Consider the following 56,951-nt stretch of genomic DNA (forward strand, 5'->3'; position numbering starts at 1 on the left):
CCCCGCCGCCCACCCCGCCTCCCCCCCCCCGCCTCGCTCCCCGCCGCCCCCTCCCTCTCTCCCGACCCTTCGGTGCTCAGGTGGCTTTTGGGGGGGGGGGGGGGGGGGGCGCCCCCCCCCCCGCCCCCCCCCCACCCCCCTCACGCTGTCCGCGCGGACCGCCCGGGCGCGGGCCTAGTCGCGTGAGTTGCCGAAGAGGATGCGGTAGGCGATCAGCAGCACGAGCGAGCCGCCGATGGCCGCCGCCCAGGTGGCGCCGTCGTAGAAGTGCTTGGGGATCGGGTGGCCGAGCCAGCGGGCCGAGATCCAGCCGCCGATGAAGGCACCCGCGACACCGATGAGGGTCGTACCGATGAGGCCGCCCGGGTCACGGCCCGGCAGCAGGAGCTTCGCGACGGCCCCGGCCAACAGGCCCAGGATGATCCAGCTGATGACACCCATGTCCTGAACCTGCCCTTTCCGGCGACCCGGTGTGCGCGTCGCCCGTTTTGTGCCGCGCGCGGGTGCGCGCCTTGCCGTTCTGGAAGACGCCGCGGGGCCGTGCCGCGGTTGCGCCGCCGGCCGGGTGCGGGGCCCCGGCACGCGCGTGAGGTCAGCGGGTCGCGAAGGGCTCGTCGGTGCGGACGATCTCGCGGCCCAGCGGGAGCAGCGAGACCGGGATGAGCTTGAAGTTGGCGATGCCGAACGGGATGCCGATGATCGTGACGCACAGCATGACGCCCGTGACGATGTGGGCGATCGTCAGCCACCAGCCGGCCAGCACCAGCCACAGGACGTTGCCGAGGCAGGACGGGGCGCCCGCGTCGCGGCGCTCGACCGTGGTGTACCCGAAGGGCCACAGGGCGTAGACGCCGATGCGGAAGGCCGCTATGCCGAACGGGATGCCGATCACCGTGACGCACAGCAGCACCCCGGCGAGGAGGTAGCCGAGGAACAGCCAGAAGCCGCTGAGGACCAGCCAGATGACGTTGAGGATTGTCTTCACTGTCGGCGACCTGCCATCTGTTCGAGTCGGGCGATGCGTTCCGCCATGGGCGGGTGCGTGGAGAACATCTTCGACAGCCCCTGACCCGCGCGGAAGGGGTTCGCGATCATCATGTGGCTGGCGGTCTCGATGCGCGGTTCCGGGGGCAGCGGGAGCTGCTGGGTGCCCGCCTCCAGCTTGCGCAGGGCGCCGGCCAGGGCGAGCGGGTCGCCGGTGATGCGGGCGCCGGACGCGTCGGCCTCGTACTCCCGGGAGCGGCTGATGGCGAGCTGGATGAGGCTGGCGGCGAGCGGGCCGAGGATCATGATCAGGAGCATGCCGAAGATGCCCGGGCCCTCGTCGTCGTCGGAGCGGCCGACCGGGATCAGCCAGGCGAAGTTGACCAGGAACATGATCACCGAGGCGAGCGCGCCGGCCACCGAGGAGATCAGGATGTCGCGGTTGTAGACATGGCTCAGCTCATGGCCGATGACCCCGCGCAGCTCGCGCTCGTCCAGAAGGCGCAGGATGCCTTCCGTGCAGCACACGGCGGCGTTGCGCGGATTGCGGCCGGTCGCGAAGGCGTTGGGCGCCTCCGTCGGCGAGATGTACAGGCGGGGCATCGGCTGGCGGGCCTGGGTGGAGAGGTCGCGGACCATGCGGTACAGGGCCGGGGCCTCGAACTCGCTGACCGGGCGGGCCCGCATCGCGCGCAGGGCCAGCTTGTCGCTGTTCCAGTACGCGTACGCGTTGGTGCCCAGGGCGATGAGGACGGCGACGACCAGTCCGGTGCGGCCGAAGAAGCTGCCGATGACGATGATGAGTGCGGACAGTCCCCCGAGGAGGACTGCGGTCCTGAGCCCGTTGTGCCGGCGGTGCACGGTACGCCCTCCTGAGTAGTGCGGCAGGGGAACCCTTCGCTTGTGCTGTCCGGGTGCCACCGGTGCCGTGGTGTCACGTCCAGTGGACCCTTCCGTACTGGTCAACGCCAGGCGGGGGCGCCGGGTTCCCTGACCCGTGCGACGGCGTGCGGGCCGTCCGGGTGAGCGGGACGGGTGCCCGCGCCGGGCGGCTCAGAACAGGCCGCCGCCCGCGAACCGCAGCACCAGCTGCGGCGCGCCGGACAGCGCGATGCCGAGCAGGCCCGTCAGGGTGAGCGCGGCGGTGAGGGGCGCGGGCATCCGCAGCCGGGCGGGTGCGCCCTCGGGGGCGCGGAAGAGCAGCGCCGTCCACTGGAGGTAGTAGAAGAGCGCGATGACGACGTTGACGGCCATGACGACGGCGAGCCAGCCGAGGCCGGCGTCGACGGCGGCGGAGAAGACGGTGACCTTCGCGAACAGGCCGATGACGCCGGGGGGCAGTCCGGCCAGGCACAGCAGGAAGAAGGCCAGCAGGAGGGCGGTCACCGGGCGGGCGGCGTACAGGCCGCGGTAGTCCGCGACGCGGTTGCGGGTGCGGGTGCGGCCCACCAGGGCGGCCACGGTGAAGGCGCCCAGGTTCACGACCGCGTACATCAGGGCGTAGGCGACCGTGGAGCCGATCGACTTCCGGGCGTCGTGCGCGTAGCCGGCCGCGGCGATCGGCACCAGGAGGTAGCCGGCCTGGCCGACGGAGGACCAGGCGAGCAGCCGGACCGCGCTGTACGCGCGCGTGGGGTGCTGGCGCAGGGCGCCGACGTTGCCGACGGTCATGGTCAGCGCGGCCAGGACGGCCAGGGCCGGGCCCCACACGCCGGCGTACGAGGGGAAGGCGACGACGGTGACGAGGATCAGGCCGGTGAAGCCGACCGCCTTGCCGACGACCGACAGGTAGGCGGCGATCGGCAGGGGCGCGCCCGCATAGGTGTCGGGCACCCAGAAGTGGAAGGGGACGGCGGCCAGCTTGAAGGCGAAGCCGACGAGGGTGAGGACGACCCCGGTCTGCGCCAGGGTGTGGAACTGCCCGTCCACGTGCTGGATGCGGGCGGCGACCTGGGTGAGGTAGAGGGTGCCGGTGGTGGCGTAGACGAAGCTGACGCCCAGCAGGCTGACGGCGGTGGCGGTCACCGAGGACAGGAAGAACTTCAGGGCCGCGTCGGAGGACCTGCGGTCGCCGTGCCGGAGGCCGACGAGCGCGAAGGCGGGCAGGGAGGCCACCTCCAGGGCGACGATCAGGGTCGCCAGGTCGCGCGCGGCGGGCAGCAGGGCGGCGCCGGCGGTGGCGGACAGCAGCAGGAACCAGTACTCCCCCTCGGGCAGGCCCCCGCGCGCGTCCTTGAGGGCGGTGACCGACAGCAGGGCCACCAGGAGGGCGGCGCCGAGGACCAGGAACTGGACGACGAGGGTGAAGTGGTCGGCCGTGTAGCTGCACACCCGCGGCTGGCGGGGCAGGCAGAAGGTGCCGCGGTCGCCGTCCAGGAGGGGCAGCAGCGACAGCGTGGCGGCGGCGAGGCCCGCGACCGGGACCCAGCCGAGCAGCGGCTTGCGGGCCTCGGGCACGAACAGGTCGGCCACCAGGACCACGAGCGCGATCACCGCGGTGAGGGTGGGCGGTGTGATCGCGAGCCAGTCGACGGACTGGACCGCCGAGGCGGCCAGCTGCTGGGCCGGGGCGCTCATCGGGTGCCTCCTGCGAGGAGCTGCTGCACGGCCGGGTCGGTGAGCCGGAGGAGGGCCCCCGGCCACAGTCCGGCGAGGACGGTGAGGGCGACGAGCGGGGTCCAGGCCGCGAACTCGAAGCCGCGGACGTCGGGGAGCTTCGGTGTCTCCCGCGCCGCGCCGCCCATGCAGACGCGGCGGACCACGGCGAGCATGTACGCGGCGGTCAGCAGGGTGCCGGTCGCAGCGATCGCCAGGAAGGTGCGGAAGGCGGGACGGCTGAGGCCGGCGGCGGGGTCGAACGCGCCGAACAGGGCGAGCATCTCGCCCCAGAAGCCGGCCAGCCCCGGCAGTCCGAGCGAGGCGACCGCGCCGAAGGCGAGCAGGCCGCCCAGGCGGGGCGCCCTGCCGTACAGGGCGGCGCCGGTCTGTTCCGCGAGGGTGTCGAGGTCGGTGCTCCCGGTGCGGTCCTTGACGCCGCCGACCAGGAAGAAGAGCAGGCCGGTGATGAGGCCGTGGGCGATGTTGGCGAACAGGGCGCCGTTCACGCCGGTCGGGGTCATCGTGGCGATGCCGAGGAGCACGAAGCCCATGTGGCCGACGGAGGAGTAGGCGATGAGGCGTTTCAGGTCGCCCTTCGCGCCCGGTTTCGCCAGGGCCAGGCAGGCCAGGGAGCCGTAGACGATCCCGGCGACGGCGAACGCGGCGAGGTAGGGCGCGAAGGTGCGGAAGCCGTGCGGCGCGATCGGCAGCAGGATCCGGACGAACCCGTACGTGCCCATCTTCAGCAGCACGCCGGCCAGCAGCACCGAACCGGTGGTCGGGGCGGCGGTGTGGGCGTCCGGCAGCCAGCTGTGCAGCGGCCACATCGGGGTCTTCACCGCGAGCCCGAGACCGATCGCCAAAACGGCGATGACCTGCACGGACGCGGTGAGCGACCGGCCGTTGTCAGTGGCGAGTGCCACCATGTCGAAAGTGCCGGCCTTGATCCCGATCAGGAGCAGGCCGAGCAGCATGACGACCGAGCCGAGGAGGGTGTAGAGGATGAACCGCCAGGCGGCGGCCCGCCGGCCCTCGCCGCCCCAGCGGGCGATGAGGAAGTACATCGGGATGAGCACCGTCTCGAAGGCGAGGAAGAACAGCACCAGATCGAGTACGGAGAAGGTCGCGAGCGTGCCGGCCTCCAGCAGGAGCAGCAGTGCGACGAAGGCTTTCGGGGCCGGGCCCGCGGGGGGCTTGAAGTAGCTGTACAGCGCGCAGAGGAAGGCCAGCAGCGCGGTCAGTACGACGAGGGGGAGGGAGATGCCGTCGATGCCGAGGTGGATGCGCACGTGGAGTGCGGGGATCCAGCTGATGTCGGTCGTGGCCTGCATCGTCGACGGGTGGCCGTGGTCGAAGCCGAGCGCCAGGACGATCGCGGCGGCCAGGACGACGCCGGTGACGGTCACTCCGTGCCGGAGCACGGCCTGCTCGGGTGACTTCCCCTTCAGCCCGGGCGGCGCGGGCAGGAGGGCGGCGAGCGCCCCCAGGAGCGGGCCGACGACGACGAACGCCAGAAGGACCTGCATCACGGACTCGCTGATACCGATCACGGCTGCTCACGCTCCCGAGGCGACGAGGAGGACGGCGACCGCCAGGACGACGGTGCCGGCGAGCAGCGCGCTCACATAGGTCTGCACATTGCCGGTCTGGGCACGCCGTACGGCGGCGCCGAGCAGCCGGGGCACGGCCCCGGCGCCGCGTACGTAGGTCTCGACGACCTCCCGGTCGAGGAACCGGACGAGGTCGGCGGCGGCCAGTACCGGGCGGACGAAGAGGGCCGCGTACCCGGCGTCGAGGTGGAAGCCGGCGGCCGCGTGGCGGTGCAGCGGGCCGAGCAGCAGGCGTCCGGGGTCGGCCGGGTCCGCCGCGTAGGCGATGTCCCCGTAGGCGGGCCGGTGGCTGGCGATGGCCTCCGCCTCGACTACTCCGGCATCGGCCTCCGGGTGGGCGGCGACCGCGCCCAGCGGGGTGCGGGCGGCCAGGGCGGTGGTGTGCCGCCAGGCGGCGTAGCAGGCGATGCCGCCGGCCAGGGCGAGTCCGGTGCCGAGGACGGAGGTGGTCAGGGTCGGGGCGAGGGAGGCGCCGCCGAACCAGTCGGGCAGCACACGGAAGGCGAGGCCGCCGAAGGCGAGGGAGGGCACGGCGAGCACCCAGAGCACGGCGTTCATGGCCAGGGGCTGCCTGCCGTGGCCGGGGGCCTCGGCGCCCCGGCCGCGGAAGGCCAGCAGCCACAGGCGCAGCGCGTACGCGGCGGTGAGCAGGGCGGTGACGAGTCCGGCGACGAGGACGATCCAGCCGGCCGCTCCGGGGGCCTGGCCGGTGTGGCCGGTGGCGACGTGCTCGGCGGCGCCGAGGACGGACTCCTTGGAGAAGAAGCCGCTGAAGGGCGGGATCGCGGCGAGGGCGAGGAGGGCGACGGTCATCGTCCAGTAGGCGTCGGGGACACGGTCGCGCAGGTCGCCCATGCGGGACATGGCGGCCAGCGAGTTGGTGCCCGCGGCGTGGATGACCACCCCGGCGGCGAGGAAGAGCAGCGCCTTGAAGGCGCCGTGGGACAGGAGGTGGAAGACGGCGGCCCCGGGGGCGCCGACGGCGAGGGCGCCGGTCATGTAGCCGAGCTGGCCGATCGTCGAGTAGGCGAGGACGCGTTTGATGTCGTCCTGGGCGAGGGCGGCGAGCGCCGAGCCGGCCATCGTGACGGCGGCCAGGACGGCGAGGACGGTCATCGCGGCCGTGGACGCCTGGAAGACGGGGAGGAGACGGGCGACGAAGTAGACACCGGCGGCGACCATCGTCGCGGCGTGGATCAGCGCGGAGACGGGCGTGGGGCCCGCCATCGCGTCGGGCAGCCAGGTGTGCAGCGGGAACTGCGCCGACTTGCCCGCCACGCCCGCCAGGAGCAGCAGCGCGATCAGTGTGGGGTGGTGCAGGCCGCCGCCGGCGACGGTGCCGAGGATCTCGGTGATGCGGAAGGAGCCGGCGTCGCCGGCGAGCGCGAACAGGCCGATCAGGAACGGTACGTCGCCGAGCTTGGTGACCAGGAACGCCTTGACGGAGGCGGCGCGGGCCTCCGGGGTCTCCCAGTAGTGGCCGACCAGGAAGTAGGAGCAGATGCCCATGACCTCCCAGCCGACCAGCAGCACGATCAGGTCGCCGGAGTAGACGACGAGCAGCATCGCGGAGGTGAACAGGGAGACGAGGGCGGCGTACGAGGCGTAGCGCGGGTCGTCGCGCAGATAGCCGGTCGAGTAGAGCTGCACGCAGGTGGCGACGACGGCGACCAGGACGGCGACGAGGGCGGCGTAGCCGTCGATGTGCAGGGCCAGCTCGATGGGGACCGAGCCGGTGGGGGTCAGCTCGGTGGCGGCGTCGACGGACCGGCCGCCGCCCTGGGCGGCGGCGACGAGGACGGCCAGGACGAGCGAGGCGAGCGCCGGCAGGACGGCGAGCGGGCGGACGAGGGCGGGGGCGGTACGGCCGAGCAGCAGGCCGGCGGCGGCCCCCAGGAACGGGAGGAGGGGGACGAGGACGGCGAGGGTGGTCGTGGTCACGCGGTGGCCTCGGTCTTCTCGGCGGGCCGCGCGGTCGCGGCGGCGTCGCCGGGGGCGTCGTCGAAGTCGTCGTCGGGGCCCTCGGCGGCGTCGCGGAGCCGGTCGATGTCCGAGGTGCCGCGGTCGCGGTACACGGCGAGGACGATCGCCAGGCCGATGCCGATCTCGGCGGCGGCGATGGCGATGGTGAACAGGGTCAGGGCCTGGCCGGAGTGCAGGGTGTCGGTGGCGGCCTTGCTGAGCCAGACGTCGAAGGCGACCAGATCGAGGTTGACGGCGTTGAGCATCAGCTCGACCGACATGAGGACCAGGATCGCGTTCCGGCGGGCGAGGACGCCGTACAGGCCGGTGCAGAAGAGGAGGGCCGAGAGCACGGCGGGATAGGCGAGGTGCATCAGCGGGTGCCTTCCTCGGTGGCCGCGGACCGGCCACCGGCGGCGGCGTCGGGGGCCGGGTGGGCGGCGTCGGCGTCGGGGGCCGGGTGGGCGGTGTCGGCGCCGGGGGGCCGGTGGGCGGCGGGGGCCGGGTGGGCGGCTTGGTTCGCTTTCGCCTTGCGGGACAGGACGATCGCGCCGACCAGGGCGGCGAGGAGGAGGACGGAGAGGGCTTCGAAGGGCAGGACCCAGTTCTGGAAGAGGCTCTCGCCGGTGACCTTCGTGGAGCCGGCGGCGGTGCCGTCCAGGTCGATCCAGGTGGTGCGGAAGGCGTCGGCGACCACCCAGACCAGGGCGGCCGCGGCGGCCACGGCCACGGCGAGGGCGGCCCAGCGGTTGCCGGAGTCCGCGTCCGGGGAGCGGCCGATGGGGGCCTTGGTGAGCATCAGCCCGAACAGGAGGAGGACGACGACGGAACCGACGTAGATGAGGACCTGCACCCAGGCGATGAACTCGGCGGTGAGCAGCAGGTACTCGACGGCGATGCCGCCGAGGGCGACCACCAGCCAGAGCGCGGCGTGCACCAGTTGCCGGGTGGTGACGGTGACGAGCGCGGCGCCGAAGGTGACCAGGCCGACGAGGAGGAAGGCGATCTCGACGCCGGCCGGGGAGAGGAAGCCGGGGTGGGCTGCGGCGGGGGTCACGCTTCTCCTTCCTGTTCCTGCGAGGGGGCTTTCTGCGAGGCGGCCTCTTGCTGGGCGGCTTCCTGCTGGGCGGCTTCCTGCTGGGCGGCTTCCTGCTGGGCGGCGAGCTTCTCGGCGGTCTTGCGGGCGGCGGCGGCCTCCTTCGGTTCCTCGGCGCCGGGGTCGAGGGCGGGCGGGGCCGGGACGGTCCACATCCACTCGCGGAGCTTGTCGCGCTCGTGGGTGAGGTCGCGGATGTCGGTCTCGGCGTACTCGAACTCCGGGGACCAGAACAGGGCGTCGAAGGGGCAGACCTCGATGCAGATACCGCAGTACATGCACAAGGAGAAGTCGATGGCGAAGCGGTCCAGGACGTTGCGGCTGCGTTCGCGGCCGCCGGGGACCGCGGCCGGGACCGTCTCCTTGTGGGAGTCGATGTAGATGCACCAGTCCGGGCACTCGCGGGCGCACAGCATGCAGACCGTGCAGTTCTCCTCGAACAGGCCGATCACGCCGCGGGTACGGGGCGGAAGGTCGGGCTGGGTGTCCGGGTACTGCTCGGTGACGGTCTTGCGCGTCATCGTGCGCAGGGTGACGGCGAGGCCCTTGGCCAGGCCGGAGCCGGGGAAGGGAGCCATCAGGAGATCACCACCTTGACGATGCCGGTGAGGGCGATCTGGGCGAGGGAGAGGGGGACGAGGAGGGTCCAGGAGAGTTTCTGGAGCTGGTCCTCGCGCAGCCGGGGGTAGGTGACGCGCAGCCAGATCACGACGAAGGCCAGCACGGCCGTCTTCAGCAGCGTCCACAACCAGCCGAGGCCGTCCGCTCCCCAGGGGCCGTGCCAGCCGCCCAGGAAGAGGACGGTGGTCAGGCCGCACAGGACGACGATCCCGGCGTACTCGGCGAGCAGGAACAGGGCGAACCGCAGGCCGGTGTACTCGGTGTACGCGCCGAAGATGATCTCGGAGTCGGCGACGGGCATGTCGAAGGGCGGGCGTTGCAGTTCGGCGAGGCCGGCCACGAAGAAGACGACCGCGCCGACGAGCTGCCAGGGCAGCCACCACCAGTGGAAGGCGCCCAGGATGCCGGGGAGGGAGACGGTGCCGGCCGCCATCGCCACGGAGGCGGCGGCGAGCAGCATCGGCAGTTCGTAGGCCAGGAGCTGGGCGGCGGTGCGCAAGCCGCCGAGCAGGGAGAACTTGTTGGCGGAGGCCCATCCGGCCATGAGCGAGCCGAGCACACCCACGCCCATCACGGCGAGCACGAAGAAGACGCCCGCGTCCACCACCTGGCCGACCGCGCCCTCGCCGGGGCCGATCGGGACGGCGAGCAGCACCAGGAGGTACGGGAGGAGGGCGACGGCGGGGGCCAGCTGGAAGACGCGGCGGTCGGCGCCCGCCGGGACCACGTCCTCCTTCTGCGCGAACTTCACGCCGTCCGCGACGAGCTGCGCCCAGCCGTGGAAGCCGCCGGCGTACATGGGGCCGAGGCGGCCCTGCATGTGGGCCATCACCTTGTGCTCGGTCTGGCCGACGATCAGAGGGAAGGTGAGGAAGACCACGAAGACGACCAGGAGTCGCAGGGCGACGTCGACCACGTCGTTCACCGCGGGCCTCCTTCGGGGGCGTCGGGAGCGTCGGGGTCTTCGGGGGCCTTGTCGGGCTTCTTCGCCGTCGGTTCGTCCTCGTCGAAGGCCGGGCGGGCGTGGTGCCACGGGGCGTCGGAGCTGCGGGCGGTGCTGGGCGGTGCCGGCGGGGTGGGCGGCTCGGGTGTGTTCCCGGGCGTTTGCGTCCCTGCCCGCTGCGCGGCCGAACCGCCGCTCGCGCTCCGCGCACGGCGGGGGCCGGCCGGGCGCGGGGCGGGGCGTTGTGGCGCTGGGTCCTCGGCGGTTGCTGTGTCATGGGCGGCCGACGAGTCGTCGGTGGCCGTTGTGTCCTGGGTGGCCGACGTGTCGTCGGTGGCCGTTGTGTCCTGGGTGGCCGACGTCTTCTCGGTGGTCGGCATGTCCTCGGCAGCCGGCGTCTTCTCGGTGGTCGTCGCGTCCTCGGCAGCCGGCGTGTCGTCGGCGGCCGGCGTGGTCGGCTCGTGGGCCACGGATGCCTCGGCGGCGGGGCCTCCCGCCTCCGTCGAGGGGGTCCCCGGCGTGGCGTCCTCGGCCGCCTTCTGCTTCCGCGTGGCGGCGTCTTCGGTGGCGGCCTCCGGCCCGGTCTCGGTGGGTGGCTCCGCCTCGATGGGCGCCCCGGCCCCGGAGTCCGGCGCCGTCTGGCTCACCGAGCCCTGGCTCGCGCTGCGCATCCGGCGGGGCCGGGCGGCGGCTCCGGTGACCGGAGTGCCTTCGGCGGCGGTCCCCGCCGCTCCTGCGGACGGAGTCGCCCCGGCCGTCCCGGCGGACGGAGTCGGCTCAGCAGCCCCGGTGTCCCCGGCGGACGGAGTCACCCCAGTCGGCCCACTCGCCTCAATCGGCCCACCGGCCTCAGTCGCCCCTGTCGGCCCACTGGCCCCAGTCGCTCCACCCGCCCCGGCAGTCCCGATAGTCCCGGAAGCCGCCTCCGTCGTTTCCTCCCCCGGCTCCCCCGGGCCGGCCTGGCTCGCCGAGCCCTGGGCCGCCGTACGGGTGCGGCGCACCGGACGGTCGCCGGCGGCGGCGCGGGCCGGGCGGTCACCGGCCGCACTCGCGCCCGCCGTACGCGCCCCCGCCGCCCGCTCGCCCGCCGCCCGGCCCGCGCCCCTGGCCGGGCGGGCCGGGGCGGCCGGGAGCCGGCCCTTGAGGGGGCCCCACTCGTTGGGGTCGGGCACGCCCGGGGGCAGCATCTGGCGCCGCTTGGGGCCGCCGTGCTCGGACTCGCCCGGTTCCTTCGCCCCCGGCCACGCCTTGGCGACCCGGGCGGCCAGGACGAAGTCCTTGCGCAGCGGGTGGCCCTCGAAGTTCTCCGGGAGGAGGAGGTGGTCCAGGCCGGGGTGGCCCTCGAAGCGGACGCCGAACATTTCGTGGGTCTCGCGCTCGTGCCAGGCCGCGCCCGCGTAGACGTCGACCGCGCTGGGCAGGACGGGCGTTCCGTGCGGCACCGTGGTGCGCAGGAGCAGCCGCCGTACCGGGGCCAGGGCGACGACGTGCGCCGCGATCCGGAAGCCGGTGCCGGGTTCGTCGACGGCGCTCAGCCAGTCGAAGAAGGTGCAGCCCAGTCCGTCGCGGGCGGTCAGCAGCGCGGGCACCCAGGAGCCCGGCGGCACGTCCACCGTCAGGACCTCGTAGGACTCCTCCGCCGTGGCCTCGGCGCCGAACAGTTCGGCGGCGGGCGCGGGCAGCCAGCCGGTACCGCTCATCGCGCGTCCCCCTCGCCCGCGCCGCCCACGCCACCCGTGCCACCCGTGCCACCCGTGCCGCCCGTGGCCTCCGGCGGCCGCACCAGTCCGCTCCGCAGCGCCGCCGCCGGCGGACGTGCCGTCCCGGTCCCGTACCGCTCCCCCAGCGACTCCCGCGCGATCTTCTCCTGGAGCTTCAGGATGCCCTGGAGCAGCGCCTCGGGGCGGGGCGGGCAGCCGGGGACGTAGACGTCGACGGGGATGATCTGGTCGACGCCCTTGGTCACGGAGTACGAGTCCCAGTAGGGGCCGCCGCAGTTGGAGCAGGCGCCGAAGGAGATGACGTACTTCGGCTCGGGCATCTGTTCGTACAGGCGTTTGACGGCGGGGGCCATCTTGTCGGTGACCGTGCCGGAGACCACCATCAGGTCGGCCTGGCGGGGCCCGGGCGCGAACGGGATCACGCCGAGCCGGATGAAGTCGTGCCGGGCCATCGACGCGGCGATGAACTCGATCGCGCAGCAGGCCAGGCCGAAGTTGAAGACCCACAGCGAGTAGCGGCGGCCCCAGTTCAGGACGACCTTCATCGGCTCGGGGGCCAGCCGGGACAGGGCGCCGAGCCGCTTGGGCTCCGGCAGCGCGACGGGCTCGTTCACGGGCTCGGGCGGCGTTACGGGGCCGGGCGGCGTCACGGGCCCGGGCACCGAGGGGTTCACGTCCATGCCAGGACGCCCTTCTTGTAGGCGTACAGCAGGCCCACGGTCAGGAAGCCGAGGAAGACGAACATCTCCACCAGCGTCGCCGCGCCGTAGCCGGGGGCGGCGAAGACCGTCGCCCAGGGGAACAGGAAGATCGAGTCGACGGCGAAGATCACGTAGAGGAAGGCGTAGACGTAGTAGCGGACCTGGGTGTGCGCCCAGCCCTCGCCGACGGGATCGACGCCGCACTCGTAGGTCAGCAGCTTCTCGGGCGTGGGCACCACCGGGCGCAGCAGCCGGCCCGCGCCGAACGCGACGGCCACGAACAGCACGCCGACGACGGCGAGCAGCCCGACGACCGAATAGGAGTGGAAGTAGTCCGCCGCGACGACGACGGCCTGCCCCCGCGCCGTCTCCGGCACCGTCTCAGACACCGTCCGTTCCCTCGCTCCCTGACCGTGATCCTCGTGACCAGTGTTCGACGATCTGTACGCACGGGAGTCTAGGCCCTGATAAAGAGCCGGTAAGCAGCCCGCCGCAGGGTGGGACGCGGGCCGGGCCCGGGAGCGGGCCCGGAGTAGACCCGGAGTAGACCTGGGGTGGGGTTTTCCCCCGCCCACCAGGGCGGCCGACCTCATGGCGCGCGCGCCCGCCACGCGGCACGCTGGCCCGTATGACCGCACCCATCTCCTCCGCCGGTCCGGCGGCCTCGGGCGCCGGGGACACGGACCACGACCGGCTGCCGCCGCCGGCCCGTCTCGCCTACGACCTGCCCACCTGGAAGGAGATCACGCATCTCCTGCTCAACCTGCCGACGGCGCTGATCGGCTTCGTCTACGTGGTGTCCGTGCTGTTCACCGGCGCCGCGCTGACCGTCACCGTGGTGGGCCTGCCGCTGCTCGCGGCCGGGCTGACGGGATCGCGGCTGCTCGGCCGGCTGGAGCGGGCGCGCGCCCGCTCGCTGCTGGGCGTGCGGATCGACGAGCCGAGCCCGCTGCCGCGGAACCGCACGAACGGGTGGCTCAACCGGCTGTGGCTGACGGTGAAGGACCCGGTGGGCTGGCGCACGGTCCTGTACGAATTCATCCGGCTGCCCTGGGGCATCCTCACCTTCGCCGTGACGCTGACCTCGCTGTTCGTGCTGTGGCCGGTGCTGCCGTTCCTCGCGCGCGGGCTGGCGAACGTGGACCGCGCGATGGTGCGCGGGCTGCTGTCGCCCTCCGACGAGCTGGAGCGGCGGATCGCCGAACTGGAGTCCGACCGGGGTGTCGTGGTGGACACCGCCGCCGCCGATCTGCGGCGCATCGAGCGGGACCTGCACGACGGGGCGCAGGCGCGGCTGGTCAATCTGGCCATGGGGCTGGGCCTGGCCAAGGAGAAGCTGCTGGAGGACCCGGACACGGCGGCCGCGATGGTGGCGGAGGCGCACGGCGAGGTGAAGCTCGCGCTGCAGGAGCTGCGCGACCTGGCCCGCGGCATCCATCCCGCCGTACTGACCGACCGCGGCCTGGACGCGGCCCTGTCGTCGGTGGCCTCGCGCTGCACGGTGCCGGTGAAGGTGACGGCCGACCTGCCCGCGCGTCCGGCCGAGGCCATCGAGGGCATCGCCTACTTCACCGTCTCCGAGCTGCTGCAGAACATCAGCAAGCACAGCGGGGCACGGTCCGCCTCCGTGGAGGTGTGGCGGTCCGGCGACCGGCTGCTGATCCAGGTGTGGGACGACGGTGTCGGCGGCGCCGGCCTTGAGGGCGGTACGGGCATGCGGGGGCTGGCGGAGCGGCTGGGCGCCGTGGACGGGCTGTTCGTCGTGGAGTCGCCGCAGGGCGGCCCGACGACGGTCACGGCGGAGCTGCCCTGGCGCGACCGTACGGAGGGCTCCCGCGCCGGGACGGGCGTACGCGGCCGCGGGAAATGACGGGCACGCGGCGGCCCCTGGAAGGCACCGGGACCGCGCCGCGGTGGCCCGGGGTGGGGAAAACCCCCGGGCCGAGACGCCGACGCACTCCATGGCCGCGCGGCCCGCGGCCGAGCAGTCTTGAGGTACGGCGGGACGACACCCGCGCAGCGCGGCACACGAGGAGAACGGACGACACCGATGGCCACCCAGTACGGAACGCAGTACGGACCGGAGCACGGATCGCGGTACGCGCCCTACCGCGGGGCCGCATTCCACGACGGCCGGCACGGCGACGACGGCGACGACGTCCGGCGGCCGGCCCCGCACCACCGGGTGCCCGCCGGGCTGCGGGCGCCGTTCGAGGCGCGCAGCCGGCGCGAGTTCGGCTATGTGCTGCTGGGCCTGCCGATCGGGATCGTGCTCTTCACCTACGCGGTCACCATGGTGGCGCTGGGCGCCGGACTGCTGGTGACCTTCCTCGGAGTGCCGGTGCTGGCGGGGGCGCTGGCCGGCTGCCGGGGCTTCGGCATGCTGGAGCGGGCGCGGGCCAACTCGCTGCTCGGCATGGCGGTGGGTGAGCCGGAGCCGCTGCGGACGAAGGGGCACGGCGCGCTGGCCTGGACCGGCGCGGTGCTCAAGAGCGGCGCCTCGTGGCGGGCGCTGCTCTACGCCGTGCTCCAGTTCCCGTGGGCGGTGTTCTCCTTCGTGGTCACGGTGGCCCTGTGGACCACCGGCTGGACGCTGCTGACGTACCCGCTGTGGTTCTGGGTCTTCCCGATGTGGGCGGGCCAGGGCGGCATCCAGCTCTACGGCGACGGCCACCACCGGATCTTCCTCGACAACCCGTTCGAGATCGGGGTGACCGCCCTGGTCGGCCTGCTGATCACGCTGGCCACCCCGTGGATCGTCCGGGCGCTGACCACGGTGGACCGGGTGCTGGTGTACGGCCTGCTGGGGCCGTCGCGGCTGTCGGCGCGGGTGGAGGAGCTGGAGTCGGACCGCGGGGCCGTGGTCGACACGGCGGCGGCCGACCTGCGGCGCATCGAGCGTGACCTGCACGACGGGGCGCAGGCCCGGCTGGTGGCGCTGGCGATGGACCTGGGCCTGGCGAAGGAGAAGCTGGCCGAGGACCCGCGGACGGCGGCCCGGATGGTGGACGAGGCGCACGGCGAGGTGAAGACCGCGCTGCAGGAGCTGCGCGACCTGGCCCGCGGCATCCATCCCGCCGTACTGACCGACCGCGGCCTGGACGCGGCCCTGTCGTCGGTGGCCTCGCGCTGCACGGTGCCGGTGAGGGTGGAGGTGGACCTCGCGCAGCGCCCGGCGGCGGCCATCGAGGGCATCGCCTACTTCACGGTCTCCGAGCTGCTGCAGAACATCAGCAAGCACAGCGGGGCACGGTCCGCCTCGGTGGACGTGTGGCGGTCCGGCGACCGGCTGCTGATCCAGGTGCTGGACGACGGTGCCGGCGGCGCGGACGCGGCCGCCGGGTCGGGGCTGGCGGGGCTGGCCGCGCGGCTGGACGCGGTGGACGGCATCCTCGTCGTGGACTCGCCGGCCGGCGGGCCCACCCGGGTGACGGCCGAGCTGCCCTGGCGGCGCTGACCGCCGGCCCCACGGCCCACCCGACGGCGGCGGCCCGGACAGGACACCCGGGCCGCCGCCATGTGCGCCGGCGCGCGGGAGGCACGTACACCCCGGGCGCGCACGCGCCCCACGCGCGTGCAAGCGCACGCGCGCGACGCGCAGACGCAAGAACGCAAAGACGAAGACCAAGAACGCAAAGACCAAGAACAACGCAGAAACTTTCCCCTTTCTCCCGCCCGGGCGCGCCGAGGTCCGGTAGCTGGGATGCTGGACCACGTCGTACGCAGTGCCGTGGAGCAGTGAGGCTGTGGGGGGCCGGAGATCGTGGAGGACAGGGTGCGGGTGGTCATCGCCGAGGATTCAGTGCTGCTCAGGGAGGGCCTGACCCGGTTGCTGACCGACCGCGGGCACGACGTGGTCGCCGGTGTCGGGGACGCCGAGGCGCTGGTCAAGACCATCACCGAGCTGCATGACCAGGGCGAGCTGCCCGACGTGGTCGTGGCGGACGTGCGGATGCCGCCGACCCACACCGACGAGGGCGTACGGGCCGCGGTGCTGCTGCGCAAGGCGCATCCCGGGCTCGGCGTGCTGGTGCTGTCGCAGTACGTGGAGGAGCGGTACGCCACCGAGCTGCTGGCCGGTTCCAGCCGCGGGGTCGGCTATCTGCTCAAGGACCGCGTGGCCGAAGTGCGGGAGTTCGTGGACGCGGTGGTGCGGGTGGCGCGGGGCGGTACGGCCCTGGACCCGGAGGTGGTCGCCCAGCTGCTCGGGCGCAGCCGCAAGCAGGACGTGCTGGCGGGGCTGACCCCGCGGGAGCGCGAGGTGCTGGGCCTGATGGCCGAGGGGCGCACGAACTCGGCGATCGCCCGTCGGCTGGTGGTGAGCGACGGCGCGGTGGAGAAGCACGTCAGCAACATCTTCCTCAAGCTCGGCCTGTCCCCGAGTGACGGGGATCACCGGCGTGTTCTCGCAGTCCTCACCTATTTGAACTCCTGACCGGTTGACACTGTGTCAGGAGGGGCGCCGCCCGCGGCTGCGTCCAGCATGCGAAGGGCGCGCGGAGGGCAAGTCTGACGGTCGTAGGGTTGAAACCGGGAAGGGCTGGACCGGGGAGGTCTTCGGGAAGGCCGCTCCCACACAGCCGCCTCGAAGGAGGTCCACTTCAGTGACCAGCCAGGTCAGCAGTCCAGCGGAGCAGGCCGACGACGCCGACGAAGCCGGCGAAGCCGTCGTGGGAGAGCAGCGCGCGGCGGCCGGGGCGAAGGGTGTCCGCCGCCTGGACCGGGTGGTCATCCGGTTCGCGGGCGACTCGGGTGACGGGATGCAGCTCACCGGCGACCGGTTCACCTCCGAGACGGCGTCCTTCGGCAACGACCTGTCGACGCTGCCGAACTTCCCGGCCGAGATCCGCGCGCCCGCAGGCACCCTGCCGGGCGTTTCCTCTTTCCAGCTGCACTTCGCCGACCACGACATCCTCACCCCGGGCGACGCGCCGAACGTGCTGGTCGCCATGAACCCGGCCGCCCTGAAGGCGAACATCGGCGACCTGCCGCGCGGCGCGGAGCTCATCGTCAACACGGACGAGTTCACCAAGCGGGCGATGCAGAAGGTCGGCTACGCGGCCTCGCCGCTGGAGGACGGCTCGCTGGACGGGTACCACCTGCACCCGGTGCCGCTGACCACGCTGACGGTGGAGGCGCTCAAGGAGTTCGACCTCTCCCGCAAGGAGGCCGAGCGCAGCAAGAACATGTTCGCGCTGGGGCTGCTGTCGTGGATGTACCACCGGCCGACCGAGGGCACCGAGAAGTTCCTGACGACGAAGTTCGCGAAGAAGCCGGAGATCGCCCGGGCGAACATCGCCGCGTTCCGGGCGGGCTGGAACTTCGGCGAGACGACGGAGGACTTCGCCGTCTCCTACGAGATCGCCCCGGCCGTCACCGCCTTCCCGGTCGGCACCTACCGCAACATCTCCGGGAACCTGGCCCTGGCCTACGGCCTGGTCGCCGCCTCCGTCCAGGCCGACCTGCCGCTGTTCCTGGGCTCGTACCCGATCACCCCGGCCTCGGACATCCTGCACGAGCTGTCCAGGCACAAGAACTTCGGTGTGCGCACCTTCCAGGCCGAGGACGAGATCGCGGGCATCGGCGCCGCGCTGGGAGCGGCCTTCGGCGGCTCGCTCGCCGTGACGACGACCTCCGGTCCGGGCGTGGCGCTCAAGAGCGAGACGATCGGTCTCGCGGTCTCCCTTGAGCTGCCGCTGATCGTGGTGGACATCCAGCGCGGCGGCCCCTCGACCGGGCTGCCGACCAAGACCGAGCAGGCGGACCTGCTCCAGGCGATGTACGGCCGCAACGGCGAGGCCCCGGTGCCGATCGTCGCGCCGAAGACGCCTGCGGACTGCTTCGACGCGGCCCTGGAGGCCGCCCGGATCGCGCTCACCTACCGCACCCCGGTCTTCCTCCTCTCCGACGGCTACCTGGCCAACGGCTCCGAGCCCTGGCGCGTCCCCGAGGTCACCGAGCTGCCCGACCTGGGCGTGCGGTTCGCGCAGGGCCCCAACCACACCCTGGCCGACGGCACCGAGGTGTTCTGGCCGTACAAGCGGGACGGGCGCACCCTGGCCCGCCCGTGGGCGGTCCCCGGCACACCGGGCCTGGAGCACCGCATCGGCGGCATCGAGAAGCAGGACGGCACGGGCAACATCTCCTACGACCCGGCCAACCACGACTTCATGGTCCGCACCCGCCAGGCCAAGGTGGACGGCATCGAGGTGCCCGACATCGAGGTCGACGACCCGGACCGGGCGCGCACACTCGTGCTGGGCTGGGGGTCGACGTACGGGCCCGTCACCGCCGCGGTACGGCGGCTGCGGGCGGACGGCGAGGCCGTCGCGCAGGCCCATCTGCGCCATCTCAACCCCTTCCCGGGCAACCTGGGCGCGGTGCTCCGGGCGTACGACAAGGTGGTGATCCCGGAGATGAACCTCGGCCAGCTCGCCACCCTCGTCCGGGCGAAGTACCTGGTGGACGCCCACTCGTACAACCAGGTCAACGGCATGCCGTTCAAGGCCGAACAGCTCGCCACGGCTCTCAAGGAGGCCATCGATGGCTGAGACGTCCACGGAGCGCGCCGGCGCCGGGCGCGCGGGCGCGCACGCCGGTGCGAGCACCGCCGAGGCGCTCGCCCTGGTGCCCAAGGCCGAGGCGCAGCAGTCGATGAAGGACTTCAAGTCCGACCAGGAGGTGCGCTGGTGCCCGGGGTGCGGCGACTACGCGATCCTCGCCGCCGTGCAGGGCTTCATGCCGGAGCTGGGCCTGGCCAAGGAGAACATCGTCTTCGTCTCCGGCATCGGCTGCTCCTCCCGTTTCCCGTACTACATGAACACCTACGGGATGCACTCCATCCACGGCCGCGCCCCGGCCATCGCCTCCGGCCTGGCGGCCTCGCGGCGCGATCTGAGCGTGTGGGTGGTCACCGGTGACGGCGACGCGCTGTCCATCGGCGGCAACCACCTCATCCACGCCCTGCGCCGCAACGTGAACCTCAAGATCCTGCTGTTCAACAACCGGATCTACGGCCTGACCAAGGGCCAGTACTCGCCCACGTCCGAGATCGGCAAGATCACCAAGTCGACGCCGATGGGCTCCCTGGACGCGCCCTTCAACCCGGTCTCGCTGGCGCTCGGCGCGGAGGCCGGCTTCGTCGCCCGCACCATCGACTCCGATCGCAAGCACCTGACCGAGGTGCTGCGCCAGGCGGCCGCCCACCCCGGCACCGCGCTCATCGAGATCTACCAGAACTGCAACATCTTCAACGACGGCGCCTTCGACGCCCTCAAGGACAAGCAGCAGGCCGAGGAGGCGCTGATCCGCCTCGCACACGGGCAGCCGATCCGCTTCGGCACCGAGGGCGGCCGGGGCGTGGTCCGGAACGCGGCCACCGGTGATCTGGAGGTGGTCGACGTGACTCCGGAGAACGAGGCCAGCCTCCTCGTGCACGACGCGCACGCCGCCTCCCCGACCACCGCCTTCGCCCTGTCCCGGCTGGCCGACCCCGACACCCTGCACCACACGCCCATCGGGGTGTTCCGCTCCGTCGAGCGCCCGGTCTACGACACGCTGATGGCCGAGCAGCTCGACAGCGCGGTCGAGCAGCGCGGCAAGGGCGACCTGGCCGCGCTGCTGGCGGGCGGCGACACCTGGACGGTCATCGGCTGAGGCGGCCGCCGACGCGTTCGTTCACGTGGGTACGTTCACGTGCGTACGTTCACGTGCGTTCGTTCCGTGCGTACGTTCACGTGCGTACGTTCATGAGGCCCGGGTGGATGCCGCCCGGGCCTCGTCGTGCGACCGCGCCGCCCTGGCCTCGTCGTACGTCTGCCGGGCCTGCTCCACGTCGGCCATGCGGTCCTTGGTCCACCGGGCGAGGGTCCGCACCTGCTCGGCGGCCTCGCGGCCCAGCTCGGTGAGCGAGTAGTCGACGCGCGGCGGGATCACGGGCTTGGCGTCCCGGTGGACCAGCCCGTCGCGTTCCAGCGTCTGGAGCGTCTGCGTCAGCATCTTCTCGCTGACCCCCTTCGCGCTCACCCGGCCGACGGCACGGCGCAGCTCGCTGAAGCGGTGCGAGCGTTCCAGCAGCTCGATCAGGACCATCACTCCCCAGCGGCTGGTCACGTGTTCCAGGACGAGCCGGTACGGGCACAGCTCGGGGGTACTCACCGTCATGCCAGTACCTTACTTCAAAGTGGGTACTTTCTCTCAGTTAGCGCCTCCCTTATGGTGGGTGTCAGACCCCATCCCACAAGGAGATCCCCCCTCATGAGCATCGTCGTCACCGGAGCCACCGGACACCTCGGCCGCCTGGTCGTGGAGCAGTTGCTGGAGAAGGTCCCGGCCGAGCGGATCACCGCGGTCGTCCGCACCCCGGAGAAGGCCGCCGACCTCGCCGCGCGCGGGGTGCGGATCGCGGTCGCCGACTACAACGCGCCCGAGACCTTCGACGGCCTGTTCGCCGCCGGGGACAAGGTGCTCCTCATCTCCGGCAACGAGGTCGCCGACGGGCGCGTGCGCCAGCACCAGGTCGTGATCGACGCCGCCCGCGCCGCCGGCGTCGCGCTGCTCGCCTACACCAGCGCCCCCGGTTCCCTGAAGGCCGCCCTCGCCGACGACCACCGCGGCACCGAGGAGGCGCTGCTCGCCTCCGGGCTGCCGTACACGCTGCTGCGCAACGGCTGGTACCACGAGAACTACACCGAGAACCTCGCCCCGGTCCTGGAGCACCGCGCCGTCCTCCAGGCCGCCGGTGACGGCCGGGTCTCCTCCGCCGCGCGCGCCGACTACGCGGCCGCGGCCGTCGCGGTGCTCACCGGCGAGGGCCACGAGAACCAGACGTACGAGCTGGGCGGCGACCAGGCGTGGGGCTTCGCCGAGTACGCCGCCGAGCTGAGCCGGCAGACCGGCGAGGAGATCGCGTACCAGGTGGTCTCCGTCCCGGAGTACCAGGCCGTCCTGACCGGCGCCGGGCTGCCGGAGCCGGTCGCCGCGATCCTGGCCGGCGTGGACGCCTCCATCGAGAAGGGCGAGCTGGTGGTGGACTCCGGCGACCTGTCCCGCCTGACCGGCCGCCCGACCACCCCGCTGGCCGAGGCGATCGCCGCCGCGCTCAAGGGCTGAATCGCCCCCGCGCTCAAGGGCTGAGCCGCCGTACCCTCCCCGCACCTGCCACACCACACCTGCCGCACCCGCCGCGCTCCTGCCGGTCATGACCGTATCCCGATACGGACATGACAGGCGGGGGCGCGCGGCGTTACCTTCGTGCGTGCCGCGCCGGGGCGTTGCCAGGTACGCCAGGCACCAGAGGCACCAGAGGCACCTAGAGGCACCTAGAGGCACCAGGGAGGGCCCGTGAGCGAGACGCCGAGCGGTGAGCGGCGCACAGGACTGCTGAACGGTTTCGCCGCCTACGGGATGTGGGGCCTCGTCCCGCTCTTCTGGCCCCTCCTCAAGCCCGCCGGGGCCGCCGAGATCCTCGCCCACCGGATGGTGTGGTCCCTCGCCTTCGTCATCGTGGCGCTGCTCTTCGTACGGCGCTGGGCGTGGGCCGGGGAGTTGCTGCGGCAGCCGCGCAGGCTCGGGCTGGTCGTGATCGCCGCCGCGGTGATCACCGTCAACTGGGGCGTCTACATATGGGCCGTGAACAGCGGTCATGTCGTCGAGGCGTCCCTGGGTTACTTCATCAATCCGCTGGTCACCATCGCGATGGGCGTCCTGCTCCTGAAGGAACGGCTGCGCCCCGCGCAGTGGGCGGCCGTCGGCACCGGCCTCGCCTCCGTCGTCGTGCTCACCATCGGCTACGGCCAACCGCCGTGGATCTCCCTGTGCCTCGCCTTCTCCTTCGCCACCTACGGCCTGGTGAAGAAGAAGGTCAACCTCGGTGGCGTCGAGTCGCTGGCGGCCGAGACCGCGGTCCAGTTCCTGCCCGCGCTGGGCTATCTGCTGTGGCTCGGCGCGCACGGCGACGCCACGTTCGCGACCGGCGGCGCCGGGCACGCCGCGCTGCTCGCCTCCACCGGCCTGGTCACCGCGCTGCCGCTGGTCTGCTTCGGCGCGGCCGCGATCCGGGTGCCGCTGTCCACCCTGGGCCTGCTGCAGTACCTCGCACCGGTCTTCCAGTTCCTGCTGGGCGTCGTCTACTTCCACGAGTCCATGCCGGCCGAACGCTGGGCCGGCTTCGCCCTGGTCTGGCTGGCGCTGTCGCTGCTGACCTGGGACGGGCTGCGCGCGGCCCGGCGATCCGCCCGGGCCCGCGCGGCCCTGCTGACCGCGTCCCGCGCCGGGGCGGGCAGCGCGGTCGTGGAGCGGGGGGCGGAGGCGGTTCCGGCCGCGGGGTCCGGTGCGGTGGAGCCCCAGGGCTGAGCCCTGATGGAGAGCTGAGCCCTGATGGGGAGCTGAGCCCTGGTGGAGGGCTGAGGCCTGATGGGGAGCTGAGCCCTGATGGAGAGCTGAGCCCAGGTGGAGGGCTGAACCCTCGTGTCGGTCACCGCGCGGAGTGGCTCGCTCGGGCGGGATCAGGGTCAGGCCGGGTGCCGGTACCGGCGTTTCGGTTGCCCGCGCGTCCAGGTACCCCCTATGAGTGGTCACATGACCGAGACGCAGAGGTCCGCCGCCGACGCGGCCGCCGCCCCCGTGCACGTCAAACTCGTCGTCGACGCCGCCGACCCGCACGCCCAGGCCGACTTCTGGGCCGGTGCGCTGCACTACGTGCCGGAGGACAACAGCGTCCTCGTCGAACAGCTGCTGGCCGTGGGGGCGCTGCCGGGCGCGGCCACCGTCGAGTTCCGCGGCCGCCCGGCCTTCCGCGACCTGATCGCCGTACGCCATCCCGAGGACCCCTACGATCCCGAGCGCGGCACCGGACTGGGGCGGCGGCTGCTGTTCCAGCGGGTGCCGGAGGCCAAGACCGGCAAGAACCGCCTCCACCTCGACCTGCACGTCGGCGCGGACCGGCGCGACGAGGAGGTGGAGCGGCTGAAGGCGCTCGGGGCGAGCGAGCTGCGGCAGGTGAAGGAGCCCTCCGGCGCGTGGGTGGTGATGGCCGATCCGGAGGGGAACGAGTTCTGCGTGCACTGAGCCGGCCCCGGCCCTACGTGGCTGCCCGCCGACGGGCTCAGGGCACCGGCGGGAGCAGCCCGCCGCAGGCTCGGGGCGCCGACGGGTTCAGTCCGCCGCAGGCTCGGGGCGCCGACGGGCTCAGTCCGCCGACGGGGATGTCTGCCTGCGGGCGCGGGCGGTGAGGCGGTCCATGCGGGCCCGGGCGGACTCCAGTTCCTCGGTCTCCTCGGCGGCCGGGCCGTCCCCGGCCGCCAGCTCGCTCCACAGGCCGATCAGGTCGCGGCCCAGGCGCAGGCCCTCCTCGGGATCGCGGACCGCCCGCCAGGCGGTGGCCGCGCCGCACACGTTGCCGTAGGCGCCCTCCTCGTCCCGGGCACCGAGGCGGACCCGGGCCAGGTCGAGGGAGAGGCCGAAGGCGCGGAGCGGATCGTCGGCCAGGTAGGCGATGTACGCGGTGAGTTCGCGCACGCGCAGCACCTCGGGGTGGGCCGGGCCGAGCGTGCCGGACGTCTCCGCGACGGTGCGCTCGGCCAGGGCCGCCGCCTCCTCGATACGTCCCGCCCGGACGGCCTCGTTGACCTGGGCCAGCGGCTCGGCGAGCAGGGCCGCGCCGTCCCCGGCCGGGGCCCCGGGGTCGTCCCCGAGCACCGCCTCGGCCACGGCGTCGAAGCCGCGTGCGGGGGTGAACCCGGGGTCGGGGTCGAGAACCGTGACGTCGTCGATGACGTCATCGGGCACCATGCCCGCCCTGGCGCCGGACCGCGCCCCCGCCTCCGCCGGCCCGGCGTCCATCACCGGAGGCGGCCCGAACTGTCCCGTAGGAGCGACGGCCACCCCGGGCGCCACACCCGGCGGCGTACCAGGGACCGCGTCCGAGGACGCTCCCGGCACCGCCGGACCGGGCCCCCCGCCCGCCACCGGGCCGGGCGCGCCGTCCGCCACCGGACCGGGCGCGGCGGGTGCCGCAGGCGGCCCGGGGAGCGGGACGGGCTCGGTGGTGGGCACCGGCGCGGAGACCCTGCGCAACGGCCGCGTCCGCGTGGACGGCTCGCCGGGCTCGGGGAACTGCCGCAGCACCTGCGTGTCCTCGTCCACCGGCGTCGGCACCGGTCGCGGCGCGTCCCCGGACGGCTCCGGCGCAGCCGTGCGCAGGGGCTGCGCGGTGAAGGTGCTGGAGCCGTCGCCGTGGACCTGGAGGGGGACGACATAGCCGATGCGTTCGTCGGTGATGGTGGCCAGGACGGGACGGCCGGTGGCGAGGGCGATGCGGCGCAGGTGGTCGAGCACCGCCTGCTGGATCTCCTGACCGGGCGCCGGGTCCACCCGGACGCCGCCGACCGAGGCCCACGCCCCGGCACGGGACCCGCCCGCCCCGGCCGCCCCCTGGGGCACCGGCACGTGCACGTCGATCGGGGTCGCCGCGGCGGCCACCGAGCGCGTCGCGCGCTTCTGCTCCCGCTTCTTCTCGCGGCTCAGTCGGTACATCGGCTCCCTCACTCGGATGCGTGCCATCCGGTCCTACGCGTACTGTCGAGTCTCTCCGCTCGCCCGCGCTGTACGCGTCACCGCGATGTCACAGACTCGCACCAGGAACCGCTTACCCGTGACCCGGGTAACGCCGCGGGCACCAGGATCGTCGGGACGACGTGAGAGGGAACGCACGTGCACACGGACAGCACACCAGGCATACGGCCGGACGAGCGACAGGGTCCGGAGATCTGGCTCCGTCCCGCAGTGCCCGCCGCCACATCCGCCGGTGCCCCCTCCTCCCCCGCACCCGGCCGCTTCTCCTGGGTGGCCGCGCACGGCGGTGCGGGCACGACCACGCTCGCGGCGGTCTACGGCGGCCGCGACTGCGGCCAGGGCTGGCCCGGGCCCGACGCTCCCCGGTCGGTACTGCTCGTCGCCCGCACCCACGCGGCCGGCCTGGACGCCGTCGTGCGCGTACTCCATCTGTTCAGCACGGGCGAGGTCCCGCCGGGCCTCGAACTGGCCGCCGTGGTGCTGGTCGCGGACGCACCCGGACGGCTGCCGCGCCCGCTCGCGCAGCGGCTCGCGCCGGTGGAGTCCGCCGCCGCCGTCCACCGCGTCCCCTGGGTGCCCGCCTGGCGCGTGGGCGACCTCACCGGCCGCCCACCCCGCGAGACCGAACCGCTGACCCGCCTCACGGACGCGATGAGCCGGCCCCGCTGACCTCGGGCGCCCCGAGAGCGGTCCGGCCCCGCGGACCACCAGCCACTCCGAAGGCCCTCCGGCCGTCCAACCTCCGACCCGTCCGACCCGTCCGCAGGACCAAGCCCCTCACACGGTGACGTCCCTGGCCGTGAACCTCGCCCAGGCCGCCGAGCCGAACACCGCCGCGTACAGCCCCTGCAGTTCCAGGTTCTTCACCAGGGCGTCCCAGTAGACGGGCTCGCGCATGAGGTCGGCGAAGGACAGCCAGTAGTGGGAGAACAGGTACGGCTGGACCGCGTGCAGCTGGGGTATCTGGTCGATGATCTGGACGGTGATCAGCAGCCCCACGGTCGTCGCCATGGCCGCGATGCCGCTGTTGGTCAGCGTGGAGACGAACAGGCCGAGGGCGGCGAGACCGGTCAGCGACACGGCGACGAAGAGGGCGATCAGCAGGGCTCTGCCCAGCCCCTCGGTGAAGCTGATCCGGGTGCCGGAGATGGTCGTCAGATCGCCCAGCGGGAAGAGCAGCGCGCCCACCGCGAGCGCCGACCCGGCGACCACGAGGGTGGCGGCCAGGCAGAAGACCATCGTCGTGGCGTACTTGGTGAGCAGCAGCCGGGTGCGGCCGGCCGGTGCGACCAGCAGATAGCGCAGGGTCCCGGCACCGGCCTCGCCCGCGATCGCGTCGCCCGCGACCACCCCCACGGCCATCGGCAGGAAGAACGGCAGGGTCGCCGCCAGCGCGGTGAAGACCAGGAACAGCCCGTTGTTGGTGATCTGCGCGATGAAGGCCGGTCCCTCTCCGCCCCCGCCCGCGACCGCCGCACCGTCCCTCGTCTCGATCCGGACGGCCACCCCGACGAGCACCGGCACCGCGGCCAGCACGCCCAGCAGTGCCAGGGTGCGCCAGCGCCGGAAGGTGGTCACCAGCTCGTTGCGCAGCAGCCCGAGGGTCCACAGCGGGTGCGGGGCACGCACGGCGGCCTCGGCCTGTCCCGCCGCCGCTTCAGCCCGCGACATCGAACCCCTCCCCCGTCAGTGCCACGAACGCGTCCTCCAGCGAGGCCCGTTCGATGCCGAAGCCGCGGACGCGGACGCCCGCCGCGACCAGGGCGGCGTTCACATCGGCGAGGTCGCCGTCCGGTGGTTCGCCGGTCACCCGGTCCCCGTCGGCGACGACATCGGCGACGCCCTGTTCCTTCAGCACCCGGGCCGCCTCCCCCGCGTCGGGGGTGGTGACCGCCAGCCGGCCGCGCGCTCCCGCGGCCAGCTCGGCCACCGGGCCCTGGGTGACGAGCCTGCCCCGCGCCATGACCGCCGCGTGGGTGCACACCTGCTCGATCTCGTCCAGCAGATGGGAGGAGAGGAAGACCGTCGTGCCGTCGCAGGCCAGCTCCCTGACCAGGGCGCGGATCTCCCGCATGCCCTGCGGGTCGAGGCCGTTGGTCGGCTCGTCCAGGACGAGCAGCCTGCGCGGTCTCAGCAGCGCGGCGGCCAGGCCGAGGCGCTGTTTCATGCCCAGCGAGTACGCCCTGGCCTTCTTGCCGGCGGCGGCGGTCAGGCCCACCCGGTCCAGCGCGGCCGCCACCCGGGTCCGCCGGGTCCGTGGATCGGCCGTGAGGTCGGCGGCGTCGTGGCGCAGCAGATTGTCCCGGCCGGACAGGAAGCCGTACAGGGCGGGTCCCTCGATGAGCGCGCCGACCTGCGGCAGCACCGCGCGCGAGGAGCCGGGCATGGGACGGCCCAGGACGCGTGCCGTGCCGGAGGTGGGTTCGACGAGCCCCATCAGCATCCGGATCGTGGTGGTCTTGCCGGAGCCGTTCGGACCGAGGAAGCCGAAGACGCTGCCCGCCGGGACGGTCAGGTCGAGACCGTCGACGGCGAGCTGCCCACCGCGGTAGCGCTTGGTGAGCGCGCGGGTGTGGATGACACTGCCGTCCGGTCCGGTCGTACCGTCCGTGCCGTCCATACCCCGGCCGTCCATACCCCGCATCCCGCCCATGTCACGCACCCCCTCCGTGCCGAGCACGGCGTCGGCGCCGAGCGGGCCGTCCGTGCCGTGCGCGGCCGGTGCCGGTCCCGGCCGCGCCGCTTCCGGCGGTGTGGCGGACGTCTCGTCCATCGGCTCCCCCGTCCGTCCGTCGTCCCCGTGGGCCGCCGTCGCCCCCGTGGCCGCTCCGCCTACCGGCCGGTGTCCGCGGCCTTCACCAGCGCTTCCTTGGTGACGGCGCCGACGTAGACCTTGCCGTCGTCGGTGATCAGCGCGTTGACCAGGCGGGTGGAGAAGACCGTGCCCTTGCCGAACTTGCCGCTCACCTGATCGCCGAGCGAGCCCAGGAAACCGTCCAGGCCGCCGCCCTTGCCGGTGGACGACGGGATGCCGCCCTTGGTGCCGGAGTCGAGGACCGCGATGGAGTTCCAGCCCTTGCCCAGGACCTTCGTGTCCTTCTCGCCGAGGCCCTGGTGCGCGGCGCCGTCCCGGTGCGGGGCGCCGGGGACGCGGCCCTGCCCGCCCGCCGGGACCCCGGCGTCCTTCTCGTCGGTGACCTTCGCGCCCTTGGGCGGGGTGAAGTCGAACGTGGAGGCGGCCGGCGCGGCGAAGCTGATCCGGGTGAAGCCCGCGTCCACGACGGCGGCGCCGCCGCTCGCCGGGGTGAGGGTGAACTTGAGCGGCAGCCCGGTCTTGGAGTCCACCGCGATACTGATCGCCCCGACGGTGGTGCCGGAGGCGTGCTTGGGCTTGATGACCAGCTTGTAGGCGTCCCGGCCGGCGACCTGCGCGGTGCCGTCCACCGTCACCGAGGTGGTGTCGTCGGCCGATTTCAGGGCTTCCTCGGCGAAGTCCTTGGGCGTGGCGGGCAGCTGGTGCTCGCCCTTGGCCCCGTCCTGGGGCGCGGTGCCGTGGTAGACCTCGTCGGACTTGCTGTCGTAGCCCCAGACGTCCTTGCCGTTGTGGATGAGGCTGTACTCGGCGGCGCTCTCGATCAGCGAGACCTTCTGCCGGTCCTGGCCGTCGGCCGCGACCCGCAGGGTGTGCGTGCCCGAGGCCAGCTCGGTCAGCTTCGAGGTGGGGTCGGCCGACGAGCCGCCGCCGCCCTTGCCCGCGCCGGAGACGAGGCTGTTCTCCAGGCCGCCGAGGTCCGGCAGGCCGAGGTCGGTGCTGATCTTGACCGTGCCGGACAGCCGCTGGACGTCCGACTGGGCGATCTTCTCTATGAGCTGCTGGGCGCTGATCTTCGGCAGGTCGGGGTCGCCCGAGTCGGCGAGTGCCGGGACCAGCCCGATGGTCGCCGCCGCCACCCCCACCACCGCGACCGGGACGGCGTAGCGCGCGGCCTTGCGGCGCGCCGAGGGCGGACCGTCGGCCGTCGCGTCCGTGCTGTCGTCGGATTCGTACGGTGCCATGTGTGCCTTACCTCCGTCGTCGTCGGCGGCTTCCCGTCTGCACAGCTCCCACCCTGAGCCGCCATTCTCACCCGAATCGGTGAGGAGTGGTGTGGTCCGTGCCTCCATCACACCAAATCGGGCGGCCGGAAGCGTCAGCCCCCGGAGCCAACTCCGCGTACGCCTGCGGTATGACGCAGGCGAGCGGCGCCTCCACCCTTTCCCCTAGGGGTCGGGTGGAGGCGCCGCTCGCCGGGCGGGGTGAGGGGGCGTCAGCCGGCCCGGTGCACCACCGCGTCGCACAGTTCGAGCAGCGCCGCCTTCGCGTCGCACTCACGCAGCGGCGCCAGCGCGGCCCGGGCCTCCTCGGCGTACCGCACGGTGTCCCGCCGGGCCTGCTCCAGTGCCGGGTGGGCCCGCAGCCCCGCGAGTGCCTCGGCGTGCCGCGCGTCGTCGCTCAGGTCGGAGTCCAGCAGCTCGCACAGCGCGATGTCCTCGGCCAGCCCGAGCCGGGCCGCGCGCTCGCGCAGCCGCAGCACCGGCAGCGTGGCGATGCCCTCGCGCAGGTCCGTGCCCGGCGTCTTGCCGGACTCGTGCGAGTCGGAGGCGATGTCCAGGACGTCGTCCGCCAGCTGGAAGGCCACGCCCAGCCGCTCGCCGTACTGCGTCAGCACGTCCACGACCGTCTCGTCGGCGCCCGACATCATCGCGCCGAACCGGCACGAGACGGCCACCAGCGATCCCGTCTTGCCGCCGAGCACGTCCAGGTAGTGGTCGACCGGGTCCCGGCCGTCCTGCGGTCCGGCCGTCTCCAGGATCTGCCCGGTGACCAGCCGCTCGAACGCGAGCGCCTGGACCCGGACGGCCTCCGGTCCGAGGTCCGCGAGGATCTGGGAGGCCCGGGCGAACAGGAAGTCGCCGGTCAGGACCGCGACCGAGTTGCCCCAGCGGGTGTTCGCGCTGGCCACCCCGCGCCGTACGGCGGCCTCGTCCATCACGTCGTCGTGGTACAGCGTCGCCAGGTGGGTCAGCTCCACCACCACGGCCGACGGCACGATCCCGGGCGCGTACCGGTCGCCGAACTGCGCGGCGAGCATCACGAGCAGCGGCCGGAACCGCTTCCCGCCCGCCTTGACGAGGTGCTGCGCGGCCTCCGTGATGAAGGGGACCTCGCTCTTGGTGGCTTCGAGCAACCCTTCCTCGACAGCCGCCAACCCGGCCTGGACATCGGCTTCGAGAGCCTGGTCCCGCACGCTCAGCCCGAACGGCCCGACGACGGTCACGAGGGGTCTCCTGTCTGCTGGTGTCTGGTGGCGGTTACGCGGTTTGTCGATACGTCGCTGCCATCACTCAAGTCAGCGTATCCGGTCACGTTTCGATCACCGATAGCGCCCACCGCTCCAGGCCAGGCGGTATCGGATCACGCCCGATATGTTTTCGATCACTACGTATGAACAGATATTTTCGACTCACTCCTCCCGCCCGCGCGACGGAGGGCCACGGCCTCACTCGAAGCGACAGCCTGCCCACCCGCCCCCGTGGCATCCCGCCGGGGTCCGATTCACCCTTAATCACACCCCGAATCCCCTTGGCCGCAAATGCACCCCGGCCGGTCGATCCGTGAGTTGGGTCACGCCACCCCTTCACCGGCACCGACGCCCGGCCACCCCCGCCTCCCCTTGCCGCACACGCCAGTTGACCGTTGGCGATCGCAAAGGATCAAGCATCCCAAACACCCCAGACCAAGGTCAACTAGGGCGATGTATGAATCAGGTACTTGTTCGGGACATGTGCTCTCGCATACGTTCCCGGTCCATCGGGCGGACGCCGAATCCTGCCACCGCCCGAAACCCATCGACTGAACACTTCTTGGCAGGAGCGGGGGACCCAGGTAAGTCGCCGGGCCGGAGCGCCGTACGTCGTCCTATGTCGTACGCCGCGCCGGAACGGCTCGGGGTGAAGCCGTGTCCTTCGGGGCACGGCCGGGCACCTCCCCGCCCGAACCCGACAGCTCACCTCGCAGGCGACGGAGAGGAATTCCCCATGCCTGCACACGGTCAGCGCCACCCCCGCACCGCCCGCCTCCTGCGCACCCTCGCCGTCTCCGGCACGGGTGCCGCCGTCCTGGCCCTCCCGCTCATCGGCGCCACCACCGCCTCCGCGGCCACCCCGGCCGCCGCCCCCAAGACCGTGAGCACGGTCGCCTACCCGAACAACCTGGACGGCTGGATCCGCGAGTCGCTCTCGATCATGGCCCAGAAGGGCATCCCGGGCACCTACAACGGCATCTACCGCAACGTGATACGCGAGTCCTCCGGCAACCCGCTGGCCATCAACAACTGGGACTCCAACGCCGCCAAGGGCATCCCGTCCAAGGGCCTGCTCCAGGTCATCCAGCCCACGTTCAACGCCTACCACGTGGCCGGCACGTCGTTCGACATCTACAACCCGGTCGCCAACATCACGGCCGCCTGCAACTACGCCGCCGCGCGCTACGGCTCGATCGACAACGTCTTCAGCGCGTACTGACGGGACCGCGCGGGGTGGGGTGGGACGGACGGCCGGCACATCGGCCGTCCGGTCCGCCACCTCCGCGTCAGCTGAACAAACGTTCGAGGACGACGGCCACGCCGTCGTCCTCGTTCGACGTGGTGACCTCGTCCGCGACCGCCTTCAGCTCCGGGTGGGCACCGGCCATGGCCACGCCCCGGGCGGCCCACCGGAACATCGGGATGTCGTTCGGCATGTCGCCGAAGGCGAGGGCGCTCTCCCGGCCCAGCCCCAGGCGCCCGGCGGCCAGCGCCAGCCCGGTCGCCTTGGTCACACCGCACGGCTGCAGCTCGACCGTCCCCGGGCCCGACATGGTGACCGTGGCCAGCGAGCCGACCACGCCGCGGGCCACCGCCGCCAGCTCGTCGTCGGACAGCACGGGATGGCGCAGCAGCACCTTGCTGATGGGCGCGCCCCACAGCTCCTCGCGCCGATCGACCCGTTCGGCGGGCAGGGTCGGATGCGGCATCCGGTACCCCGGCTCGATGAGCGTGAGCCCGTCGACCCCGTCCTGGTCGACCGCGGCGTGCACCTCCCCCACCTCGGCCTCGATCTTGCCGAGCGCGGTCTCCGCCGTCTCCCGGTCCAGGGTGACCGACCACAGCAGCCGGTCGGCCGCGGCGTCGTAGAGCTGCGCGCCCTGGCCGCACACCGCGAGCCCCGCGCCGCCCAGGATCTTCAGCAGTGGCCGCACCCTGGGCGCCGGCCGGCCCGTCACGACCAGATGCCGGGCACCTGCCGCCGCCACCCGCGCGAGCGCGGCCAGGGTCCGCTCGGAGAACGTGTCGTCGCCGCGCAGCAGCGTTCCGTCCAGGTCGGTGGCGATGAGGGCGTGGGCGCGGGGAGCGGGCATGATCAGAGAATACGGACCCGCCCCGGGGCCGCCCGCCGTCCGCTCAGCCGGTCGCGCCGCCGCGCCGGCTGGTGCGCCACAGCTGGTGGAGGTGGCGGGCGCCCGGCCGGACGAAGCGCGCGAGCATGGTGAGGAACGGCAGCGGGTCGTCCCCGGCGAGCCAGGCCAGCTCGGTCCCGCTCGCCCGCTCCGGCGCGTGCGGCGTCGTATAGCCGCTGCGGCGGTAGGCGAGGAGGGCGGGCAGGTCGATGTTCTCCACGACGAACCGGTGCCCGGCCCGCTGCTCGCCCGCCGGGACCTTGCGCCCGGTCAGGTCGAGGTGCAGGGCGCGCACCACGTCCACCGCCGACTCGCTCTCGAAGAGCCGGAACTGGGCGCCCGCGCGCGGATTGAAGTCGAGGAGCTTGTACTGCCCGTCGCGCCGGTCGAAGCGCAGGTCGAGGTCGATGATGCCGGTGAAGCCGATCTGCTTGATGAAACGCGCGGCGAGGTCGGCGAGTTCCGGGTTGTCGACGACGTACGCGTGCGCCGTCATCCCCGCGTGCGGCGGCCACGAGCGGACCTTGACGCCGGTGAACAGGGCCAGCGGGGTGGAGTCCTGGTCGAAGTAGGCGTGCACGATCCAGTCCTCGGCGGCCTCCCGCGGCAGGTACTCCTGGAGGATCACCCCGGGCCGCTCGCCCCAGTCCCGGGCCAGCGCGAGCAGGCCCGCGCGGGTGGCGATCCGGGTGGTGCCGTTCACCGCGGGGCTGCTGCGGCGCACGAACGCCTCGCGGTTCTTGGCCACCACCGGGAAACGGGCCTGCTCGGCGAAGGCCACGATGTCGTCGTAGGACTGCGGGAAGGCGGCGGCCGGGGTCGGGACGCCGTGCTCCACGCACAGTTCGTGCAGGCCCTGCTTGCTGGCCAGGCGACGCGGCAGGCCGGGCTCGACGCGCGGGAAGAGGAAGTGGCCGCCGAGGGCGTCCTGGTGCTCGGCGATCAGGACGGCGGCCTCCTCGTCGGTGGGCACGAGCACCGCGGGGCGGCCGATGCGGCGGGCGATCCGCAGCAGGCCCTCCACCAGATGGTCCGCCTCTTCCGTGCCGCTGGTCGGCCAGACGAACGCCCGGGTGAGGTAGCGGGAGGAGGCCGCCGGCGTGTAGCGGTCCTCGGTGATCGCGTACACCGGGACGCCCAGGCGGCCCAGGCTGCGGATCGCCCCCACCCCGCCGTGGTGCAGCGGATAGTCACCGAACTTCACGATGAGGCCGGGCACGTCGCGGTCGGCCTCGAACGGCACGCTGACGGCACTCCTGGCCACGGGTCCCCCCACGTGTCCCCCTTAAGGAGCGGACCCACCCCGTCCGCGTCACCCAAAGGACGCTAAGCCGGAATTGCCCCCTCCGACAAGCCCAATTGGGACATTGCAAACTCTTTAGACACTGCCCAAGACCGGCACCACCCCCGTAACGTGTGGCCCGGCCACATGAACGTGTGGCCCGACCCCCATGGAACGCACGGCGCACGAAAGAGAGGCAGAACCCGATGCCCCCCTTCGAGGTCCCCGAGGGCGACCCCTTCGGTCCGCACAACCTTCCGTACGGTGTCTTCTCCCGCCCCGGCTCGTCCGAGCGGACCGTCGGCGTCCGGCTCGGCGACCACGTCCTCGACGCGGGCGCGGCGGCGCTGGCGCTCGGTTCCCCCTACGCCGCCCTGCTCGCGCGGCCGACCCTGAACCCGCTGCTCGCCGCCGGCCGCACCGCCTGGTCGGACGTACGGCGCGCGCTGACCGCCTGGGTGACGGTGCCCTCGCACCAGGAGACGGTCGCACCGTTCCTGCACCCGCTGTCCTCGGTGACCCTGCAGCTGCCCTTCGAGGTCGCGGACTACGTCGACTTCTACGCCTCCGAGAACCACGCGCGCAACGTCGGCCAGATCTTCCGGCCGGACGCCGAGGACTCGCTCACCCCCAACTGGAAGCATCTGCCGATCGGCTACCACGGCCGCGCGGGCACGGTCGTCGTCTCCGGCACCGACGTCGTACGCCCCACGGGCCAGCGCAAGGGCCCCGCCGACCCCGCCCCCGTCTTCGGTCCCTCCGTCCGGCTGGACATCGAGGCCGAGGTCGGCTTCGTGGTCGGTGTGCCGACGCGGATGGGCCGTCCGGTGGCCCTGGAGGACTTCCGCGAGCACGTCTTCGGGCTGTGCCTGCTCAACGACTGGTCGGCGCGCGACATCCAGGCGTGGGAGTACGTCCCGCTCGGGCCGTTCCTCGGCAAGTCCTTCGCCACGTCGGTGTCGGCGTGGATCACCCCGCTGGACGCCCTGGAGGAGGCACGGGTGGCCCCGCCGCAGCGCACCCACCCGCTGCTGCCGTACCTGGACGACTCCGGGGACGAGCCCGGCGGCTACGACCTGCGGATCTCCGTCGCGGTCAACGGCCATGTGGTGTCCGAGCCGCCGTTCTCCACCATGTACTGGACGGCCGCCCAGCAGCTGGCCCAGATGACGGTCAACGGCGCCTCCCTGCGCACCGGCGACCTGTACGGCTCGGGCACGGTGAGCGGCCCGGAGCCGGCCCAGCGGGGCTCGCTCCTCGAACTCACCTGGAACGGCCGCGAACCCCTCGAACTCCCGGACGGCAAGCGCGCGTTCCTGGAGGACGGGGACGTGGTGACGATGACGGCGTGGGCGCCGGGCACGGCCGGGACCCGGGTGGGCCTCGGCGAGGTCACGGGGCGGATCACGGCGGTCTGAGGGTGCGGGCCGCCGGGCCGGGGCCGGGGGATGCCCGCGCGCGGCGACGGCGTACGGCAGGGCGGTGAACGGATCGGCCGCCGTCAGCTCCTGACGCGCGGCGTCCGCCCCGGCATACTGGCGGCAGGCGGCGCGGGCACGGCCCCGCCCGCCGCCGCGCGGCCCCACGGCACCACCGCACAGCACCGCCGTACGGCACCACCGCACCACTCCGCCGTACGCCATCGCCGCACAGCACCGCGTACGGCGGACCCACCGCACCACCGACATCCGCCCACCTCCGTTCAGGATCCGGAGACCGTGGCCATGACCGTCTGTCTGCTCCTGCTGAGCGCCGTCGCGCTGACGGCCGCCCTGCCGGTCCCCCGCGCGCTGACCCGGGCGGCCTGGCCCGAACGGGACCCCGTCGTCGCGCTGTGGGTGTGGCAGTGCCTGGTCGCCACCGTCCTGCTGTGCTGCGTGGCCGGGCTGGTCCTGGGGGCCGCCGCCGTCTTCCACACCGTGCGCGACCGGGTGTTCGCCCCCGCGCCGCCCGCCGTGGCCGCCGCCTACGACCTCTCGGCCGCGCCGGTCTGGGCCGCCGTCCTCACCCTGCTGCTGGCGTGCGGCGCCGCCTGGACCACCGCGATGCTCGGCCGGGAACTCGCCGAGGCCCGCCGACGCCGCGGCCTGGCCCGCGCCCACCTGCGCGAGCGCGCCCCCGACCTGCCCGCGGGCCTGCCCGCGGCCCGCGGTCCCATGCTGGTGCTGGAGGACGAGTACCCCGACGCCTGGTGGCTGCCCGGCCATCCGCCCCAGCTCATCGTCACCACCGGCGCGCTGCACCGCCTGACGGGGCACCAGCTCGACGCCGTGCTCGCCCACGAACGCGGCCACGCCCGCGCCCACCACGACTGGCTGCTGCACCTGTCGACCGCGCTGGCGACCGGTTTCCCGCGGGTGCCGCTCTTCGCGCACTTCTGCGACCAGACCCACCGCCTGGTGGAGCTGGCCGCCGACGACACCGCCTCCCGCCGGCACGGCCACCTCACCACGGCCCTCGCGCTCATCGAACTCAACCAGCACCGCGGCGTCCTCTCCTGTGCCTCCAGCCACCGGCTGCTCGGCGAGCGGGTGGACCGCCTCCTGGAACCGCCGCCCCGGCTGGACCGCAGGCGCAGGGCGCTGACCACGGCGGTGGCGGCCCTGGTGCCGCTGCTGCCCCTGCTGATCACCTTCGCCCCCGGCCTGACGGCGCTCGGCTGACCAGGACCCGGCCGCCCCCCTACATCCAGTCGTCGTCCGGCTCGGGCTCGGGCTCGGGCTCCGTCCCGGGCTCGGATTCCGGCGCGGGCCCCGCGTCGGAACCGGGCTTCCCGCCCAGCGACCGGAGCACCTCGATCACTCCCTCCCCGTATGTCGTCAGCTTCTTCTCGCCGACCCCGCCGACGGTGCCCAGCTGGTCCACCGACGCCGGCCAGAGCGCGACGATCTCGCGCAGGGTCGCGTCGTGGAAGATGACGTACGCCGGGACGCCCTGCTCGCGGGCCTGCTCGGCACGCCAGGCGCGCAGCGCCTCGAAGGCGGGGAGCAGTTCCCCGGGCAGCTCGGCCACCGCGGCCTTGCCCTTGCCCCGGCCCGAGGCCGACGACGCCTGGCGCGGCGCCGCCACCCGCTTGGGCTCCTTGCGCAGCGGCACCTCGCGCTCGCGCCGCAGCACCGAGCCGCTGTCCTCGGTCAGCACCAGCGTGCCGTACTCGCCCTCGACCGCGAGGAGTCCCTGCGCCAGCAACTGCCTGACGACGCCCCGCCACTCCCCCTCGGCCAGCTCCTCGCCGATGCCGAACACGGAGAGCTGGTCGTGGTCGAACTGGATCACCTTGCCGGTGCGCTTGCCCAGCAGAATGTCGATGATCTGCACCGCGCCGAACTTCTGCCCCCGCTCGCGCTGCAGCCGCACCACGGTCGACAGCACCTTCTGGGCCGCGACCGTGCCGTCCCAGGTCTCGGGCGGGGTCAGGCAGGTGTCGCAGTTGCCGCAGCCGGCCGGGTCGGGATCCTGGCCGAAGTAGGCGAGGAGCTGGCCGCGGCGGCACCGGACCGTCTCGCACAGCGCCAGCATCGAGTCCAGGTGCGCGGCGGCCCGGCGGCGGAACGCCTCGTCGCCCTCGCCGGACTGGATCAGCTTGCGCTGCTGGATGACGTCGTTCAGACCGTAGGCCATCCAGGCCGTCGAGGGCAGGCCGTCACGTCCCGCGCGGCCGGTCTCCTGGTAGTACCCCTCGACGGACTTCGGGAGGTCCAGGTGGGCGACGAACCGTACGTCCGGCTTGTCGATGCCCATGCCGAAGGCGATCGTCGCGACCACGACGAGGCCCTCCTCGCGCAGGAAGCGGGACTGGTGGTCGGCGCGCGTGCCCGCGTCCAGGCCGGCGTGGTAGGGCACCGCCGCGATGCCGTTGCCCGCCAGGAACTCCGCCGTCTTCTCGACCGAGTTGCGCGAGAGGCAGTACACGATGCCCGCGTCGCCCGCGTGCTCGGCGCGCAGGAAGGCGAGGAGCTGCTTCTTGGGGTCCGCCTTGGGCACGATCCGGTACTGGATGTTGGGCCGGTCGAAGCTGGCCACGAAGTGCCGGGCCTGCGGCATGTTCAGCCGCTGGGTGATCTCCTCGTGCGTGGCGTGGGTGGCGGTCGCCGTGAGCGCGATGCGGGGCACGTCCGGCCAGCGCTCGCCCAGCAGCGACAGCGCCAGGTAGTCCGGGCGGAAGTCGTGGCCCCACTGGGAGACGCAGTGCGCCTCGTCGATGGCGAAGACGGAGATCTTGCCGCGGGAGAGCAGGTCGCGAGTGGCGTCCAGCCGCAGCCGCTCCGGCGCCAGGTACAGCAGGTCCAGCTCGCCCGCCAGGAACTGCGCCTCCATCACGCGCCGCTCGTCGAAGTCCTGGGTGGAGTTGATGAAGCCGGCCCGCACGCCCAGCGCCCGCAGGGCGTCCACCTGGTCCTGCATCAGCGCGATCAGCGGTGAGATCACGATGCCCGTACCGGGTCTGACCAGGGCGGGAATCTGGTAGCAGAGCGACTTGCCGCCACCGGTCGGCATGAGCACGACGGCGTCGCCGCCCGTCACCACATGCTCGATGACCGCTTCCTGCTCGCCCCGGAATGCCTCGTACCCGAAGATCCGGTGCAGCGTGGCCAGCGCCTCGCTGTCCGTCACTGGCATGTCGGTGACACCATCCGTCCCGCTCATCGTCTCGTTCCCCGCCCGTCGTCCCTCGACCACTGCCTCCACGATAGGGGGCACCGCCGACAGCGCCGGAGTTATCCACAGGATGCCCCCGTGAAGGCGGACGCCCTCGCCACACGCGACTGCCCGGCATCCCCACGGATGCCGGGCAGTCGTGCCACACCGGGAAGGGTGTCTCAGCGCACGAACACTCCCGCCTGGTTCGCCAGGTCGAGGAAGTACTGCGGGGCCACGCCCAGGACGACCGTGACCGCGACGCCCACGGTGATCGCGGCCGTCGTCAGGGGCGAGGGAACCGCCACGGTCGGGCCCTCGGGCCGCGGCTCGCTGAAGAACATCAGCACGATCACGCGGATGTAGAAGAAGGCCGCGATCGCGGAGGAGAGCACACCGATCACCACCAGCGGCACCGCCCCGCCCTGCGCCGCCGCCTTGAACACGGCGAACTTCCCGGCGAAACCGCTGGTCAGCGGGATGCCCGCGAAGGCGAGCAGGAACACCGCGAAGACGGCGGCCACCAGCGGGGAGCGCCGGCCGAGACCGGCCCACTTGGACAGGTGCGTCGCCTCGCCGCCCGCGTCGCGCACCAGGGTGACCACCGCGAAGGCGCCGATCGTCACGAAGGAGTACGCGGCCAGGTAGAACAGGACGGAGGAGACACCGTCCTTCGAGGTGGCGATCACGCCCGCGAGGATGAAGCCCGCGTGGGCGATCGACGAGTACGCCAGCAGGCGCTTGATGTCGGTCTGCGTGATCGCGACGATCGCACCGCCCAGCATGGTGATGATCGCCACGCCCCACATCACCGGCCGCCAGTCCCAGCGCATCCCCGGTAGCACCACGTACAGCAGCCGCAGCAGCGCGCCGAACGCGGCCACCTTGGTCGCCGCGGCCATGAACCCGGTGACCGGGGTCGGCGCGCCCTGGTAGACGTCCGGCGTCCACATGTGGAACGGGACCGCGCCCACCTTGAACAGCAGCCCCATCACCACCATCGCGGCGCCGATCAGCAGCAGCGCGTCATTGCCCATGGTGTCGGCCAGCGCCGGGTCGACGTTCGGCACGTTGCCCTCGACGACCCGCGCGATCGTCGTGTACGACACCGAGCCCGCGTACCCGTACAGCAGGGCGATGCCGAACAGCGTGAACGCGGAGGCGAACGCGCCGAGCAGGAAGTACTTGACCGCGGCCTCCTGCGACATGAGCCGCTTGCGCCGGGCCAGCGCGCACAGCAGGTACAGCGGCAGGGAGAACACCTCCAGCGCCACGAACAGCGTCAGCAGGTCGTTGGCCGAGGGGAAGACCAGCATGCCGGCGACGGCGAAGAGCAGGAGCGGGAAGACCTCGGTGGTGGTGAACCCGGCCTTGACCGCGGCCTTCTCGCTGTCGCTGCCCGGCACGGACGAGGCCTGCGCGGCGAAGGAGTCGACCCGGTTGCCGTGCGCCTCGGGGTCCAGGCGGCGCTCGGCGAAGGTGAACAGGCCGACCAGGCCCGCCAGCAGAATGGTGCCTTGCAGGAACAGGGACGGGCCGTCGACGGCGATGGCACCCATCGCCGCGATGTGCGCCTTGGTGGTGCCGTAGCCGTCCGCCGCGAGCCCGACGACCGCGGCGAAGGCGGCGGCGAGCGCGACGGCGGAGACGAAGACCTGCGCGTAGTAGCGGGACCTGCGGGGGACGAACGCCTCGACCAGCACCCCGACGATCGCCGCGCCCACGACGATCAGGGTGGGCGACAGCTGCCCGTATTCGATCTTCGGCGCGCCGATCTTCGCGATCGGGTCGGCCGCGGTTGTCCACAGGCTGTGGACGGCTGCTGCGCTCACTTGGCCGCCTCCACCTCGGGCTTGGGATCGGTCTGGTGTACGTCGGACATGGTCTGTCTGACCGCCGGGTTGACGATGTCCGCCACCGGCTTCGGGTAGACGCCCAGGAAGACCAGCAGCACGATCAGCGGGGCCACGACCACCAGCTCCCGCGCTCTGAGGTCCGGCATCGCGGAGACCTCCGGCTTCACCGGGCCGGTCATCGTCCGCTGGTACAGGACGAGGGTGTACAGCGCGGCCAGGACGATGCCGAGGGTCGCGATGATGCCGATCACCGGGTGCCGGGTGAAGGTGCCGACCAGGACCAGGAACTCACTGACGAAGGGCGCGAGCCCCGGCAGGGAGAGCGTGGCCAGTCCGCCGATCAGGAACGTGCCGGCGAGCACCGGGGCGACCTTCTGCACCCCGCCGTAGTCGGTGATGAGCCGCGAGCCGCGCCGGGAGATCAGGAACCCGGCGACCAGCAGCAGCGCGGCCGTGGAGATGCCGTGGTTGACCATGTACAGCGTCGCGCCGGACTGGCCCTGGCTGGTCATCGCGAAGATGCCCATGATGATGAAGCCGAAGTGCGAGATCGACGCGTACGCCACCAGGCGCTTGATGTCCCGCTGGCCGACCGCGAGCAGCGCCCCGTAGAGGATGCTGATCAGCGACAGGACGAGGATGACGGGCGTGGCCCACTTGCTGGCCTCGGGGAACAGCTGGAGGCAGAAGCGGAGCATCGCGAAGGTGCCCACCTTGTCGACGACCGCCGTGATGAGGACGGCGACCGGGGCGGTGGCCTCCCCCATCGCGTTGGGCAGCCAGGTGTGCAGCGGCCACAGCGGTGCCTTGACCGCGAAGGCGAAGAAGAACCCGAGGAACAGCCAGCGTTCGGTGGCGGTCGCCATGTGCAGCGAGCCGTTCGCGCGGGCCTGCGCGATCTCGGTGAGCGAGAAGTTCCCGGCGACCACGTACAGGCCGATCACCGCGGCCAGCATGATCAGGCCGCCGACCAGGTTGTAGAGGAGGAACTTCACCGCCGCGTACGACCGCTGGGTGGAGGCCGCCTCCTCGCCGTGCTCATGGGCCCGGTCGCCGAAGCCGCCGATGAGGAAGTACATCGGGATCAGCATGGCTTCGAAGAAGATGTAGAAGAGGAAGACGTCGGTGGCCTCGAAGGAGATGATCACCATCGCCTCGACGGCCAGGATCAGGGCGAAGAAGCCCTGGGTGGGCCGCCAGCGGCGGCTGCCGGTCTCCAGCGGGTCGGCGTCGTGCCAGCCGGCCAGGAGCACGAACGGGATCAGCAGCGCGGTCAGCCCCACCAGCGCCACCCCGATGCCGTCCACCCCCAGCTCGTAGCGGACGCCGAAGGCCGCGATCCAGGAGTGCGACTCGGTGAGCTGGTAGCGGGCGCCGTCCGGGTCGAAGCGGACCAGGACGGTGACCGCGAGGGCGAGCGTGGCGAGCGAGACGAGCAGCGCGAGCCACTTGGCGGCGGTGCGCCGGGCGGCCGGTACGGCGGCCGTGGCGACGGCCCCGAGCGCCGGGAGCACCGCCGTCGCTGTCAGCAGAGGAAAGGACATCGGTATCAGACCGCCCTCATCAGCAGGGTCGCGGCGACCAGGAGTGCCGCGCCGCCGAACATCGAGACCGCGTAGGAGCGCGCGAAGCCGTTCTGCAGCCGGCGCAGCCGCCCGGACAGGCCGCCCATGGAGGCCGCCGTGCCGTTGACGACGCCGTCGACCAGGGTGTGGTCGACGTACACCAGCGACCGCGTCAGGTGCTCACCGCCGCGGACCAGGACCACATGGTTGAAGTCGTCCTGGAGCAGGTCGCGCCGGGCGGCCCGGGTGAGCAGCGACCCGCGCGGGGCGACGGCCGGGACGGGCTTGCGGCCGTACTGGGCCCAGGCGACGGCGACGCCGACGACCAGGCAGACCATGGTGGCCCCGGTGACCGTCCAGGCGCCGAGCGGGGAGTGGCCCTCGCTGTGCCCGGTGACCGGCTCCAGCCAGTGCAGGAAGCGGTCGCCGAGGCTGAAGAAGGCACCGCCGAAGACCGACCCGACCGCCAGCACGATCATGGGGATCGTCATGGAAGCGGGCGACTCGTGCGGGTGCGGTTCCGCGTGGGCGCCGCGCTCCTCGGCCGCCGGTTCCACGTCGGGCTCGGCCGGGGAGGCGGTCGCCCGCTCGCGCCAGCGCTCCTCGCCGAAGAACGTCATCAGCATCACGCGCGTCATGTAGTACGCCGTGACGGCCGCGCCCAGCAGGGCCGCGCCGCCGAGGATCCAGCCCTCGGTGCCGCCCTTGGCGAAGGCAGCCTCGATGATCTTGTCCTTGGAGAAGAAGCCGGACAGGCCCGGGAAACCGATGATGGCCAGGTAGCCGAGGCCGAAGGTGACGAAGGTGACCGGCATGTACTTGCGCAGGCCGCCGTACTTGCGCATGTCGACCTCGTCGTTCATGCCGTGCATGACCGAGCCGGCGCCGAGGAACAGCCCGGCCTTGAAGAAGCCGTGCGTCACCAGGTGCATGATCGCGAAGACGTAGCCGATCGGGCCGAGTCCCGCGGCCAGCACCATGTAGCCGATCTGCGACATGGTCGAGCCGGCCAGCGCCTTCTTGATGTCGTCCTTCGCGCAACCGACGATCGCACCGAAGAGCAGCGTGACCGCGCCGACCACGGTGACGGCGAGCTGCGCGTCGGGCGCCGCGTTGAAGAGCGCGCCCGAGCGGACGATGAGGTAGACGCCCGCGGTCACCATGGTGGCGGCGTGGATGAGGGCGGAGACCGGGGTCGGGCCCTCCATCGCGTCCCCGAGCCAGGACTGCAGCGGCACCTGGGCCGACTTGCCGCACGCGGCGAGCAGCAGCATCAGGCCGATCGCGGTGAGCTTGCCCTGCGAGGCGTCCTGGACGTGCCCGAACACCGGCCCGAAGGCGAAGGTGCCGAACGTCGTGAACATCAGCATGATGGCGATCGACAGGCCCATGTCGCCGACGCGGTTGACCAGGAAGGCCTTCTTGGCGGCGGTGGCCGCGCTGGGCTTGTGCTGCCAGAAGCCGATCAGCAGGTAGGAGGCCAGACCGACGCCCTCCCAGCCGACGTACAGCAGCAGGTAGTTGTCGGCGAGGACGAGCAGCAGCATCGCCGCGAGGAACAGGTTGAGGTAGCCGAAGAAGCGGCGGCGCCGCTCGTCGTGCTCCATGTACCCGACGGAGTACAGGTGGATCAGCGAGCCGACGCCGGTGATCAGCAGCACGAACGTCATCGAGAGCTGGTCGAGGCGGAAGGTGACGTCCGCCTGGAAGCCGGCCACCGGGACCCAGCTGAACAGGTGCTGGACCAGGGTGCGGTGCTCGGCGTTCCTGCCGAGCAGGTCGGCGAAGAGGGTCAGGCCGATCACGAAGGAGACGGTCGAGAGCAGGGTGCCGATCCAGTGGCCGACGGCGTCGAGCCGCCGGCCGCCGACCAGGAGGACGGCCGCTCCGAGCAGGGGCGCCGCGATCAGCAGCGCGATGAGGTTGTCCACGATTCTTCCGACCCCTTACAGCTTCATCAGGCTGGCGTCGTCGACCGAGGCCGAGTGGCGGGAACGGAACAGCGACACGATGATCGCGAGACCGACCACGACCTCCGCCGCGGCGACGACCATCGTGAAGAAGGCGATGATCTGGCCGTCGAGGTTGCCGTGCATCCGGGAGAAGACGACGAACGCGAGGTTGCAGGCGTTCAGCATCAGCTCGACGCACATGAAGACCACGATGGCGTTGCGCCGGACCAGGACGCCGGTGGCGCCGATCGTGAACAGCAGGGCGGCGAGATAGAGGTAGTTGACGGGGTTCACTGGGACGCCTCCTCGGGCCGCTTGCGGTTCGTCGGCTCGATCTCGGCGCGCCCCAGCCGCTCCTCGGCGCGCTGCTCCAGGGCCTTGAGGTCGTTCAGCGCCTCGGTCGAGACGTCCCGGATCTGGCCGCGCTCGCGCAGGGTCCTGCTGACCGTCAGCTCGGAGGGGGTGCCGTCGGGCAGCAGGCCCGCGATGTCCACGGCGTTGTGCCGGGCGTAGACACCGGGGGCGGGCAGCGGCGGTACGTTCACGCCCTCGCGCACGCGCTGTTCGGCCAGCTCGCGCTGGGTCCTGGCGCGCTCGGTGCGCTCGCGGTGGGTGAGCACCATGGCGCCGATGGTGGCGGTGATGAGCAGGGCGCCGGTCAGTTCGAACGCGTAGACGTACCGGGTGAAGATGAGGGACGCCAGGCCCTCCACATTGCCGTTCGCGTTGGCCTTGCCCGCACCCGCGAAGTCCTTCAGGGAGGCGTTGGCGATCCCCGCGAAGAGCAGGACGCCGAAGCCGAGGCCGCACAGCAGGGCCAGCCAGCGCTGGCCCTTGATGGTCTCCTTCAGGGAGTCCGCGGCCGTGACACCGACGAGCATCACCACGAACAGGAACAGCATCATGATCGCGCCCGTGTAGACGACGATCTGCACGATCCCCAGGAAGTAGGCGCCGTTGGCGAGGTAGAACACCGCCAGGACGATCATGGTGCCCGCCAGGCACAGCGCGCTGTGCACGGCCCGCCGCATGAAGACGGTGCCCAGGGCGCCGATCACCGCGACGGTGCCGAGGACCCAGAACTGGAACGCCTCGCCGGTGGAGGTGGTGTAGGCGGCGAGCTGCGCGCTCATGCGTCCACCCCCTCTCCCGCGGGCTGTTCGCCCTGGGAGACGGCCGGCTGGCGCACGGTGCCCGGCGCCGCCTCGGTCACCAGGCCCCGGTAGTAGTCCTGCTCGTCGGTGCCCGGGTAGATGGCGTGCGGCGCCTCGACCATGCCGTCCTCCAGGCCGGCGAGCAGCTGCTCCTTGGTGTAGATGAGGTTCGCGCGGCTGGAGTCGGCCAGCTCGAACTCGTTGGTCATCGTCAGCGCGCGCGTGGGGCACGCCTCGATGCACAGGCCGCACAGGATGCAGCGGGCGTAGTTGATCTGGTAGACGCGGCCGTAGCGCTCGCCCGGGGAGTAGCGCTCCTCGTCGGTGTTGTCGGCGCCCTCCACATAGATGGCGTCGGCGGGGCAGGCCCAGGCGCACAGCTCGCAGCCGACGCACTTCTCCAGGCCGTCCGGATGGCGGTTGAGCTGGTGCCGTCCGTGGAAGCGCGGAGCGGTGGTCTTCTTCTGCTCCGGGTACTGCTCGGTCAGCCGCTTCTTGAACATGGCCTTGAAGGTCACACCGAAGCCGGCCACCGGGTTCTGGAAACCGGGCTTGGTCTCCTTGGGCTCCTCAGCCATCGGACGCCTCCTTTCCCTCCACAGATCCGTCACTGGCAGTATCGGACCCACCACTGACAATCAACTCCCGCTCCCGGCGCGGACTGCGCCGGGGCACCGGTGGCAGCTCCTGTCCCGGCAGCGGTGGTACGGGGAATCCGCCGGCCATCGGGTCGAACGCGGCCGGGGTCGCGGCGGGCTGCTCGGCCGTCTTCGACTTCTCGCGGAACATGTCGGCGACGAAGGACAGGAGCAGCAGGACCAGGACGCCGCCGCCCACGTAGAGCGCGATGTCCGCGAAGTCGTAGTGCTGGTTGCGCAGGGTCCGCACGGTCGCGACGAGCATCAGCCAGACCACGGAGACCGGGATGAGGACCTTCCAGCCGAGCTTCATCAGCTGGTCGTAGCGCACCCGCGGGAGGGTGCCGCGCAGCCAGATGAAGAAGAACAGCAGCAGCTGCACCTTGATCACGAACCAGAGCAGCGGCCACCAGCCGTGGTTGGCGCCCTCCCAGAAGGTGCTGACCGGCCAGGGGGCCCGCCAGCCGCCGAGGAAGAGCGTGGTCGACACGGCCGACACCGTCACCATGTTCACGTACTCGGCGAGCATGAACATCGCGAACTTGATCGACGAGTACTCGGTGTTGAAGCCGCCGACCAGATCGCCCTCGGACTCCGGCATGTCGAAGGGGGCCCGGTTGGTCTCGCCGACCATGGTGACGATGTACAGCAGGAAGGAGACCGGCAGCAGCAGGATGTACCAGCGGTCGTGCTGCTGCTCGACGATCGTCGACGTCGACATCGACCCGGAGTACAGGAACACCGACGCGAACGCTGCGCCCATGGCGATCTCGTACGAGATCATCTGCGCGCAGGAGCGCAGGCCGCCGAGGAGCGGGTAGGTCGAGCCGGAGCTCCAGCCCGCCAGCACGATCCCGTAGATGCCGACCGAGGCGACCGCCAGGATGTAGAGCATCGCGATCGGCAGGTCGGTCAGCTGCATGGCGGTGCGGTGGCCGAAGACCGAGATCTCGTTGTCGGCGGGCCCGAAGGGGATCACCGCGATCGCCATGAAGGCCGGGACGGCCGCGACGATCGGCGCGAGGACGTAGACGGCCTTGTCCGCGCGTTTGACGACGAGGTCCTCCTTGAGCATCAGCTTCACGCCGTCGGCGAGCGACTGGAGCATGCCCCAGGGGCCGTGCCGGTTGGGGCCGATGCGCAACTGCATCCAGGCGACGACCTTGCGTTCCCAGACGATGGAGAACAGCACGGTCACCATCAGGAAGGCGAAGCAGAACACCGCCTTGACGACGACCAGCCACCACGGGTCGGTGCCGAACATGGAGAGGTTCTCCGCGGCGAGGTACGCGCTCATGCCTCCACCTCCTGGGGGGCCTCGGCCGCACGCGTCGCCGGGCCGATACGGACGAGAGAGCCGGGCCGAGCCCCGGTGTCGGAGGCGACGCCGGCGCCGGCGGAGTTCAGCGGGAGCCACACCACCCGGTCGGGCATGTCGGTGATCTCCAGCGGGAGTTCGACCGTGCCGACGGGGCCGGTCACGGCGAGCGGGTCGCCCTCGGCGACGCCCGCCTCGGCGGCCGTGGCGGCCGACACGCGCGCGCGTGCGGCGTGCCGGGTCCCGGCGAGCGCCTCGTCGCCCTCCTGGAGGACACCGTGGTCGAGCAGCAGCCGGTGCCCGGCGAGCACGGCCTCCCCGGCGGCGGGCCGGGGCAGGGCGCCCCCGCTCTCCAGCGGATCGTCGGCGCGCGGGCCGGTCCAGGTGCCGAGCCGGTCCAGTTCGGCCCGCGCGGTGCGCAGGTCCGGCAGGCCCAGGTGCACGTCCATGGCGTCGGCCAGCATCTGCAGCACCCGCAGATCACCGGCCGCCGGCCGCCGGGTCAGCTGGTCGGGCTTGAGCGCGGCCTCGAAGAAGCGCAGCCTGCCCTCCCAGTTCAGGAAGCTGCCCGCCTTCTCGGCGACGGCGGCCACCGGCAGCACCACGTCGGCGTGCTCGGTGACCTCGCTGGGCCGCAGCTCCAGCGACACCAGGAAGCCGACCTCGGCCAGTGCCACCCGCGCGCGTGCCGGGTCGGGCAGGTCGGCGACCTCCACCCCGGCGACGAGCAGCGCCTGCAGTTCACCGCCCGCGGCGGCCTCCACGATCCGGCCGGTGTCGCGGCCGTAGCGGAGCGGGAGGTCGGCGACGCCCCAGACGGCGGCGACCTCCTCCCGCGCGCGCGGGTCGGTCGCCGGGCGGCCGCCCGGCAGCAGCGAGGGCAGCGCGCCCGCCTCGACCGCGCCGCGCTCCCCCGCCCGGCGCGGGACCCACACCAGCCGGGCGCCGGTCGCGGCGGCGGCCCGCACGGCGGCGGTGAGACCGCCCGCCACGGCCGCCAGCCGCTCGCCGACGACGATCACCGCGCCCTCGGCGCGCAGCGCCTCGGCGGCCCGGCTGCCGTTGTCCTCCAGGCCGGCCCCGGCCGCCAGCGCGTCCAGCCACTCGGTCTCGGTGCCGGGCGCGGCCGGCAGCAGGGTGCCGCCCGCCTTCTCCAGCCCCCGGGTGGCGTGCGTGGCCAGCGCGAAGACCCGCTGCCCGTGCCCCCGCCACGCCTTGCGCAGCCGCAGGAAGACACCGGGCGCCTCCTCCTCGGCCTCGAACCCGGCGAGCAGCACGGCGGGCGCCTGCTCCAGCGCGGTGTACGTGACGCCGCCGCCGTCGATGTCCCGGCCGCGCCCGGCGACGCGGGCGGCCAGGAAGTCGGCCTCCTCGCCGCTGTGCACGCGCGCGCGGAAGTCGATGTCGTTGGTGTCGAGCGCCACGCGCGCGAACTTGCTGTACGCGTAGGCGTCCTCGACGGTGAGCCGGCCGCCGGTCAGGACACCGGTGCGGCCGCGCGAGGCGAGCAGGCCCTGGGCGGCGATCTCCAGCGCCTCCGGCCAGGAGGCCGGCACCAGCTCGCCCTCGGGGTTGCGCACCAGCGGTGTGGCCAGCCGGTCCTTCAGCTGCGCGTAGCGGAAGGCGAACCGGCCCTTGTCGCAGATCCACTCCTCGTTGACCTCGGGGTCGTTCGCGGCGAGCCGCCGCATGACCTTGCCGCGCCGGTGGTCGGTGCGCGTGGCGCAGCCGCCGGCGCAGTGCTCGCAGACGGACGGCGAGGAGACGAGGTCGAAGGGGCGGGAGCGGAACCGGTACGCCGCCGAGGTGAGCGCGCCGACCGGGCAGATCTGGATGGTGTTGCCGGAGAAGTACGACTCGAAGGGGTCGCCCTCGCCGGTGCCGACCTGCTGGAGCGCGCCCCGCTCGATCAGCTCGATCATCGGGTCGCCGGCGATCTGGTTCGAGAACCGGGTGCAGCGCGCGCACAGCACGCACCGCTCGCGGTCCAGCAGCACCTGGGCGGAGATCGGGACCGGCTTCTCGTACGTCCGCTTCTTCCCGTCGAAGCGGGACTCGGCGTTGCCGTGCGACATGGCCTGGTTCTGCAGCGGGCACTCGCCGCCCTTGTCGCAGACCGGGCAGTCCAGCGGGTGGTTGATGAGCAGCAGCTCCATCACGCCGTGCTGGGCCTTCTCGGCGACCGGCGAGGTCAGCTGGGTCTTGACGACCATCCCGTCGGTGCAGGTGATGGTGCACGACGCCATGGGCTTGCGCTGGCCCTCGACCTCGACGATGCACTGGCGGCAGGCGCCGGCCGGGTCGAGCAGGGGGTGGTCGCAGAACCGGGGGATCTCGATGCCGAGCTGCTCGGCGGCCCGGATGACCAGGGTGCCCTTGGGCACGCTGATCTCGATCCCGTCGACCGTCAGCGACACGAGGTCTTCCGGCGGGAGGGCCGCCGCGCCGCCCGCGGAGGGGGCGTTGGTGGTCACGGTCATGCGTGCACCTCCGTGTGCTGGTCCGCCCAGGCCGTCGACCTGGCCGGGTCGAAGGGGCAGCCGCGGCCCGTGATGTGCTCCTCGTACTCCTCGCGGAAGTACTTCAGGGAGGAGAAGATCGGCGAGGCCGCTCCGTCGCCGAGGGCACAGAAGGACTTGCCGTTGATGTTGTCGGCGATGTCGTTCAGCTTGTCGAGGTCGGCCATCACGCCCTTGCCGGCCTCAATGTCCCGCAGCAGCTGCACGAGCCAGTACGTCCCCTCGCGGCACGGTGTGCACTTGCCGCAGGACTCGTGGGCGTAGAACTCGGTCCACCGCGTCACGGCCCGCACCACGCAGGTCGTCTCGTCGAAGCACTGCAGCGCCTTGGTGCCGAGCATGGAGCCGGCGGCGCCGACGCCCTCGTAGTCGAGGGGGACGTCGAGGTGCTCGTCGGTGAACATCGGCGTCGAGGAGCCGCCCGGCGTCCAGAACTTCAGTCGGTGCCCGGTGCGCATGCCGCCGCTCATGTCGAGCAGCTGGCGCAGTGTGATGCCGAGCGGGGCCTCGTACTGGCCGGGGCCGGCGACATGGCCGCTGAGCGAGTAGAGCGTGAAGCCCGGGGACTTCTCGCTGCCCATCGACCTGAACCATTCCTTGCCGTTTTTCAGGATGGCGGGAACCGACGCGATCGACTCGACGTTGTTCACCACAGTCGGGCACGCGTAGAGGCCCGCGACGGCAGGGAAGGGGGGACGCAGCCGCGGCTGGCCGCGGCGGCCTTCGAGCGAGTCCAGCAGCGCGGTCTCCTCACCGCAGATGTACGCGCCGGCGCCCGCGTGCACAGTGATGTCGAGGTCGAGTCCGCTGTCCAGGATGTTCCTGCCGAGGTAGCCCGCCTCGTAGGCCTCGCGCACGGCCGACTGCAACCGCCGCAGTACGGGGACGACTTCACCCCGCAGATAGATGAAGGCATGCGACGACCTGATGGCGTAGCACGCGATCACCATGCCCTCGATGAGGCTGTGCGGGTTCGCGAAGAGGAGCGGGATGTCCTTGCAGGTCCCGGGCTCCGATTCGTCGGCGTTGACAACTAGATAATGTGGCTTTCCATCACCCTGGGGAATGAACTGCCATTTCATCCCCGTCGGGAATCCCGCGCCGCCGCGCCCCCGAAGACCGGAGTCCTTGACGTACGCGATCAGGTCGTCCGGCGACATGGCGAGCGCCTTGCGAAGTCCCTCGTACCCCTCGTGCCTTCGGTAGACGTCCAGCGTCCAGGACCGGTCCTCGTCCCAGAAGGCCGACAGCACGGGTGCGAGCAGCTTCTCCGGACTGGACCCTCCGCCGGCCTCCGGCTCGGAGGTGCCCCCGTATGGAGTGGACAAGGTCATCACTCCCCCTCCTTGGCAGCGGGGTCCGCGGGATGCGACGGATCGGAGTCCGAGGTCTCCTGCGGCGCGTCGTGGGAGCTGAGGTGCTCCGTCGGTGACGGCTCGTGCACGGCCGTCCGGTGCGGCTCGTCCTGCGGGCCGCCTTCACGGGGGTGGACCACGCGCGCGGGTGCGGCCTCTCCCCTGGCCAGGCGGAGGCCCACCAGCGAAGCGGGTCCCGCACTGCCGCCCGCGTCGGCGGCACCCTCCCGTTCGTCGGGGAAGCCCGCCAGGATGCGGGCGGTCTCCTTGAAGGTGCACAGCGGCGCGCCCCGGGTCGGCGTCACCGGGCGTCCCGCGCGCAGGTCGTCGACCAGGCGCCGTACGCTCGCCGGGGTCTGGTTGTCGAAGAACTCCCAGTTGACCATCACGACCGGCGCGAAGTCGCAGGCCGCGTTGCACTCGATGTGCTCCAGGGTGACCGAGCCGTCGTCGGTGGTCTCGCCGTTGCCGACGCCCAGGTGCTCCTGGAGCGTCTCGAAGAGCGCGTCGCCGCCCATCACCGCGCACAGGGTGTTGGTGCACACCCCTACCTGATAGTCACCCGACGGCTTGCGCCGGTACATGGTGTAGAAGGTGGCGACCGCGGTGACCTCGGCCGTGGTCAGGCCGAGCACGTCCGCGCAGAACCGCATCCCGGTGCGGGTGACGTGCCCCTCCTGGGACTGCACCAGGTGCAGCAGCGGCAGGAGGGCGGAGCGGGAGTCGGGGTAGCGGGCGACGATCTCGCGCGCGTCGGTCTCCAGCCGGGCCCGGACGTCGTCCGGGTAGGCGGGCGCGGGCAGTTCGGGCATGCCCAGGCTGACGCCCCGCTCGGAAGAAGAGGTGGTCACCGGTCGACGCCTCCCATCACGGGGTCGATGGACGCGACGGCGACGATCACGTCGGCGACCTGGCCGCCCTCGCACATCGCCGCCATCGCCTGCAGGTTGGTGAAGGACGGGTCGCGGAAGTGGACCCGGAAGGGGCGGGTGCCGCCGTCGGACACGGCGTGCACGCCCAGTTCGCCCTTGGGCGACTCGACCGCCGCGTACGCCTGCCCGGGCGGGACGCGGAAACCCTCGGTGACCAGCTTGAAGTGGTGGATCAGGGCCTCCATGGAGGTGCCCATGATCTTCTTGATGTGGTCGAGGGAGTTGCCCAGGCCGTCCGGTCCCAGGGCGAGCTGGGCCGGCCAGGCGATCTTCTTGTCGGCGACCATGACCGGGCCGGGCTGGAGCCGGTCCAGGCACTGCTCGACGATCCTGAGCGACTGGTGCATCTCCTCCAGGCGGACCAGGAAGCGGCCGTAGGCGTCGCAGCTGTCGGCGGTCGGGACGTCGAAGTCGTACGTCTCGTAGTCGCAGTACGGCTGGGTCTTGCGCAGGTCGTGCGGCAGGCCGGTGGAGCGCAGGATCGGGCCGGTGGCGCCGAGGGCCATGCAGCCGGCCAGGTCGAGGTGGCCGACGTCCTGCATCCGGGCCTTGAAGATGGGGTTCCCGGTGGCGAGCTTGTCGTACTCCGGGAGGTTCTTCTGCATCTTCTTCACGAACTCGCGGATCCGGTCCACCGCGCCGGGCGGCAGGTCCTGGGCGAGTCCGCCGGGGCGGATGTACGCGTGGTTCATCCGCAGGCCGGTGACCAGCTCGTAGATGTCGAGGATCATCTCCCGGTCGCGGAAGCCGTAGATCATGATCGTGGTGGCGCCCAGCTCCATGCCGCCGGTGGCGATGCACACCAGATGGGAGGAGAGGCGGTTCAGCTCCATCAGGAGCACCCGGATGATCTTGGCGCGCTCGGTGAGCTGGTCCTCGATGCCGAGGAGTTTCTCGACGGCGAGGCAGTAGGCGGTCTCGTTGAAGAAGGACGTCAGGTAGTCCATGCGGGTCACGAACGTGGTGCCCTGCGTCCAGGTGCGGAATTCGAGGTTCTTCTCGATCCCGGTGTGCAGGTAGCCGATGCCGCAGCGGGCCTCGGTGACCGTCTCGCCCTCGATCTCCAGGATCAGGCGCAGCACGCCGTGGGTGGAGGGGTGCTGGGGGCCCATGTTGACGACGATGCGCTCGTCGTCGGCGCGGGCCGCGGAGCGGGCGATCTCGTCCCAGTCGCCGCCGGTGACCGTGTAGACGGTGCCTTCGGTGGTCTCCCGGGAGGCTGCTGACTGCGTGCTCATGAGTACGACCTCCGCTGGTCCGGAGCCGGGATCTGGGCGCCCTTGTACTCGACGGGGATGCCACCGAGGGGGTAGTCCTTGCGCTGCGGGTGGCCCTGCCAGTCGTCCGGCATCATGATCCGCGTGAGGGCCGGGTGCCCGTCGAAGACGATGCCGAAGAAGTCGTAGGTCTCGCGCTCGTGCCAGTCGTTCGTCGGGTAGACGGAGACCAGCGACGGGATGTGCGGGTCACTGTCGGGGGCGCTGACCTCCAGCCGGACCAGCCGGTTGTGGGTGATCGAGCGCAGGTGGTAGACGGCGTGCAGCTCGCGGCCCTTGTCGTGCGGGTAGTGCACACCGCTGACGCCGGTGCACAGCTCGAACCGCAGGGCGGGGTCGTCGCGCAGGGTGCGGGCGACGCGGACGAGGTGCTCGCGCTCGATGTGGAAGGTCAGCTCGTCGCGGTCGACGACCGTCTTCTCGACGGCGTTGTCCGGGACCAGGCCCTGTTCCTCCAGGGCGCCCTCCAGTTCGTCGGCCACCTCGTCGAACCAGCCGCCGTAGGGCCGGCTCGCCGGGCCCGGGAGCCGGACCGGGCGGACCAGGCCGCCGTAGCCGGAGGTGTCGCCGCCGTTGTTCGCGCCGAACATGCCGCGCTGGACGCGGATCTCCTCGCCGCCGCGGCCGCGCCGGCCGGGGAGGTTGTCGGCGGCGAGGTCCTTCTCCGGGTTCACGCCGTTCGCGGCGCCGTCCGCGCCGCCCGCACCGTGGGTGCCGTTCGCGTCGCTCACCGCAGCAGCCCCTTCATCTCGATCGTGGGCAGGGCCTTGAGCGCCGCCTCCTCCGCCTCGCGGGCCGCCTCCCGGGCGTTCACGCCGAGCTTGGTGGACTGGATCTTCTGGTGGAGCTTGAGGATCGCGTCCATCAGCATCTCGGGGCGGGGCGGGCAGCCGGGCAGGTAGATGTCGACGGGGACGATGTGGTCGACGCCCTGGACGATCGCGTAGTTGTTGAACATGCCGCCGGAGGAGGCGCAGACGCCCATGGAGATCACCCACTTGGGGTTGGGCATCTGGTCGTAGACCTGCCGCAGCACCGGTGCCATCTTCTGGCTGACCCGGCCGGCCACGATCATCAGGTCCGCCTGGCGGGGCGAACCGCGGAACACTTCCATCCCGAAGCGCGCCAGGTCGTAACGGCCGGCGCCGGTGGTCATCATCTCGATCGCGCAGCAGGCGAGGCCGAAGGTGGCCGGGAAGACGGACGCCTTGCGCACCCAGCCCGCGGCCTGCTCGACGGTCGTGAGCAGGAAACCACTGGGCAGCTTTTCTTCGAGTCCCATGACTTATAAGGCCCCTCAGTCCCATTCCAGGCCGCCGCGCCGCCATACGTACGCGTACGCGACGAAGACGGTGAGCACGAAGAGCAGCATCTCCACGAGCCCGAAGACACCCAGGGCGTCGAAGGTGACGGCCCAGGGGTAGAGGAAGACGATCTCGATGTCGAAGACGATGAAGAGCATCGCCGTCAGGTAGTACTTGATGGGGAAGCGCCCGCCGCCGGCCGGCGTGGGGGTCGGCTCGATACCGCACTCGTACGCCTCTTGTTTGGCGCGGTTGTATCGCTTCGGCCCGATCAGCGTGGCCATGACCACGGAGAAGATCGCAAAGCCTGCCCCGAGGGCTCCCAGTACGAGGATGGGCGCATAAGCGTTCACCGCTCCTCGCTCCTCTCAGTCGGCGCTGACTGCATGGGCCGGACCCACGGCCGCCCCACCGGTCCCGCGAACCCCGCCGGTCCCGGCGAAGATCGCGAACATGTGAAGCAGGTCACAAGCCCAACTGCAGGGCATCCTATGCCCGACGCTCTGTGATCTGCGACACGGGGTATTCCACGAGCTTTGTGATCTCCACCACCTGACGAACGATCATCAAGCCGGATGAGCGGTGATCTTCGCACGCGAAGCACCTGAGTGATCACCACTGGTTACATTTTACCTCGTATTTGCAGGTCGGAAGGGGTCTGCACTATCAGATGACCGGCGTCCGGCGCAAAGTGGCGAAGTGAGTCAAGCCATTGATATAGGGCTGCTTTTCACACATCGGAGGGACCCCGGAGCCGAAAGTGGACGTGTTCACTCGTTCACAAGCGGCGCCGGTCGGTGCGGGCGGGTGTCGGCTGATGCCGGAGGGGCACCTGACGGCTGCTGCGACCGGTGAGACCGGTGGGGCAAAAGGGACTTCGAGGCCGCCGGGTGGACAAGTCGGCCGACGCGGCCGGCGCGGGGGCGGGTACGCGGACGCACGACGGGGCGGTGACCGTTCCGTGACCTCCGCCACACCCATGAGAGGGCCATGAGAACCGGGGTTGGCCAACGGTCCCAACCGGTGGTAAGCGCGGGGCAATTCGGGCGTAACAGCGAAACACCATGATCACAGGCATGATCATCTCTGCCCGCAATGTCCGTTACGGCGTCAATAAGAGGCGACACGCCCGGTGTTCGGGATCGGATTGAGCAAATGTGGCGCAGGCCACGTTTCTTGTGGATATGAAGGAGCCCCTGGTACCGGTTATTCCCATGTCCCACACCGCTCACATACGCAGCCACCGGAAGCCCCGCCGTAGCGCGTCGAAAATCGCGATGCGGGCCGGAGTTGCCGGTGGCGTCCTCGGCACCCTGGCGGTGACCGGTGCGTCCGCCTCCTCGGCGAGCGCCGCCGAGCCGGTCACCCAGACGCTCGAACTGCCCACGCTGACCGCCGACCTCGCCGCCCAGGTCGCCCAGTCCGCCGACGCCACGCAGCAGACCGCCGCGAACTACCAGCTCCTGGCCGAGCGCGACGCCGCCGCCGCGAAGGCCGCCTCGCAGGCCAAGTCCGACCTGGCCCAGGCGCAGAAGAAGGCCGAGGAGGCCAAGCAGAAGGCCGCCGAGGAGGCCGCCCGCAAGGCGCAGGCCGCCGAGCGCGCCTCGCGCTCCTCCGCGCGCACCGCCCTGGCCACTACGGCGAGCACCGGCTCCGGTTCCACCGTCTCCACGGGCACGTCCGACGCGACCGGTTCGGCCGCCGCCATCGTCTCCTTCGTCAAGTCGCAGGTGGGCAAGGCCTACGTCTCCGGCGCCACCGGCCCGTCCGCCTACGACTGCTCGGGCCTGGTGCAGACCGCCTTCAGGCAGGTGGGCGTCAGCCTGCCGCGTGTCTCCCAGGACCAGTCGACCGCCGGCACCCAGGTGTCGCTGTCGGACCTGCAGCCGGGCGACATCCTCTACTGGGGCGGCGCGGGCAGCGCGTACCACGTGGCCGTGTACGTCGGTGACGGTATGTTCGTCGGCGCGCAGAACCCCTCCAGCGGCGTCGTGGAGCGGCCGCTGTCGTACGACCAGCCCACCGGAGCGGTCCGGGTGCTCTGAGGCACCGCACAGCGCCGTACGGGGTGAAGGGCCGCAGCCGCTCGGGGGCAGCGGCCCTTCCGGCACTCCCGGCGGCATGACCGAGGCCGGCTCAGGTTCCTGAGCCGGCCTCGGTGTCGTCCGCGGCGGGGGGTCACGCCTTGGGCGCCACCTTGGTCAGGCCGTTGATGATGCGGTCCATCGCGTCGCCGCCCGTGGGGTCGGTGAGGTTGGCGAGCATCTTGAGGGTGAACTTCATCAGCACCGGGTGGGTCAGGCCGCGCTGGGCGGCGATCTGCATGACCTTCGGGTTGCCGATGAGCTTCACGAAGGCGCGGCCCAGCGTGTAGTAGCCGCCGTAGGTGTCCTTGAGGACGCGCGGGTAGCGCTGGAGGGCCAGTTCGCGCTGGGCGGGCGTGGCACGTCCGTGCGCCTGGACGATGACGTCGGCGGCGAGCTGGCCGGACTCCATGGCGTAGGCGATGCCCTCGCCGTTGAACGGGTTCACCAGGCCGCCGGCGTCGCCGACGAGCAGCAGCCCGCGCGTGTAGTGGGGCTGCCGGTTGAACGCCATGGGCAGGGCGGCGCCGCGGATCGGTCCGGTCATGTTCTCCGGGGTGTAGCCCCAGTCCTCCGGCATCGAGGCGCACCACGCCTTGAGGATCTCGCGCCAGTCGAGGTCCTTGAAGGCCGCGGAGGTGTTGAGGACGCCGAGGCCGACGTTGGAGGTGCCGTCGCCCATGCCGAAGACCCAGCCGTAGCCCGGCAGGAGGCGGTCCTGGGGGCCGCGCCGGTCCCACAGCTCCAGCCAGGACTCCAGGTAGTCGTCGTCGTGGCGGGGCGAGGTGAAG

The 56,951-nt window shown here is 72.1% G+C and carries 50 protein-coding genes and 1 riboswitch (1 of these 51 running past the window's edge); of the genes, 13 read left to right on the plus strand and 37 right to left on the minus strand.

Annotated features, from left to right (window positions below; translation table 11 throughout):
• Positions 1-174: 174 nt before the first annotated feature.
• The 13 genes from ABZ858_RS27940 to ABZ858_RS28000 all read right to left on the minus strand — a co-directional run bounded on the left by ABZ858_RS27940 (position 175) and on the right by ABZ858_RS28000 (position 12,625).
• The gene (locus ABZ858_RS27940) at positions 175-441 is read right to left on the minus strand and encodes a GlsB/YeaQ/YmgE family stress response membrane protein (RefSeq protein ID WP_361384294.1); all 267 of its coding nucleotides are present in this window, start codon (positions 439-441) and stop codon (positions 175-177) included.
• Positions 442-592: 151 nt separating this feature from the next.
• On the minus strand, positions 593-985 hold the full coding sequence (locus tag ABZ858_RS27945; RefSeq protein WP_361384297.1) for a YccF domain-containing protein: 393 nt from the start codon (positions 983-985) through the stop codon (positions 593-595).
• Positions 982-1,845: a zinc metalloprotease HtpX gene (htpX, locus tag ABZ858_RS27950; protein ID WP_361384300.1), complete on the minus strand. Its 864-nt coding sequence runs from the start codon at positions 1,843-1,845 to the stop codon at positions 982-984. The genes ABZ858_RS27945 and htpX overlap by 4 nt, the downstream gene beginning before the upstream one ends.
• A gap of 192 nt (positions 1,846-2,037) precedes the next feature.
• Positions 2,038-3,561 carry an NADH-quinone oxidoreductase subunit N gene (locus ABZ858_RS27955; protein ID WP_361384303.1) on the minus strand — a complete coding sequence of 508 codons (1,524 nt, stop codon included), beginning with the start codon at positions 3,559-3,561 and terminating at the stop codon, positions 2,038-2,040.
• Positions 3,558-5,132 (minus strand): NADH-quinone oxidoreductase subunit M, encoded by a 1,575-nt coding sequence (locus ABZ858_RS27960; RefSeq protein WP_361384306.1) that lies wholly within the window; start codon positions 5,130-5,132, stop codon positions 3,558-3,560. Before ABZ858_RS27960 ends, ABZ858_RS27955 begins: the two co-directional genes overlap by 4 nt.
• A gap of 6 nt (positions 5,133-5,138) precedes the next feature.
• Complete coding sequence (locus ABZ858_RS27965) at positions 5,139-7,133, minus strand: NADH-quinone oxidoreductase subunit L (protein ID WP_361384309.1); 1,995 nt, start codon at positions 7,131-7,133, stop codon at positions 5,139-5,141.
• Positions 7,130-7,528 carry an NADH-quinone oxidoreductase subunit NuoK gene (gene nuoK / locus ABZ858_RS27970; protein ID WP_361384312.1) on the minus strand — a complete coding sequence of 133 codons (399 nt, stop codon included), beginning with the start codon at positions 7,526-7,528 and terminating at the stop codon, positions 7,130-7,132. Before nuoK (ABZ858_RS27970) ends, ABZ858_RS27965 begins: the two co-directional genes overlap by 4 nt.
• The gene (locus tag ABZ858_RS27975; RefSeq protein ID WP_361384315.1) at positions 7,528-8,211 is read right to left on the minus strand and encodes an NADH-quinone oxidoreductase subunit J; all 684 of its coding nucleotides are present in this window, start codon (positions 8,209-8,211) and stop codon (positions 7,528-7,530) included. The genes nuoK (ABZ858_RS27970) and ABZ858_RS27975 overlap by 1 nt, the downstream gene beginning before the upstream one ends.
• Entirely contained in the window at positions 8,208-8,828 is a 621-nt protein-coding gene (locus ABZ858_RS27980; protein ID WP_361384318.1) for an NADH-quinone oxidoreductase subunit I, read from the minus strand. Before ABZ858_RS27980 ends, ABZ858_RS27975 begins: the two co-directional genes overlap by 4 nt.
• Entirely contained in the window at positions 8,828-9,796 is a 969-nt protein-coding gene (locus ABZ858_RS27985) for a complex I subunit 1 family protein (protein WP_361384321.1), read from the minus strand. The genes ABZ858_RS27980 and ABZ858_RS27985 overlap by 1 nt, the downstream gene beginning before the upstream one ends.
• On the minus strand, positions 9,793-11,514 hold the full coding sequence (locus ABZ858_RS27990; RefSeq protein ID WP_361384323.1) for an NADH-quinone oxidoreductase subunit C: 1,722 nt from the start codon (positions 11,512-11,514) through the stop codon (positions 9,793-9,795). The genes ABZ858_RS27985 and ABZ858_RS27990 overlap by 4 nt, the downstream gene beginning before the upstream one ends.
• Complete coding sequence (locus ABZ858_RS27995; RefSeq protein WP_361384782.1) at positions 11,511-12,149, minus strand: NADH-quinone oxidoreductase subunit B family protein; 639 nt, start codon at positions 12,147-12,149, stop codon at positions 11,511-11,513. Before ABZ858_RS27995 ends, ABZ858_RS27990 begins: the two co-directional genes overlap by 4 nt.
• A 56-nt stretch (positions 12,150-12,205) precedes the next feature.
• Positions 12,206-12,625 carry an NADH-quinone oxidoreductase subunit A gene (locus ABZ858_RS28000; RefSeq protein WP_361384327.1) on the minus strand — a complete coding sequence of 140 codons (420 nt, stop codon included), beginning with the start codon at positions 12,623-12,625 and terminating at the stop codon, positions 12,206-12,208.
• A gap of 239 nt (positions 12,626-12,864) precedes the next feature.
• Here ABZ858_RS28000 and ABZ858_RS28005 point away from each other — a divergent pair, with 239 nt between their 5' ends.
• From ABZ858_RS28005 to ABZ858_RS28025, 5 genes are all read left to right on the plus strand, one after another.
• Entirely contained in the window at positions 12,865-14,106 is a 1,242-nt protein-coding gene (locus ABZ858_RS28005; RefSeq protein ID WP_361384330.1) for a sensor domain-containing protein, read from the plus strand.
• Positions 14,107-14,286: 180 nt separating this feature from the next.
• On the plus strand, positions 14,287-15,693 hold the full coding sequence (locus ABZ858_RS28010; protein ID WP_361384334.1) for a sensor domain-containing protein: 1,407 nt from the start codon (positions 14,287-14,289) through the stop codon (positions 15,691-15,693).
• 318 nt (positions 15,694-16,011) lie between these two features.
• A complete protein-coding gene (locus ABZ858_RS28015) occupies positions 16,012-16,671 on the plus strand; it encodes a response regulator transcription factor (protein WP_361384785.1) in 660 nt (219 codons plus the stop codon).
• A 169-nt stretch (positions 16,672-16,840) separates the two neighbouring features.
• Positions 16,841-18,787 (plus strand): 2-oxoacid:acceptor oxidoreductase subunit alpha, encoded by a 1,947-nt coding sequence (locus tag ABZ858_RS28020; RefSeq protein WP_361384337.1) that lies wholly within the window; start codon positions 16,841-16,843, stop codon positions 18,785-18,787.
• A 103-nt stretch (positions 18,788-18,890) separates the two neighbouring features.
• Positions 18,891-19,892 carry a 2-oxoacid:ferredoxin oxidoreductase subunit beta gene (locus tag ABZ858_RS28025; protein WP_361384788.1) on the plus strand — a complete coding sequence of 334 codons (1,002 nt, stop codon included), beginning with the start codon at positions 18,891-18,893 and terminating at the stop codon, positions 19,890-19,892.
• Between the two features lie 90 nt (positions 19,893-19,982).
• Here ABZ858_RS28025 and ABZ858_RS28030 read toward each other — a convergent pair whose 3' ends face one another.
• The gene (locus tag ABZ858_RS28030) at positions 19,983-20,399 is read right to left on the minus strand and encodes a helix-turn-helix domain-containing protein (RefSeq protein ID WP_361384340.1); all 417 of its coding nucleotides are present in this window, start codon (positions 20,397-20,399) and stop codon (positions 19,983-19,985) included.
• 93 nt (positions 20,400-20,492) lie between these two features.
• On the opposite strand from ABZ858_RS28030, the gene ABZ858_RS28035 reads away from it, so the two are divergent.
• From ABZ858_RS28035 to ABZ858_RS28045, 3 genes are all read left to right on the plus strand, one after another.
• Positions 20,493-21,347, plus strand: a complete 855-nt coding sequence (locus tag ABZ858_RS28035; protein ID WP_361384343.1) for an SDR family oxidoreductase — start codon at positions 20,493-20,495, stop codon at positions 21,345-21,347.
• Positions 21,348-21,578: 231 nt separating this feature from the next.
• Positions 21,579-22,589, plus strand: coding sequence for an EamA family transporter RarD (gene rarD, locus ABZ858_RS28040; protein ID WP_361384346.1), 1,011 nt, complete (start codon positions 21,579-21,581; stop codon positions 22,587-22,589).
• Positions 22,590-22,814: 225 nt separating this feature from the next.
• On the plus strand, positions 22,815-23,303 hold the full coding sequence (locus tag ABZ858_RS28045; protein ID WP_361384349.1) for a VOC family protein: 489 nt from the start codon (positions 22,815-22,817) through the stop codon (positions 23,301-23,303).
• A gap of 120 nt (positions 23,304-23,423) precedes the next feature.
• Here the strand turns inward: ABZ858_RS28045 and ABZ858_RS28050 are convergent, their stop codons facing one another.
• Positions 23,424-24,770, minus strand: a complete 1,347-nt coding sequence (locus ABZ858_RS28050; protein WP_361384352.1) for a tetratricopeptide repeat protein — start codon at positions 24,768-24,770, stop codon at positions 23,424-23,426.
• Positions 24,771-25,019: 249 nt separating this feature from the next.
• On the opposite strand from ABZ858_RS28050, the gene ABZ858_RS28055 reads away from it, so the two are divergent.
• Positions 25,020-25,478, plus strand: a complete 459-nt coding sequence (locus ABZ858_RS28055; protein ID WP_361384355.1) for a DUF6668 family protein — start codon at positions 25,020-25,022, stop codon at positions 25,476-25,478.
• 108 nt (positions 25,479-25,586) lie between these two features.
• Here ABZ858_RS28055 and ABZ858_RS28060 read toward each other — a convergent pair whose 3' ends face one another.
• The 4 genes from ABZ858_RS28060 to ABZ858_RS28075 form a co-directional block, all read right to left on the minus strand.
• A complete protein-coding gene (locus ABZ858_RS28060; protein ID WP_361384358.1) occupies positions 25,587-26,480 on the minus strand; it encodes an ABC transporter permease in 894 nt (297 codons plus the stop codon).
• On the minus strand, positions 26,467-27,444 hold the full coding sequence (locus ABZ858_RS28065; protein ID WP_361384790.1) for an ABC transporter ATP-binding protein: 978 nt from the start codon (positions 27,442-27,444) through the stop codon (positions 26,467-26,469). Before ABZ858_RS28065 ends, ABZ858_RS28060 begins: the two co-directional genes overlap by 14 nt.
• A gap of 197 nt (positions 27,445-27,641) precedes the next feature.
• Complete coding sequence (locus ABZ858_RS28070; RefSeq protein ID WP_361384361.1) at positions 27,642-28,865, minus strand: DUF2092 domain-containing protein; 1,224 nt, start codon at positions 28,863-28,865, stop codon at positions 27,642-27,644.
• Positions 28,866-29,116: 251 nt separating this feature from the next.
• The gene (locus tag ABZ858_RS28075; RefSeq protein ID WP_361384364.1) at positions 29,117-30,127 is read right to left on the minus strand and encodes a polyprenyl synthetase family protein; all 1,011 of its coding nucleotides are present in this window, start codon (positions 30,125-30,127) and stop codon (positions 29,117-29,119) included.
• A 548-nt stretch (positions 30,128-30,675) separates the two neighbouring features.
• A riboswitch (cyclic di-AMP (ydaO/yuaA leader) is annotated at positions 30,676-30,883 on the plus strand.
• Positions 30,884-30,887: 4 nt separating this feature from the next.
• Here ABZ858_RS28075 and ABZ858_RS28080 point away from each other — a divergent pair.
• A complete protein-coding gene (locus ABZ858_RS28080; RefSeq protein WP_361384367.1) occupies positions 30,888-31,373 on the plus strand; it encodes a transglycosylase SLT domain-containing protein in 486 nt (161 codons plus the stop codon).
• A 67-nt stretch (positions 31,374-31,440) separates the two neighbouring features.
• Here ABZ858_RS28080 and ABZ858_RS28085 read toward each other — a convergent pair whose 3' ends face one another.
• Together ABZ858_RS28085 and ABZ858_RS28090 are read right to left on the minus strand one after the other, a co-directional pair.
• A complete protein-coding gene (locus ABZ858_RS28085; protein ID WP_361384370.1) occupies positions 31,441-32,247 on the minus strand; it encodes an HAD family hydrolase in 807 nt (268 codons plus the stop codon).
• A 43-nt stretch (positions 32,248-32,290) separates the two neighbouring features.
• A complete protein-coding gene (locus ABZ858_RS28090; protein WP_361384373.1) occupies positions 32,291-33,529 on the minus strand; it encodes an ATP-grasp domain-containing protein in 1,239 nt (412 codons plus the stop codon).
• 245 nt (positions 33,530-33,774) lie between these two features.
• Here ABZ858_RS28090 and fahA point away from each other — a divergent pair, with 245 nt between their 5' ends.
• Both fahA and ABZ858_RS28100 read left to right on the plus strand, forming a co-directional pair.
• The gene (gene fahA, locus ABZ858_RS28095) at positions 33,775-34,986 is read left to right on the plus strand and encodes a fumarylacetoacetase (RefSeq protein WP_361384376.1); all 1,212 of its coding nucleotides are present in this window, start codon (positions 33,775-33,777) and stop codon (positions 34,984-34,986) included.
• 306 nt (positions 34,987-35,292) lie between these two features.
• Positions 35,293-36,231, plus strand: coding sequence for a M56 family metallopeptidase (locus ABZ858_RS28100; RefSeq protein WP_361384793.1), 939 nt, complete (start codon positions 35,293-35,295; stop codon positions 36,229-36,231).
• A 19-nt stretch (positions 36,232-36,250) separates the two neighbouring features.
• On the opposite strand, the gene recQ is transcribed toward ABZ858_RS28100, so the two are convergent.
• The 15 genes from recQ to ABZ858_RS28175 all read right to left on the minus strand — a co-directional run bounded on the left by recQ (position 36,251) and on the right by ABZ858_RS28175 (position 54,429).
• A complete protein-coding gene (gene recQ / locus ABZ858_RS28105; protein ID WP_361384379.1) occupies positions 36,251-38,215 on the minus strand; it encodes a DNA helicase RecQ in 1,965 nt (654 codons plus the stop codon).
• A gap of 173 nt (positions 38,216-38,388) precedes the next feature.
• A complete protein-coding gene (nuoN, locus tag ABZ858_RS28110; RefSeq protein WP_361384382.1) occupies positions 38,389-40,038 on the minus strand; it encodes an NADH-quinone oxidoreductase subunit NuoN in 1,650 nt (549 codons plus the stop codon).
• Positions 40,035-41,606 (minus strand): NADH-quinone oxidoreductase subunit M, encoded by a 1,572-nt coding sequence (locus ABZ858_RS28115; RefSeq protein ID WP_361384385.1) that lies wholly within the window; start codon positions 41,604-41,606, stop codon positions 40,035-40,037. Before ABZ858_RS28115 ends, nuoN begins: the two co-directional genes overlap by 4 nt.
• Positions 41,607-41,611: 5 nt before the next feature.
• A complete protein-coding gene (gene nuoL, locus ABZ858_RS28120) occupies positions 41,612-43,558 on the minus strand; it encodes an NADH-quinone oxidoreductase subunit L (RefSeq protein WP_361384388.1) in 1,947 nt (648 codons plus the stop codon).
• A gap of 15 nt (positions 43,559-43,573) precedes the next feature.
• The gene (gene nuoK, locus ABZ858_RS28125; protein WP_361384391.1) at positions 43,574-43,873 is read right to left on the minus strand and encodes an NADH-quinone oxidoreductase subunit NuoK; all 300 of its coding nucleotides are present in this window, start codon (positions 43,871-43,873) and stop codon (positions 43,574-43,576) included.
• Complete coding sequence (locus ABZ858_RS28130) at positions 43,870-44,712, minus strand: NADH-quinone oxidoreductase subunit J (protein ID WP_361384394.1); 843 nt, start codon at positions 44,710-44,712, stop codon at positions 43,870-43,872. Before ABZ858_RS28130 ends, nuoK (ABZ858_RS28125) begins: the two co-directional genes overlap by 4 nt.
• Complete coding sequence (nuoI, locus tag ABZ858_RS28135) at positions 44,709-45,311, minus strand: NADH-quinone oxidoreductase subunit NuoI (protein WP_361384397.1); 603 nt, start codon at positions 45,309-45,311, stop codon at positions 44,709-44,711. The genes ABZ858_RS28130 and nuoI overlap by 4 nt, the downstream gene beginning before the upstream one ends.
• On the minus strand, positions 45,304-46,668 hold the full coding sequence (nuoH, locus tag ABZ858_RS28140) for an NADH-quinone oxidoreductase subunit NuoH (protein ID WP_361384400.1): 1,365 nt from the start codon (positions 46,666-46,668) through the stop codon (positions 45,304-45,306). Before nuoH ends, nuoI begins: the two co-directional genes overlap by 8 nt.
• Entirely contained in the window at positions 46,665-49,169 is a 2,505-nt protein-coding gene (locus tag ABZ858_RS28145) for an NADH-quinone oxidoreductase subunit G (protein WP_361384403.1), read from the minus strand. Before ABZ858_RS28145 ends, nuoH begins: the two co-directional genes overlap by 4 nt.
• Positions 49,166-50,542: an NADH-quinone oxidoreductase subunit NuoF gene (gene nuoF / locus ABZ858_RS28150; RefSeq protein ID WP_361384406.1), complete on the minus strand. Its 1,377-nt coding sequence runs from the start codon at positions 50,540-50,542 to the stop codon at positions 49,166-49,168. The genes ABZ858_RS28145 and nuoF overlap by 4 nt, the downstream gene beginning before the upstream one ends.
• Positions 50,542-51,414, minus strand: a complete 873-nt coding sequence (nuoE, locus tag ABZ858_RS28155; RefSeq protein WP_361384409.1) for an NADH-quinone oxidoreductase subunit NuoE — start codon at positions 51,412-51,414, stop codon at positions 50,542-50,544. Before nuoE ends, nuoF begins: the two co-directional genes overlap by 1 nt.
• On the minus strand, positions 51,411-52,733 hold the full coding sequence (locus ABZ858_RS28160; protein ID WP_361384412.1) for an NADH-quinone oxidoreductase subunit D: 1,323 nt from the start codon (positions 52,731-52,733) through the stop codon (positions 51,411-51,413). Before ABZ858_RS28160 ends, nuoE begins: the two co-directional genes overlap by 4 nt.
• Entirely contained in the window at positions 52,730-53,503 is a 774-nt protein-coding gene (locus ABZ858_RS28165) for an NADH-quinone oxidoreductase subunit C (RefSeq protein WP_361384415.1), read from the minus strand. The genes ABZ858_RS28160 and ABZ858_RS28165 overlap by 4 nt, the downstream gene beginning before the upstream one ends.
• The gene (locus ABZ858_RS28170) at positions 53,500-54,054 is read right to left on the minus strand and encodes an NADH-quinone oxidoreductase subunit B family protein (RefSeq protein WP_361384418.1); all 555 of its coding nucleotides are present in this window, start codon (positions 54,052-54,054) and stop codon (positions 53,500-53,502) included. The genes ABZ858_RS28165 and ABZ858_RS28170 overlap by 4 nt, the downstream gene beginning before the upstream one ends.
• Before the next feature lie 15 nt (positions 54,055-54,069).
• The gene (locus ABZ858_RS28175) at positions 54,070-54,429 is read right to left on the minus strand and encodes an NADH-quinone oxidoreductase subunit A (RefSeq protein WP_361384421.1); all 360 of its coding nucleotides are present in this window, start codon (positions 54,427-54,429) and stop codon (positions 54,070-54,072) included.
• A gap of 861 nt (positions 54,430-55,290) precedes the next feature.
• On the opposite strand from ABZ858_RS28175, the gene ABZ858_RS28180 reads away from it, so the two are divergent.
• Entirely contained in the window at positions 55,291-56,121 is an 831-nt protein-coding gene (locus tag ABZ858_RS28180) for a C40 family peptidase (protein ID WP_361384424.1), read from the plus strand.
• Positions 56,122-56,254: 133 nt separating this feature from the next.
• Here ABZ858_RS28180 and ABZ858_RS28185 read toward each other — a convergent pair whose 3' ends face one another.
• Positions 56,255-56,951 carry the 3' portion of a geranylgeranyl reductase family protein gene (locus tag ABZ858_RS28185; RefSeq protein ID WP_361384427.1) on the minus strand. It continues 596 nt past the right edge of the window, so only the last 697 of its 1,293 coding nucleotides appear in the window; its start codon lies beyond the right edge, outside the window — the gene reads right to left on this strand; it ends in the stop codon at positions 56,255-56,257.

Origin of the sequence: Streptomyces sp. NPDC047017 (genome assembly GCF_040644175.1) — a bacterium.
Taxonomy (GTDB): Bacteria; Actinomycetota; Actinomycetes; order Streptomycetales; family Streptomycetaceae; genus Streptomyces.

Excerpts from the sequence above, each read along its gene's own strand:
- ABZ858_RS27940 (WP_361384294.1), bottom strand. The coding sequence starts at position 441 with ATGGGTGTCATCAGCTGGATCATCCTGGGCCTGTTGGCCGGGGCCGTC.
- ABZ858_RS27955 (WP_361384303.1), bottom strand. The coding sequence starts at position 3,561 with ATGAGCGCCCCGGCCCAGCAGCTGGCCGCCTCGGCGGTCCAGTCCGTC.
- nuoK (WP_361384312.1), bottom strand. The coding sequence starts at position 7,528 with ATGCACCTCGCCTATCCCGCCGTGCTCTCGGCCCTCCTCTTCTGCACC.
- ABZ858_RS27980 (WP_361384318.1), bottom strand. The coding sequence starts at position 8,828 with ATGGCTCCCTTCCCCGGCTCCGGCCTGGCCAAGGGCCTCGCCGTCACC.
- ABZ858_RS27990 (WP_361384323.1), bottom strand. The coding sequence starts at position 11,514 with ATGAGCGGTACCGGCTGGCTGCCCGCGCCCGCCGCCGAACTGTTCGGC.
- ABZ858_RS28005 (WP_361384330.1), top strand. The coding sequence starts at position 12,865 with ATGACCGCACCCATCTCCTCCGCCGGTCCGGCGGCCTCGGGCGCCGGG.
- ABZ858_RS28010 (WP_361384334.1), top strand. The coding sequence starts at position 14,287 with ATGGCCACCCAGTACGGAACGCAGTACGGACCGGAGCACGGATCGCGG.
- ABZ858_RS28025 (WP_361384788.1), top strand. The coding sequence starts at position 18,891 with ATGAAGGACTTCAAGTCCGACCAGGAGGTGCGCTGGTGCCCGGGGTGC.
- ABZ858_RS28030 (WP_361384340.1), bottom strand. The coding sequence starts at position 20,399 with ATGACGGTGAGTACCCCCGAGCTGTGCCCGTACCGGCTCGTCCTGGAA.
- ABZ858_RS28035 (WP_361384343.1), top strand. The coding sequence starts at position 20,493 with ATGAGCATCGTCGTCACCGGAGCCACCGGACACCTCGGCCGCCTGGTC.
- ABZ858_RS28045 (WP_361384349.1), top strand. The coding sequence starts at position 22,815 with ATGACCGAGACGCAGAGGTCCGCCGCCGACGCGGCCGCCGCCCCCGTG.
- ABZ858_RS28050 (WP_361384352.1), bottom strand. The coding sequence starts at position 24,770 with ATGTACCGACTGAGCCGCGAGAAGAAGCGGGAGCAGAAGCGCGCGACG.
- ABZ858_RS28060 (WP_361384358.1), bottom strand. The coding sequence starts at position 26,480 with ATGTCGCGGGCTGAAGCGGCGGCGGGACAGGCCGAGGCCGCCGTGCGT.
- ABZ858_RS28065 (WP_361384790.1), bottom strand. The coding sequence starts at position 27,444 with ATGGACGGCCGGGGTATGGACGGCACGGACGGTACGACCGGACCGGAC.
- ABZ858_RS28070 (WP_361384361.1), bottom strand. The coding sequence starts at position 28,865 with ATGGCACCGTACGAATCCGACGACAGCACGGACGCGACGGCCGACGGT.
- ABZ858_RS28080 (WP_361384367.1), top strand. The coding sequence starts at position 30,888 with ATGCCTGCACACGGTCAGCGCCACCCCCGCACCGCCCGCCTCCTGCGC.
- ABZ858_RS28085 (WP_361384370.1), bottom strand. The coding sequence starts at position 32,247 with ATGCCCGCTCCCCGCGCCCACGCCCTCATCGCCACCGACCTGGACGGA.
- fahA (WP_361384376.1), top strand. The coding sequence starts at position 33,775 with ATGCCCCCCTTCGAGGTCCCCGAGGGCGACCCCTTCGGTCCGCACAAC.
- ABZ858_RS28100 (WP_361384793.1), top strand. The coding sequence starts at position 35,293 with ATGACCGTCTGTCTGCTCCTGCTGAGCGCCGTCGCGCTGACGGCCGCC.
- recQ (WP_361384379.1), bottom strand. The coding sequence starts at position 38,215 with ATGAGCGGGACGGATGGTGTCACCGACATGCCAGTGACGGACAGCGAG.
- ABZ858_RS28115 (WP_361384385.1), bottom strand. The coding sequence starts at position 41,606 with ATGTCCTTTCCTCTGCTGACAGCGACGGCGGTGCTCCCGGCGCTCGGG.
- ABZ858_RS28130 (WP_361384394.1), bottom strand. The coding sequence starts at position 44,712 with ATGAGCGCGCAGCTCGCCGCCTACACCACCTCCACCGGCGAGGCGTTC.
- nuoI (WP_361384397.1), bottom strand. The coding sequence starts at position 45,311 with ATGGCTGAGGAGCCCAAGGAGACCAAGCCCGGTTTCCAGAACCCGGTG.
- nuoH (WP_361384400.1), bottom strand. The coding sequence starts at position 46,668 with ATGAGCGCGTACCTCGCCGCGGAGAACCTCTCCATGTTCGGCACCGAC.
- ABZ858_RS28145 (WP_361384403.1), bottom strand. The coding sequence starts at position 49,169 with ATGACCGTGACCACCAACGCCCCCTCCGCGGGCGGCGCGGCGGCCCTC.
- nuoF (WP_361384406.1), bottom strand. The coding sequence starts at position 50,542 with ATGACCTTGTCCACTCCATACGGGGGCACCTCCGAGCCGGAGGCCGGC.
- ABZ858_RS28160 (WP_361384412.1), bottom strand. The coding sequence starts at position 52,733 with ATGAGCACGCAGTCAGCAGCCTCCCGGGAGACCACCGAAGGCACCGTC.
- ABZ858_RS28170 (WP_361384418.1), bottom strand. The coding sequence starts at position 54,054 with ATGGGACTCGAAGAAAAGCTGCCCAGTGGTTTCCTGCTCACGACCGTC.
- ABZ858_RS28180 (WP_361384424.1), top strand. The coding sequence starts at position 55,291 with ATGTCCCACACCGCTCACATACGCAGCCACCGGAAGCCCCGCCGTAGC.